Source organism: Pseudomonas sp. TR47 (genome assembly GCF_044143025.1).
Classification (GTDB): Bacteria; Pseudomonadota; Gammaproteobacteria; order Pseudomonadales; family Pseudomonadaceae; genus Aquipseudomonas; species Aquipseudomonas putida_E.
The window spans coordinates 1-56170 of sequence record NZ_JBHFCS010000024.1 but is presented as its reverse complement, the minus strand read 5'-3'; the positions used below and the strand labels follow the sequence as shown (position 1 = coordinate 56170).

Here is a 56170-nt window from a genome sequence, read left to right as displayed (position 1 = left end):
CCTGATGCCCGCCGACCACCCCTGGACGGCGAAAAAGACCATCGACACCGCCATGCTCAACGACAAGAGCCTGCTGCTGCTCGGCGAGGGCCACTGCTTCCGCGACCAGGTTCTGGAAGCCTGCCCGACGCTGAACAAAGGCGGCGAAAGCGCCAAGCACACCACGGTGGAGTCCAGCTCGCTGGAAACCATACGCCACATGGTCGCTTCGGGCCTGGGCGTGTCGATCCTGCCGCTTTCGGCGGTGCACAGCCACCACTACGCACCAGGGGTCATCGAGGTGCGGCCGCTTACCGCACCGGCACCGTTTCGCACCGTAGCCATCGCCTGGCGCGCCAGCTTCCCGCGGCCCAAGGCCATCGAGATCCTTGCCGACTCGATTCGCCTCTGCTCGGTAGCCAAGCCCGCTGTGGAACAACCGGCCTGAGTCATGACTGAGCTGTCGAAGGTCTCTGTCACCGCGCTCAAGGGCGTAGGCGAAGCCATGGCGCAGAAGCTCGCCAAGGTGGGCCTGGAAAACCTGCAGGACGTGTTGTTCCACCTGCCGCTGCGTTACCAGGACCGCACCCGGGTGGTGCCTATCGGCGCCCTGCGCCCCGGCCAGGACGCCGTGATCGAAGGGGTGGTCAGTGGCGCCGATGTGACCATGGGCAAACGCCGCAGCCTTGTCGTGCGCCTGGGTGATGGCAGCGGCGTGCTCAGCCTGCGCTTCTATCACTTCAGCAATGCGCAGAAGGAAGGCCTCAAGCGCGGTACCCACCTGCGCTGCTATGGCGAGGCCCGCCCCGGCGCCTCGGGCCTGGAGATCTACCACCCGGAGTACCGTGCACTCAATGGCGACGAGCCGCCACCGCCGGTCGAGCAGACCCTGACGCCGATCTACCCGTCCACCGAAGGCCTCACCCAGCAGCGCCTGCGCCTGCTCTGCCAGCAGAGCCTGGGCATGCTTGGCCCACGCAGCCTGCCGGACTGGTTGCCGGACGAACTGGCCCGGGACTACCACCTGGCACCGCTGGACGATGCCATCCGCTACCTGCACAACCCGCCGGCCGATGCCGACCTTGATGAGCTTGCCGAAGGCCAGCACTGGGCCCAGCACCGCCTTGCCTTCGAAGAGCTGCTCACCCACCAGCTGTCGCAACAGCGCCTGCGTGAAAGCCTGCGCAGCTTGCGCGCTCCGGTTCTGCCCAAGGCCAAGCGCCTGCAGGTGCAGTACCTGGCCAACCTGGGCTTCAAGCCGACCGGCGCACAGCAGCGGGTAGCCGATGAAATCGCCTATGACCTGAGCCAGGCCGAGCCGATGATGCGCCTGGTACAGGGCGATGTCGGCGCCGGCAAGACCGTGGTTGCCGCACTGGCGGCGCTGCAGGCACTGGAGGCCGGCTACCAGGTGGCGCTGATGGCGCCCACCGAGATTCTCGCCGAGCAGCACTACATCACCTTCAAGCGCTGGCTGGAGCCGCTGGGCCTGGAAGTCGCCTGGCTGGCCGGCAAGCTCAAGGGCAAGGCCCGCGCCAGCGCCCTGGAACAGATCGCCAACGGTGCGCCGATGGTGGTGGGTACCCACGCGTTGTTCCAGGAAGAAGTGCAATTCAAGCACCTGGCCCTGGCGATCATCGACGAACAGCACCGTTTTGGTGTGCAACAACGTCTGGCCCTGCGCAAGAAGGGTGTTGCAGGCGAACTGTGCCCGCACCAGCTGATCATGACCGCCACGCCGATTCCGCGCACGCTGGCGATGAGCGCCTATGCCGACCTCGACACCTCGGTGCTCGACGAACTGCCGCCAGGGCGCACGCCGGTGAACACCGTGCTGGTCGCCGACAGCCGGCGTTTCGAAGTGGTGGAGCGGGTGCGCGCCGCTTGCGCCGAAGGGCGCCAGGCCTATTGGGTCTGCACCCTGATCGAAGAGTCCGAAGAGCTCACCTGCCAGGCAGCCGAGAGCACCTACGAAGAACTGGGCAGCGCCTTGGGTGAACTGCGCGTGGGCCTGATCCACGGGCGCATGAAGCCTGCGGAAAAGGCCGCGGTGATGGCCGAATTCAAGCAAGGCGACCTGCAACTGCTGGTCGCAACCACGGTGATCGAGGTGGGTGTGGACGTGCCCAACGCCAGCCTGATGATCATCGAGAACCCTGAACGCCTGGGCCTTGCCCAACTGCACCAGTTGCGCGGCCGGGTTGGCAGGGGCAGTGCGGTGAGCCACTGCGTACTGCTGTATCACCCGCCCCTGTCGCAGATCGGCCGCGAACGCCTGGGGATCATGCGCGAAACCAACGACGGCTTCGTCATCGCTGAAAAGGACCTGGAGCTGCGCGGCCCCGGCGAGATGCTCGGGACGCGTCAGACCGGCCTGTTACAATTCAAGGTCGCCGACCTGATGCGCGATGCCGACCTGTTACCAGCCGTGCGCGACGCCGCACAGGCCCTCATTGCACGCTGGCCCGAGCACGTCAGCCCGCTGCTCGACCGTTGGCTGCGCCACGGCCAGCAATATGGCCAAGTGTGACGCCAGTACCAGAATGGATCCAGCTTTGCGACCAGACTGGTTATACTTCGCGTTTAAAAGAATCAGTGGATACGGACCATGACTGAAGCTGCCCTGGACACCGCAACCCCACACGCACCGTCTGTTATCCGGCTGTTGCTCGAAAAACTGGGCGTTGCCTATCGCGAGGTGCCAGAGCATACGCAACTGCCGGCTGCTTCACGGGTACAGGCGATCCTGCTGGATGACGAGATCGGCGCATTGATGGTGCTGTTCCCGCAGAGCAAGCTGCTGGACCTCAATCGTCTGGAAGAGCTGACGGGCCGCAAGCTCAAAGCCGTGCCGGTACAACGCCTGAAACAGATGCTCGACAAGCACCATCTGAAGGCCTTGCCTGCGATTCCGGCGCTGACCAGTTCGCCCTGCCTCTATGAAGGCAAGTTGCTCGATGCCGAACGCCTGCTGATCCAGTCCGGTGAAGCCGGTCTGTTGCTGGAAATCCAGCGTGACGACTTCAAGCACATGATGCAAAAGGCCAGCGCTGGCACTTTCGGCCAACCCGTCAGGGAAATACACCCCAATCTCGACCGCCCGGATGATGACTCCAGGGAGATTACCCTAGCAGTGCAGGCATTCACCGCCCGCCGCATCCAGAAGCGCCTGGAAGAAACCATCGAGATACCGCCGCTGGCCGATACGGCGCAGAAAATCATCAAGCTGCGGGTCGACCCCAATGCCAGCATCGACGACATCACCGGCGTGGTCGAAACCGACCCGGCCCTGGCCGCACAGGTGGTCAGCTGGGCAGCCTCGCCCTATTACGCCTCCCCAGGCAAGATCCGCTCGGTGGAAGATGCCATCGTCCGCGTCTTAGGCTTCGATCTGGTGATCAACCTGGCCCTGGGCCTGGCATTGGGCAAGACGTTGAGCCTGCCCAAGGACCACCCGCAACAGGCGACGCCTTACTGGCAGCAGTCGATCTACACCGCGGCGATCATCGAAGGCCTGACCCGGGCCATGCCTCGGGCCGAACGCCCTGAAGCCGGCCTGACTTACCTGGCCGGGCTGTTGCACAACTTCGGCTATCTGCTGCTGGCGCATGTGTTCCCGCCGCACTTCTCGCTGATCTGCCGCCATCTGGAGGTCAACCCGCACCTGTGCCACACCTATGTAGAGCAGCACCTGCTGGGTATCAGCCGCGAGCAGATCGGCGCCTGGCTGATGAAGCTGTGGGACATGCCCGAAGAGCTGTCGACCGCGCTGCGCTTCCAGCATGATCCTGCCTATGACGGCGAATACTCGGCGTACCCCAACCTGGTGTGCCTGGCGACCCGCCTGCTGCGCTGCCGCGGCATCGGCTCGGGGCCGCAGGAGGCGATCCCCGACGAATTGCTGGAGCGCCTGGGCATTACCCGGGAGAAAGCTGAGGACGTCGTGAACAAGGTGCTCGAGGCCGAGAGTTTGCTGCGCGAACTGGCGTCGCAGTTCAACGCACCGCACTGAAAACGTTGGGGCTGCACAGCAGCCCCAGCTGTTCAGCCTTTTTTCTTCTTCGGTTTCAGGTATTTCATCAAACCCTGGAACCACATCACCAGCGCCGGATTGCCCTTGATCTGGATGCTCTTGTCCTGGATGCCCTGCATGAACGCCAACTGCTTGTTGCTCGCCTGCATCGTGGCGAAGCCATAGGCAGCGTCCTTGAAGGCAATGGCAAAGGCTGGCTGCGGATGAGCGCCACCTTTGCTGCTGATGCGTTCGCCACTGACGATGAAGTGCCGGGCAACCTTGCCATCGAGCGTCTGCATCTGGAACACCAGGTCCTTGTCCTTGAGTTGCTGCTGAAATGCCGGGTTGTTACGGCTGGCCTTGGCCATCAACAACCCCATGGCCCAGAGAAGAAAGCGGAACTTCATCAACGCGCCTCGAATATAAAATGACCGAAGCGCACAGTTTATCCGTTTCCTGAACTATTTATGCACATTCGCAGCTCGATGCTTTCCGAAAGCACAACGGGCGCACCGAGGCGCCCGTTTGAGCAGAGGCTGCAAGTCAAGCGTCGGTCATTTGGCTTTCTTGGCCGGCTTGGCGGGCACATTGACGCTGTCACGCAGGTTTTTGCCAGGCTTGAAGGCCACAGTATTGCTGGCCTTGATCTTCACCGGCTCACCGGTCTGAGGATTCTTGCCGGTACGGGCACCGCGATGCCGTTTTTCAAAAGTGCCGAAGCCGACGAGGGTCACGGTGTCTTTGTCCAGCGCACCGGTGATGCTGTCGAGAATGGCATTGAGCACCTGATTGGCCTTTTCCTTGGTCAGATCGGCCTTATCGGCGATGACGGCGGCGAGTTCTGGTTTACGCATAATGAAGCCTCTTTGACGGGAATTCTTGTTGTTATTGCCGTGCTGCCCGTGAAGCAGCGTTCAAGGCACCGCAGGCTCTAATCTGCGGCAGACGGAAGTGAGAATGGCACGCCGACCGGGGCCGCGCCAGTATCTGGGCGGCCATTGTGCGGTCAACTACAGGATAAATCCGACAGAACGCCCGCTGTTTACGCCATCAGCGCAGGCAGCTGCCGGTTCAGGGCCAGTTTTTCCATGACGGCGCTGCCTGTCAGGGCATAGCCCAGCAACTGGCCGTCAGCAGCGTGACAGAGCACTTTCAGGTCACTGCCCTGCCCTTGCACCTGCCAGGTACCTTCGCAACCAGGCGGCGGCGGCGAAACCACCAACGGGCAAGCCGGTGTTTTCACAGTGATGGGCATCGGCCCGTAACTGACCTGCGTCGGGTTGCCTGTCAAAGTCTGGGCCAGGGCTCGAGCGCAGGCCATCAATGGCATCACATAGAGCAGGTTGATACCTTCGACTTCAGCGCAGTCGCCCAGCGCGAAAATGTTGCCGTGGGAGGTGCGCAGTTGGCGGTCCACGACTACGCCGCGGTTGGTCTGCAGGCCCGCTGCAGCGGCCAGGTCGGTACGCGGGCGCAGGCCGATGGCCGATACCACCAGGTCGCAGGCGATCACGCTGCCATCGGACAAGTGCGCCTCAAGGCCTTCGCTCACCTGCTGCAGGCGAGTGAGTACGGGCCCCAGGTGAAAACGCACGCCCAGCCCTTGCAACCCACCCTGAACGACAGCGGCAGCGGCAGGATGCAACAGGGTCGGCATGACCTGCTCGCACGGCGCCACCACATCGACCTCAAAGCCACCCAGGCGCATGTCATTGGCGAACTCGCAGCCGATCAGGCCGGCCCCGAGGATCAGTACACGCTGCTTGCCAGCCGCAGCAGCACGCAAACGTGCGTAGTCTTCCAGATCATTGACCGGGAACACATGATCTGCCCCGTCACCCTCCACCGGCACCTGCACGGTCTGCGCGCCCCAGGCCAGCACCAGATCGCGATACTCCACCGCTTCTTCACCAATCCACAGGCGCTTGTGGCCAGGGTCGATACCGCTGATGCGCGTGTGGGTGCGGATAACCGCCTTGAGTTGCTCGGCCATGGCCCCCGGCTCGGCCATGCACAGGCCGTCCGCGTCCTTTTGCTTGGCGAAGCCGGTGGAAAGCATGGGCTTGGAATAGGAGCGACCGTCGTCGGCCGTAATCAGCAGCAGCGGCGTATCGCCATCGAGCTTGCGAAACTCACGGGCGAGGTTATAGCCGGCCAGGCCGGTCCCGATGATGACCACGGGGGACGTCATGTCGTGCTTTCCTCTTGGTTGAACAGCATGGCGATCAGCCGATGGCGATCATTTCAAAGTCGCTTTTGCCGACGCCGCAATCGGGGCACAGCCAATCTTGCGGCACATCCTCCCAGCGGGTACCCGGCGCGATGCCGTCATCCGGCCATCCTTGGGCCTCGTCGTAGATCAGGCCGCAGACAATACACTGCCACTTCTTCATGATTTGTCGTTCCTCGGTACAGGCTCAGGCTTTGTCATTCGGGCTCAGGGCCCTTACGCGGGCATTATGCAAGCAGTTGGGGCAATCATGCTAAGCTCGCCGCCTCTCTGGCTGTAATCAAGCATACCGACGTGTCGTACGAATCCCCGCAAGCAGCCGCTGTCGCGTGGCTGGCGTATCCACAACTGGCGGTCGATACCGACCAGCCTGCCCTCGACTGGCTGTTCGACGAAGGTTCCCTGACCCGCCGCCTGACCCGACTGTCCAACGATCATTTCAGCGTGACGCCACTGTTCGAGGGCTGGCAGGCGCTGCGCGATGACGAATGCCTCGCGCTGGGTATCGCGCCAGGCGCTGAAGGCTGGGTGCGCGAGGTGTACCTGCGCGGCCATGGTCAGCCCTGGGTCTTCGCCCGCAGCGTGGCCAGCCGTAGCGCCCTGGAGCGCGGCGGTTTGCACCTGGAGACCTTGGGCAGCCGTTCGCTGGGCGAGTTGTTGTTCTGCGACCAGGCGTTCATCCGCCACCCCATCGAAGTGTGCACTTATCCACAGCAGTGGTTACCTGTCGAGGCGGCGCACGCAGGGTTGTGGGGGCGGCGCTCGCGCTTCGAGCGCGATGGCCTCGACCTGCTGGTGGCCGAAGTATTCCTGCCGGCACTGTGGCAAGCCGCCAAGGAGGAAAACCGCTGATGTACCTGCAACTGCTCAAGTCGCTCAACCGCGTGCACCCGCGCGCCTGGGACTTCATCCAGCTCAGCCGCATGGACCGGCCGATCGGCATCTACCTGCTGCTGTGGCCGACCCTGACGGCGGTGTGGATTGCAGGCCTTGGTTCACCAACCTTGGCCAACGTGCTGATCTTTGGCCTGGGCGTGGTGCTGATGCGTGCCGCTGGCTGCTGCATCAATGACTTCGCCGACCGCAAGGTCGATGGCCACGTCAAACGCACCGCCGACCGCCCGCTGGCCAGTGGCCGGGTCAAGCCGCGCGAGGCGCTGGCGCTGTTCGCGGCCCTGGTGGCGGTGAGCTTCCTGTTGGTGCTGTGCACCAACAGCCAGACTGTGTGGCTGTCATTCGGCGCGGTGGCTTTGGCGTCTTGTTACCCGTTCATGAAGCGCTACACCTACTACCCGCAGGTGGTGCTGGGGGCTGCGTATTCGTGGGGCATCCCCATGGCCTTCACGGCCGCCGGCGGCGAACTGCCGGCCAGCGCCTGGCTGCTGTACATCGCCAACCTGCTGTGGACGGTGGGCTACGATACCTACTACGCCATGGTCGACCGGGACGATGACCTTAAGATCGGGGTGAAATCGACCGCGATCCTGTTCGGCGAGTCCGACCGGGTGATCATCCTGACCCTGCAGATGCTGTCGCTGGGCTGCCTGTTGCTGGCGGGAAGCCGCTTCGAGCTGGGTGGCTGGTTCCACCTTGGGCTGCTGGGTGCCGCACTGTGCTTTGCCTGGGAGTACTGGTCGACACGCAAACTGGACAGGGAGTCGTGCTTCAAGGCGTTTCTGCACAACCACTGGGCGGGGCTGCTGGTGTTCATGGGTGTGGTGCTCGATTACGCCCTGCGCTGAACACAACCCCGGCAAGCCACCCTGTGGAAGCCGGCTTGCCGGCGATTGGGCCGCAAAGCGGCCCCAGCCATCTCAAGGCTTGGCGACGTGCCAGACGTCTTTCAAACCATCACCGGTCATGTCCCCAGCCTTCTTGTCCTTCACGAAGGTATACAGGGGCTTGCCGTCATATGCCCACTGCTTCTTGCCATCGTCGCGCATCACCACCGACCACTTGTCCTTGGCAGGCTCGTCATCGGCCTTGACCAGCAGCGGCGGCCAGTTGGTGGCGCACTCGCCATTGCACATCGACTTGCCGCCAGCATCCTTGTCGAAGGTGTACAGCGTCATGCCCGCGTGATCGACCCACATGCCGTCCTTCTCCATGGCATGGTGGGCCGACGCTACCCCGGGCAGTGCCAGTGCAGCGCAAAGGGCCATCCAGCTCAGCGTGTGTCGTGTCATTGGAATCACCGTGAATTCGGGGGTGGAATGAGTTCGAACAGCCGCCGCAGCGGCCCCTCAAAGCCTAGCCCAGTCATGCAATGTCGCCAGAATGGCCAACACCCTGTCACACAGCTGCAATAATTCCGTTATCTAATGCGGGCCAGACCCGATATTCCAGGAGAGGTTTAAAGCATGGTTGGCAGAAACATTCTGATCGTCGACGACGAAGCGCCCATTCGCGAGATGATCGCCGTTGCATTGGAAATGGCCGGCTATGACTGCCTGGAAGCCGAGAACTCCCAACAGGCCCACGCAATCATCGTCGACCGTAAACCGGACCTGATCCTGCTCGACTGGATGCTGCCGGGCACTTCCGGCATCGAGTTGGCACGCCGCCTCAAGCGCGATGAACTCACCGGCGATATCCCGATCATCATGCTCACCGCCAAAGGCGAAGAGGACAACAAGATCCAGGGCCTGGAAGTCGGCGCCGACGACTACATCACCAAACCCTTCTCGCCTCGCGAGCTGGTGGCGCGCCTGAAGGCCGTGCTGCGCCGCGCCGGCCCGAGCGACAGCGAAGCCCCTATCGAAGTCGGCGGCCTGCTGCTCGACCCGATCAGCCACCGCGTGACCATCGACGGCAAGCCGGCCGAAATGGGCCCCACCGAATACCGCCTGCTGCAGTTCTTCATGACCCACCAGGAGCGCGCCTACACCCGGGGCCAGTTGCTCGACCAGGTCTGGGGCGGCAACGTCTATGTCGAGGAACGCACCGTCGATGTGCACATCCGCCGCCTGCGCAAGGCACTGGGTGAAGCCTACGAAAATCTGGTACAAACCGTTCGGGGCACTGGCTACCGCTTCTCGACCAAAAGCTAGCTGCGAGCTTCCAGCCTCAAGCTGCAAGGAAAAGCCAGCAGCATCCAGGCTGGAAAAAGGACTATCAGCATCACCGATCCGCTTCTTCTTGCAGCTTGTAGCTTGCAGCTTGCGGCTGGATCCGAAGGATCTGTCAATTGAACCAGAACTGGCACGCAACCCTGATTCGCCACCTGCTCCTGCTGATCACTGTCTGCCTGGTAGGCGGCCTGGTCAGCGGTTTTTACGGCTGGAGCCTGGCCATCGGCCTGGGCCTGTACCTGGGCTGGACCCTCAAACAGTTGCTGCGCCTGCATGACTGGTTGCGCAACCATCAGCCCGACGAAGCACCGCCCGACGGCTATGGCCTGTGGGGCGAGGTGTTCGACAGCATCTACCACCTGCAACGCCGCGACCAGCGCGTACGCGGCCGTCTGCAGGCAGTGATCGACCGGGTACAGGAGTCCACGGCAGCACTGCGCGACGCGGTGATCATGCTCGACAGCGACGGCAACCTGGAATGGTGGAACCGCGCCGCAGAAACCCTGCTGGGCTTCAAGACTCCGCAAGATGGCGGCCAGCCGGTCACAAACCTGGTACGCCACCCACGCTTCAAGGAATACTTCGAGTCGCAGAACTTTGCCGAACCGCTGGAAATTCCTTCCCCCATCAATGACCGCATGCGCGTGCAGCTGCACCTCACCCGCTACGGCAACAACGAACACCTGATGCTGGTGCGCGACGTTACTCGCATCCATCAGCTCGAACAGATGCGCAAGGACTTCGTGGCCAACGTCTCGCACGAGTTGCGTACACCGCTGACGGTGATAGCCGGCTACCTGGAAACCCTGCTGGATAACGTCGAAGACGTGAACCCGCGCTGGAACCGGGCGTTGCAGCAGATGAGCCAGCAAGGCTCGCGCATGCAGGCCCTGCTCAACGACCTGCTGCTGCTGGCCAAGCTGGAGGCCACCGATTACCCGTCGGACAACCAGCCGGTGGCGGTCGACACCCTGCTCGGTGCGATCATGAGCGACGCCCAGGCGCTGTCCGGGCCGCGCAACCAGCGCATTACCCTGGAGGCAGCCCCGGGCCTTCGCCTCAAAGGCAGCGAGTCGGAGTTGCGCAGCGCTTTCTCCAACCTGGTGTTCAACGCGGTGAAGTACACCCAGGACGAAGGCAACATCCGTATCCGCTGGTGGGCCGACGACCAGGGCGCCCACCTGTCAGTGCAGGACTCGGGGGTCGGTATCGACGCCAAGCACCTGCCGCGCCTGACCGAACGTTTCTACCGCGTCGACTCCAGCCGCGCGTCCAACACAGGAGGCACCGGCCTGGGGCTGGCGATCGTCAAGCATGTGCTCATGCGCCATCGCGGGCGCCTTGAGATCAGCAGCGTACCGGGCCATGGCAGTACCTTCACCTGTCACTTTGCCCCCGCACAACTGGCTAACGGTGACGCTTGATTCCAAGGGCCACTTTGCTTTTGCCGCCCCAGCCGCTACATTGACCCCCCTGTGCCAGCAAAAGCTGGCACTTTTTTTCTACCTTCCCCAAAGACGGACCCCGTAAAAAATCCATCATGGACCCTTCCCCTGGTATCAGCCTCACCTCGTTATTCGCCGATTTCGGCATGATTCTCTTTGCCCTGTTCCTGGTGCTGCTCAACGGCTTTTTCGTAGCCGCCGAGTTCGCCATGGTCAAGCTGCGCTCCACGCGTGTCGAATCCATTGCCGAGCAGCACGGCTGGCGCGGCAGCATCCTGCGCAAGGTACACAACCAGCTCGACGCCTACCTGTCGGCCTGCCAGCTGGGTATCACCCTTGCCTCCCTGGGCCTTGGCTGGGTCGGTGAGCCGGCATTCGCCCACCTGCTCGAACCGCTGCTGGCATACCTGGGCGTGGACACGCCAGAGTTGATCAAGGGTGTCTCGTTCTTCGTCGCGTTCTTCGTCATCTCGTACCTGCACATCGTGGTCGGTGAACTGGCGCCCAAATCCTGGGCGATCCGCAAGCCCGAACTGCTGTCGCTGTGGACCGCGGTGCCGCTTTACCTGTTCTACTGGCTGATGTACCCGGCCATCTACCTGCTCAACGCCAGTGCCAACACCATCCTGCGCTTTGCCGGCCAGGGCGAGCCTGGCCCGCACCACGAGCACCATTACAGCCGTGAAGAGCTCAAGCTGATCCTGCACTCCAGCCGTGGCCAGGACCCGAGCGACCAGGGCATGCGTGTGCTGGCCTCGGCCGTGGAGATGGGCGAGCTGGAAGTGGTCGACTGGGCCAACTCGCGCGAAGACATGGTCAGCATCGACGCCCATGCGCCACTCAAGGAAATCCTGGCCCTGGTGCGCCGCCACAAGTTCAGCCGCTATCCGCTGTACGACGCCGAGCGTGAGGAGTTCACCGGGCTTTTGCACATCAAGGATCTGCTGCTGGAACTGGCCGAGCTCGAGCACCTGCCTGAAACCGTCGACCTGGAAGACTTGGCCCGCCCGCTGGAGCGTGTATCGCGGCACATGCCGTTGTCTCAGTTGCTGGAGCAGTTCCGCAAGGGTGGCGCGCACTTCGTGCTGGTCGAGGAAGCCGATGGCAAGGTGATCGGCTACCTGACCATGGAAGACGTGCTGGAAGTGCTGGTGGGCGACATTCAGGACGAACACCGCAAGACCGAGCGCGGCATCCTGGCCTACCAGCCAGGCAAGCTGCTGGTGCGTGGCGACACGCCGCTGTTCAAGGTGGAGCGCTTGCTGGGCATCGACCTTGACCACATCGAAGCGGAAACCCTGGCCGGGCTTATCTACGAAACGCTAAAGCGCGTGCCTGAGGAAGAGGAAGTGCTGGAAGTCGAAGGCCTGCGCATCATCATCAAGAAGATGAAAGGGCCCAAGATCGTGCTGGCCAAGGTGCTCAAGCTCGGCTGAGCTGGCGGGGCCGCTTTGCGGCCCCGTGGATGCTTGTGTTCAGTGTGCAGATTTCACGTGCTTGCGAGACGTCAGGTCCAAACCAACGGCCCTCATCACGGCCAGCATAGTTTTAAGCGTAGGGTTACCCTTTTCCGAGAAGGACCGGTAAAGGTGCTCTCGGGATACACCTGCCTCATTCGCAATGGCAGACATTCCTTTAGCCCGAGCTACTACGCCAAGGGCCTGTGCGATGTAGGCAGCATCACCCGTTTCAAAAGCGTCTTCCATGAAGACGGCAATGGACTCAGCGTCCGTCAACGCTTCGGCTGGGTCATAGTCATAGAATTGCTCTTTCACTCGTCGTCCCTCCACTGACTGGCCAAGCCTTTAGCTGTCTCGATATCTCGCGCCTGGCTGCTCTTGTCTCCACCACACAACAACAGGACAAGCTGATTTCCACGCTGCTGGAAATACACTCGGTAACCGGGGCCGTGGTGGATGCGCAGTTCACTAACGCCTTGGCCCACCGGCTGGACATCACCAGCTAAACCATGCGCTAAACGAAATACACGTGCAGCGATGATCGCCCTTGCCTGTTTGTCTCGGAGCTTCTGCTCCCAGTTTCTGAAGGTGGTCGTTTGTTTGATACTCTTCATAAGCATTTATGTAGCTTATAAATCACAGCCAGGCAAGCAATTTCAGGGATTACCCGCAGTAAAGTTCGGCAAACCGCCAATCGGCCGGTCGAACTGGAAGGGGATCGACTCCAGCGCCAAGCCGACGTTGCGCTGCACCACGAAATGCAGGTGGGGGCCAGTGCTGTTGCCGGTATTGCCCGACTTGGCCAACGCCTGCCCCAACGCCACCTGCTGCCCCTCGGCCACTACCACTGAACCGCGCATCAGGTGCAGATACACTCCCATCGTGCCGTCCGGGTGAAGGATGCGCACGAAATTGCCCGAGGGGTTGGTACCTCGTCCGCTCTGGCTGTTCTCGATCTTCACCACCATCCCACCCCTCGCCGCAATGATCGGGGTGCCCTCCGGCATGGCGATGTCCATGGCATGACGGCCCTTGGGACCGTAATGGCTGAAGCGGCCGTTGGGCCCTTGAGTCAGGCGGAAAGGGCCGCCTTTCCATGGGAAAGGATAACGATAAGCCTGCGAGCGCTGACCGGGGTCACCCATGGCGTACTGAAATTTGCTGGCATAACGGAGCGGCCCGCCGGGTGCCGCCAGCACCGAGCTGAGCACCTTGGTCGAGCGTGGCCCGACTACGGCCCGCACGATCCGCGGGCCGTTGCCGCCGAAGGCATTGGCCAACTGATCGACGCGCAGTTCAACCTGCATGGGCACGTACAGCTCATTACGCACCAGGAAGCGCACGCCGCCAGGAAACGGCTCGGTTTGCAGGCGTACCTGGCCCTCAACCTGCTCGAACATCGGCTCGCCCAGCTCCAGAGCCTTTGCCCCTGGGCTGGGGCGCTCGGAATAGGAAGCCACCCCGAAATTGTCAGTGGTCTTGTAAATGGTCATGCCCAGGCTCGACGCCGAGGCCGTGAGCGAGGCACAGAACAGCAGCAGGCGGGCGGCGGCGGGCATGATAGTGGCTTTTTGACAGTGATGTTCTGTCGAAGCCTAGCAGTGGGATCCGGGAGCGGTATGACAGTTGGTCGGAAGACCGCCGCAGCCCTGTAGGAGCGGCCTTGCGTCGCGAAAGGGCTGCAGCGCAGCCCCAGCCATGCTTGCCGCGCTGCAAAACGGGGGACGCTGTACAGCGCTTTCGCGGACGCAAGCCCGCCCCTACAGGATCGGAGTACGACGAAACTAGGCGCCGGGGGTGAAGTGCTTCTGCGTGGTGCCGCGGGCAATCAGCCGCGACAGGTAGTCGAGCTTCTGTGCATCCTGGTCGACGAATTTGAAGGTCAGTTGCAGCCAGTCGCTTTCAGGTTTCGGCTCCAATGCCGCAATGGCATGCAGGTAACCGTTCAGGCGGGCAACTTCAGCGCTCTCGCCCTGCTCAAGGTCCAGTACAGCGCCTTCGAGCACCTGTGGCAGCACTGCACTGCGACGTACCACCAGCAACGCCTCCTTAAGGCTCAGCGCCTTGATCACACAAGGCTGAGTACCACTGGAAAGGCGCAGCTGGCCTTGTCCACGCCCGGTCTGCGCAGCGGCTGCGGCGGCCGTCTGCGGTTTCGGTGCGTTGATCAACGGCTTGGCCGGCGCAGCCGCAGCAGGCGCGGCCTTGACCGCTTCAGGTTTGCCCCCGGTCAGCGCGCTCAACGAATCGTTGGCGAACGCCGAATTCACCCGCGCCTGGCCACCGGCGACCAAGCTTTCAAGCTTGCCGATCTTGGTCAGGGCTTTCTTCACCTTGGTCAGCAACTGCTCGTTGGTGAACGGCTTGCCGACAAAATCGGAGACGCCCGCCTGAATGGCCTGGATGACGTTTTCCTTGTCGCCGCGGCTGGTCACCATGATGAACTGCAGGCTCTTCATTTCTGGCTGCTGGCGGCACCAGGTCAGCAGCTCAAGGCCGGACATCTCGGGCATTTCCCAGTCGCACAGCACAAGGTCGAAGGTTTCCTTGCCCAGCATGGCCATGGCCTTGCGGCCGTTGACCGCATCTTCGATGACCATGCCCGGGAAGGCATTACGCAGGCACTTCCTCACCAGATCACGGATGAACGGGGCGTCATCCACGACCAGCACATTGACTTTACTCATCGATACTCCTCTTGAATCCCGACTAGCCTACCGCCGATTGGTGGCCATTTGCCAACACCTGGATCACGCCGGGACTTCTTTGCATCGTTCGCGGGTGCCTGCTGACTGCTCAAGCGCAAACGAAAACGCCCGGCGAAGGCCGGGCGTCGATGCTCGGGAGCAATCTTATTTATCGTCCGGTTCAGCCGGAACATTAGCAATTTCGGCCTCATCGCCAGCCGTGCCCTGAACTTCGGCTTTCATGCGCTTGAGGCCCATGTGGCGTACATCGGTACCGCGCACCAGGTAGATCACCAGTTCCGAGATGTTACGCGCGTGGTCGCCGATACGCTCCAGCGAACGCAGGGCCCAGATGACGCTCAGCACCCGCGAGATCGAGCGCGGGTCTTCCATCATGTAGGTCACCAGTTCACGCAGGGCGGTCTTGTACTCGCGGTCGATGGTCTTGTCGTACTGGGCAACCGACAGAGCCAGGTCGGCATCGAAGCGGGCGAAGGCATCCAGTGCGTCGCGCACCATGTTGCGCACCTGGTCGCCAATGTGGCGCACCTCGACGTAGCCGCGCGGCGACTCGCCTTCTTCGCACAACTGGATGGCGCGGCGGGCGATCTTGGTCGATTCGTCACCAATACGCTCCAGGTCGATCACCGACTTGGAAATGCTGATGATCAGGCGCAGGTCGGAGGCCGCCGGCTGGCGACGGGCGAGGATGCGCACGCACTCCTCGTCGATGTTGCGCTCCATCTGGTTGATCTGCTCGTCGACTTCACGCACCTGCTGGGCCAGGCCCGAGTCGGCCTCGATCAGCGCGGTGACCGCGTCATTGACCTGTTTCTCGACCAGCCCGCCCATGGCCAGGAGGTGGCTGCGCACCTCTTCGAGTTCGGCGTTGAACTGCTGGGAAATGTGGTGCGTCAGGCTTTCTTTGTTGATCATCGTTTAGCTCCGCGAAGCTGCAAGCTGCAAGCCTCAAGTAGTTCGTGTCGTTTCCTGGCTCCGCGCTGGCTGCTTTTTCTTGAAGCTTGAAGCTTGAAGCTCAAAGCCCGCAGACGCGCCCAACAGCGCCGTTAGCCGTAGCGACCGGTGATGTAGTCTTCGGTCTGCTTCTTCGCCGGGTTGGTGAACAGGGTGTCGGTATCACCGAATTCGACCAGTTTGCCCATGTACATGAACGCGGTGTAGTCCGAAACACGGGCCGCCTGTTGCATGTTGTGGGTCACGATAACGATGGTGTACTTGGATTTCAGTTCGTAGATCAGCTCTTCGACCTTCAGCGTCGAGATCGGGTCCAGTGCCGAGCAAGGCTCGTCGAGCAGCAGCACTTCAGGCTCGACGGCGATGGTACGGGCGATCACCAGACGCTGCTGCTGGCCGCCGGACAGGCCCAGCGCCGAGTCATGCAGGCGGTCCTTGACCTCCTCCCACAGGGCCGCGCCCTTCAGTGCCCACTCGACCGCTTCGTCCAGCACGCGCTTCTTGTTGATGCCCTGGATACGCAGGCCATACACCACGTTCTCGTAGATGGTCTTGGGGAACGGGTTTGGCTTCTGGAACACCATGCCCACGCGGCGGCGCAACTCGGCCACGTCCTCGCCCTTGCGGTAGATGTTGTTGCCGTACAGGTTGATGGCGCCTTCGACACGGCAACCGTCAACCAGGTCGTTCATGCGGTTGAAGGTGCGCAGCAGGGTCGACTTGCCGCAGCCGGACGGGCCGATGAAAGCCGTCACGCGTTGCTTGGGGATGTTCATGCTGACATCGAACAACGCCTGCTTGTCACCGTAATACAGGCTCAGGCCGGGTACTTCGATGGCCACGGTCTCTTCGGCCAGGCGCAGGCTCTGCTTGTCGCGGCCCAGGGCAGCCATGTCGATGCCGTGGGTGTGGGATTCTTGCTGCATGGTCTCACTCCGTTTGTAGCTGCAAGCTTTGAGCTGCAAGCTGCAAGTTAGGGCAAAGCGGCACTCTTCTTGGAGCTTGCCGCTTGTGGCTTAAAGCATCAATCAGTGGTCGAGGGCCTTGTACTTCTCGCGCAGGTGGTTACGGATCCACACCGCCGAGAGGTTAAGGGTGGCGATTACCATCACCAGCAGCAGCGCAGTGGCGTATACCAACGGCCGCGCGGCCTCGACGTTGGGGCTCTGGAAGCCGACATCGTAGATGTGGAAGCCCAGGTGCATGATCTTCTGGTCCAGGTGCAGGTACGGGTAGTTACCGTCCAGCGGCAACGACGGCGCCAGCTTGACCACGCCGACCAACATCAGCGGCGCCACTTCACCAGCGGCACGGGCCACGGCGAGGATCATGCCGGTCATCATCGCCGGGCTGGCCATTGGCAGCACGATTTTCCACAGGGTCTCGGCCTTGGTCGCGCCAAGCGCCAGCGAGCCTTCACGCACGGTGCGTGGAATACGCGCCAGGCCTTCCTCGGTGGCCACGATCACCACCGGCACAGCCAGCAGCGCCAGGGTCAGCGATGCCCACAGCAGGCCTGGCGTGCCCAGGGTCGGTGCCGGCAGCGACTCGGGGAAGAACAGACGGTCGATCGAACCACCCAGCACATAGACGAAGAAGCCCAGGCCGAACACGCCGTAGACGATGGCCGGAACGCCCGCCAGGTTGTTCACGGCGATGCGGATCAGGCGCGTCACCGGGCCTTGCTTGGCGTATTCGCGCAAGTAGACCGCCGCCAGCACGCCGAACGGGGTGACGATCACGGCCATGATCAGGGTCATCATCACGGTACCGAAAATAGCCGGGAAGATACCGCCTTCGGTGTTGGCTTCACGAGGATCGTCGCTGAGGAACTCCCAGACCTTGGCGAAGTAGGTGCCCATCTTGGTAAAGCCGGACATGGCGTTAGGCTGGATGGCGTGCACGACCTTGCTCAGGTTGATCTCCACTTCGCGGCCGTTGCCGTCGCGAGCGACCAGGCTGTCGCGGGAGAAGGCCTGATGCAGGCTGCTGAGGCGGTCTTCGATGGCCTTGTAGCGGCTGTTCAACTCGGCACGTTCGGCATCCATGTCGGCCTGGGCCGTAGCGTCCAGCTTGCCTTCCAGTTCCAGCTTGCGGCCTTGCAGACGCAGGCGCTCAAGGCCATGGTTGATGGCACCGATGTCTTTTTTCTCAAGCTGCTGCAGCTCGCTGTTGAGCTGGTTGGCGCGTTTCAGGCGTGCCTGCAGCTCGTCCCAGGCGCCAGCGCCCTCGGCGACCACGCGGCCTTGTTCCTTGACGCTCACCAGGTAGCCGTAGAAGTTGCCCCATTCGCGGCGCTCCAGGGCGATCAGGTCGACCGGGCGCTGCTCGTCGACCAACCATTCACCGACCACCCAGGTGAAGTCACTGCCGTTGAGGTCACGGTTACCCACCTTGATCAGCTCACGGGTCATGAACTCCGGGCCTTCGTCCGGCACCGGCAGGCCGGCACCCTTGAGGCGGACGCGGGGCACTTCTTCTTTCTGAACCACTTCACCGACGATGACGTGGTCACCCTGGCCCGGCACCTTGTAGGTGGCCTGGACCAGGTCGGCGGGCCAGAAGTGGCCCAAGCCGCGTACAGCGATCACGGCCAGCAGGCCGACGGTCATGATGACCGCCATGGCGACCGCGCCACCGCTGATCCAGACGCCAGGGGCGCCGCTCTTGAACCAGCCTTTGAGGGAATCCTTTTTCACGGATCTCTACCTTTCTATCAAAGCGACGAGTATTTCTTGCGCAGACGCTGGCGAATCAGCTCGGCCAAGGTGTTCATGATGAAGGTGAACATCAGCAGCACGAGAGCGGCGAGGAACAGCACACGGTAATGGCTGCCGCCGACTTCGGATTCGGGCATCTCCACCGCCACGTTGGCGGCCAAGGTACGCATGCCTTCGAACAGGTTCATCTCCATCACCGGGGTGTTGCCGGTGGCCATGAGCACGATCATGGTCTCGCCCACCGCTCGGCCCATGCCGATCATCAGCGCCGAGAAGATACCCGGGCTGGCAGTGAGGATGACCACGCGAGTCAAGGTCTGCCACGGCGTCGCACCCAGGGCCAGGGAGCCCAGGGTCAGGCTGCGCGGCACGCTGAACACGGCGTCTTCGGCGATCGAGTAGATGTTCGGGATGACCGCAAAGCCCATGGCGATACCCACTACCAGGGCGTTGCGCTGGTCGTAGGTGATACCCAGGTCATTGGTGATCCACAGGCGCATGTCGCCGCCGAAGAACCAGGTTTCCAGGTACGGGCTCATGGTCAGGGCGAACCAGCCGGTGAACAGGATCACCGGGATCAGGATGGCGGCTTCCCAACCATCCGGAACGCGCAGGCGAATCGACTCAGGCAGGCGGCTCCAGGTGAAGCCCGCCAGCAGGATGCCGAACGGCATCAGCAGGAACAGGCTGAACACACCCGGCAGGTGCCCTTCCAGATACGGCGCGAGGAACAGGCCAGCGAAGAAGCCGAGGATCACCGTCGGCATCGCTTCCATCAGTTCGATCACCGGCTTGACCTTGCGGCGCATGCCCGGGGCCATGAAGTAAGCGGTGTAGATAGCTGCGGCAATGGCCAGCGGAGCCGCCAGGATCATCGCGTAGAAGGCGGCCTTGAGGGTACCGAAGGTCAGGGGCGACAGGCTCAGCTTAGGCTCGAAGTCGGTGTTCGAAGCCGTCGACTGCCAGACGTACTTGGGCTCGTCGTAGTTCTCGTACCAGACCTTGCCCCACAGTGCGCTGAAGGAAATTTCCGGGTGCGGGTTCTTCAGGTTCAGTGGCAGCAGCTTGCCGCCCTCTTCGATGAAGATACGGTTGGCACGCGGCGACAGGGCCAGGATACCCGGGCCTTCGGCAGCAGGCTCGACCAGCAGGGTGCGGTGCGCGGTGCTGTGGAAGACGCCCAGCTTGCCTTCGGCGTCCAGGGCGATGAAGCCCTTGCGGCGCTCTTCGGCGTCGATCTGAACGATCGGCGCCTTGCCCATCTGGAAGGTACGGATCTGCTTGAAACGCGATTCGCCATCCGGGTCACGGGCCATGAACCATTGGGCCAGGCCACCTTTGGAGTCACCGATGATCAGCGAGATGCCGCCGACCAGTTGCGCGGTGGCGGTGATCTCGGTGTCAGCGCTCTCGGACAGCTTGTAGCGGCCATTGAGGCTCTTGTCGCGCAGGCTGAAGACATCCGCGGTGGCTCGGCCGTTGATCACATACAGCCACTGCTGGCGCGGGTCGATGAAGATGTTCTTCACCGCCTCGGTCATTTGCGGCAGCTCGATGCGGTTCTGCTCGGTGGTGACCTCTTCGGTCATCAGGTTTTCGGTGCGCGTCAGCTCGACCACCTGCAGGTGCGCGCCGGTGGAACCGGCCAGCATCAGGGTATCGCCGTTTACGTTGACGCTGACGTGCTCCAGCGCGCGGCCCTGCTCATCCAACACGAACGGCTCCTGGCCGTACGGGTAGTCGATGCCTGGGGTGATGGTCTTTTTGTTGTCCGGGTAGGTGATCTTGTAGGTGTGGTGGAACACCAGCGCCTGACCATTGGACAAGCCCAGCACTACCAGCGGGCTGCCCGGCTGGTCGGTGCTGATCGAGCTGACCTGGGTGCCTGCCGGCAGCGGCAGGTCGACGCGGTTGAGCTCGTTACCAGTCTTGGTATCGAAGAACAGTGCCTGCCCCTTGTCCGAGACGCGCATGCCGACCAGGTTCTGCTCTTCGAGCGCGATCATCAGCGGCTTGCCGGCATCCTGCTGCAGCCAGGTCGGCTCCAAGGCCTTCTTGCTGGTCAGCTCGGCGCCCTGGAACAGCGGCAGCACCACATAGGCCAGATAGAAGAAGATCAGCGTGATGGCTGCCAGCACGGCAAGCCCGCCCACCAGTACATACCAGCGGGTCAGGCGGTCCTTGAGCGCGCGCATGCGGCGCTTGCGTTGCAACTCGGGCGTATTGAAATCAATCCGCTCGGGAGGGGATTTTTGGGTCATGGTGGAGTTGGCCAGATCATTCATGCGCACACCCTAGCGGTCCCGTATGACAAAAACATGACAGTGCGTTGACGCAAAAAAGCCCGCCGCTCAGGAGCCCTGGCTTCGGACCGAGAATTCGTGGAAAAGGCCGGCTTCAGTGCCAGCCTTTTCCTCAGTTACTTACTTCTTTGCAACGTTACCGGCGTGGGACAGGCCCAGGTCAGCCAGGGTCTTGTCGACCACCTTGGCCGGCAGCGGAATGTAGCCGTCCTTCACCACGACCTGCTGGCCAGCCTGCGACAGCACCAGCTTGACGAACTCGGCTTCCAGCGGGGCCAGAGGCTTGTTCGGGGCCTTGTTGACGTAGACGTACAGGAAGCGCGACAGCGGGTAGGTACCGTTCAGGGCATTGGCTTCGTTGTCTTCGATGAACTCGCCGCCTTCCTTCTTGGCCAGACCTACGGTCTTGACGCTGGCAGTCTTGTAGCCGATGCCCGAGTAGCCGATGCCGTTCAACGAGGAGCTGATCGACTGCACGACCGACGCCGAGCCGGGCTGTTCGTTGACGTTAGGCTTGAAGTCGCCTTTGCACAGGGCTTCTTCCTTGAAGTAACCGTAGGTACCCGATACCGAGTTACGGCCGAACAGCTGAACTGGCTTGTTGGCCAGGTCGCCGGTCACGCCCAGGTCGCCCCAGGTCTTGACGTCGGCCTTGGCGCCGCACAGGCGAGTGGAAGAGAAGATCGCGTCGACCTGAGCCATGGTCAGGCCCTTGATCGGGTTGTCCTTGTGTACGAACACGGCCAGGGCGTCGACGGCGACCGGGATGGCGGTCGGCTTGTAGCCATACTTCTGCTCGAAGGCCTGCAGCTCGACGTCCTTCATCTTGCGGCTCATCGGGCCAAGGTTGGCGGTGCCTTCGGTCAGCGCGGGTGGCGCGGTGGAGGAGCCAGCAGCCTGGATCTGGATGTTGACGTTCGGATATTCCTTCTTGTAGGCCTCGGCCCACAGAGTCATGAGGTTCGCGAGGGTGTCGGAACCGACGCTGGAGAGGTTGCCCGAAACACCGGTAGTCTTGGTGTAGGTCGGGATCGCAGGGTCGACGGCGGCTACCGCGTTGGCGGTTGCAACGCCAGCGGCGGCAAAGGTGAGGGCCGCCATCAAACGCTTCAGTTTCATGCCTTGCTCCTAGCAGGAATATTGGGATGTTGGATGGATCGGGCCCAAGTATCTGCAGGCCGCATGAATACGATATGACTCCAATATGACAATTGGATGAAAGGCCATCACTGGATACCCAGGATGGCCTTTCAAAATGTTGCAGGGGCAGGGGCTAGAGCGATATCAGCGTTTTTTCGACAGCAAATACAGCCCGACAACCAGACCGACGGCGCACAGGCCCGCTACGTAATAAGCAGGCGCCATCGGGCTGACCTTGAGCAGCGCGGTCACCACCATCGGCGTCAAGCCGCCGAAAATGGCGTAGGCCACGTTGTAGGAGAACGACAGGCCGCTGAAGCGCACCGCCGCCGGGAACGCCTTGACCATCACATAGGGCACCGCGCCGATCACGCCTACGCACAGGCCGGTGATGGCATACAGCGGGAACAGCAGTTGCGGGTGGGTCGGCAGGCTGTGGTAGAAGGTCCAGGACGTCACCAGCAGCAACAGGCTGCCGATCACGAAGACGCGGCCGGCACCAAAGCGGTCGGCCAGGCTGCCGGAGCCGATGCAGCCAAGGCTAAGCAGCACGATCGCCAGGCTGTTGGCCTTGAGCGAGTCGGTGGGGCTGATGTGGTAGATGCTCTGCAACAACGCCGGTGTCATCAGGATGACCACTACGATGCCGGCAGAAAGCATCCAGGTCAGCAGCATCGACAGGATGATCGGCCCGCGGTGATCACGCAGCACGGCCCGCAGCGGCAGCTCTTCGGCAAGCGCCTTGCGCTGCTGCATCTCGGCGAATACCGGCGTTTCGTGCAGCCAGCGGCGCAGGTACACCGAGAACAGGCCGAACACACCGCCAAGCAGGAACGGGATACGCCAGGCGTAGTCGGCGACTTCTTCAACGCTGTAGGCCGTGTTGATCAGCGTCGCTACCAGCGAGCCAAGCAGGATGCCAGCGGTCAGACCGGCGGTCAGGGTGCCGCAGGCATAGCCGGTGTTACGCGCTGGCACATGCTCGGACACGAACACCCAGGCGCCAGGTACTTCGCCCCCGATCGCCGCCCCCTGGATCACGCGCATCAGCAGCAACAGTATCGGTGCCCACAGGCCGATCTGTGCATAGGTCGGCAGCAAACCCATGATCAGCGTTGGCAGGGCCATCATGAAGATGCTCAGGGTGAACATTTTCTTGCGCCCGAGCAGGTCGCCGAAATGGGCCATGATGATGCCGCCCAGCGGCCGGGCCAGGTAGCCGGCGGCGAAAATGCCGAAGGTCTGCATCAGACGCAGCCACTCGGGCATGTCGGCCGGGAAGAACAGCTTGCCGACCACCGTGGCGAAAAACACGAAAATGATGAAGTCGTAGAACTCAAGGGCTCCGCCTAGCGCGGACAGTGAGAGGGTCTTGTAGTCACTGCGGGTCAGCGGCCGCGAGGGCTGCTCGATACTGCTCGGCACGGAGGTCATTGCTTGTTCTTCTCTTGTAGGGCATGCAGGCCGCTTGGCACGCGGCTTCTGGCGGTGACAGGCGAAGATAGCAAATTGCCGGGGCGTGCTGAAAGCGATACAAAATCCATACAGATATTCATGACTGCACGGTCGTCGCTGAGCGTTTGGCTATATATACTGCCCGTTCGTAGGAAAACGTTGCCGCCACGGTGGGATGTTGTGCGAAAACGCCGGTCTTTTAAGTCAGGCGGTTTCGCAGAATTTCCCTACGGCCGTCCAGCGAAACGAAATCGGCGTAGTATGTTTCAAGCTGAATCGTTTACTCGGCCTTTGCGCCACACCAACGAAAGCGTCACGGGTCAGAGGCCCCACCGCATGATTGAGCTCGAACAAGAAGATCCTATCCCGCAAGGCGACCTGGCCCTGCAAATCACTGCGTTGCCCCGCGAAACCAACGGTTTTGGCGACATCTTTGGCGGCTGGCTGGTCGCCCAGATGGACCTGGCAGGCACTGCCATGGCGAGCCGCGTCGCGGGCGGCCGGGTGGCAACAGTGGCCATTGACCGCATGGCCTTCCTGGTGCCTGTGGCCGTGGGCGCACAACTGTCGTTCTATACCCAGACGCTGGAAATCGGCCGCAGCTCGATCCAGATGATGGTCGAAGTGTGGAGCGACGACCCGCTGTCCAGCGAATGGCGCAAGGTGACTGAAGCAGTGTTCGTCTTCGTCGCCATCGATGGCAGCGGCCGCACCCGCTCGGTGCCTCGTCGCTAAGCCATACGAGCGGTAAACTCATTGCAAGGCACCGGGTCCAAGGCCCACAGGCAATCAATGAGACGAGCGCAATGGCTACCTTCCAGGTTGTAACCGAGCAACACGGCGAACTCAACTGCTGGCGTATCACCAGCGACCGTGCCGAACTACTGATCGCCCAGCAGGGTGCACAGATCCTCAGCTACCAGCACATTGGCGAGCCGCCGCTGCTGTGGCTGAGTGACCAGGCCATGTTCCGTCAGGGTAAGTCGGTGCGCGCAGGTGTGCCGGTGTGCTGGCCGTGGTTCGGCAACCTGCAGCGCAACCCCGAATCCGTTCAGGGCATGTACCGTGGCACGCAGGCTCCCGCCCATGGGTTGGCCCGCACATGTGATTGGCAACTGTTGGGCATCGAAGAGGCAGCCGGCGCGCTGCGCATCGAATTCGAACTGCCAAAGGCCCAGGGCGATCTGCCGGAGTGGCCGCATGATGTGGAGCTGAAGCTGCTGATCGTCATGGGGGATACGCTTGAACTGACCCTCACCAGCCGTAACAGGGGCAATACCCCTGTCACCATCAGCCAGGCCCTGCACAGCTACTTTGCCGTCAGCGATGTGCGTCAGGCGCGCGTCGAGGGTGTCGACGGGCTGGGCTACATCGAGACCCTGGCTGACTGGGAACAGCGCCAGCAGCAGGGTGCGCTGACGTTCACCGGTGAGACCGATCGCATCTACCTGAATACGCCTGCGCAACTGAGCATTGTCGACCCGCACTGGAACCGGCGCATTACCCTGACCAGCAGCGGTTCACGTTCAGCGGTGATCTGGAACCCGTGGACCGACAGAGCCCGGGATTTGCCTGACATGGCCGATGATGGCTGGCAGCGGATGCTGTGCATCGAGACGGCGAATGTCTGGGACGATGTGGTGGAGTTGAAGCCTGGGGCGGTTCACTCTCTGCAAGTGGCAATTGGCAGCGTAGCGCTTTGATTCAACTGCCTGGGACCGCTGTGCGGTCCTTTCGCGACACAAGGCCGCTCAGAGATCGCGCATACCTGCAGGAGCAGCCCCTTCACAGGTCAGCGTCCTCCACTACCCTTACCTTCCCGGCTTCCAGCGCATACGCCGCATCGGCCAGGTCGTTGCTGACCTTTTCCACCTTCAACGTCCCGCTGACCCACAACGGCGTGTAGATGTCATCGATCTTCAAGCCCTTCGGATAGCGCACCAGCACCAGCTGGTTGGGCGGCGGCGGCGGTACATGGATGCAGGCGCCCGGGTACGGCACCAGGAAGAACAGCGTGCTGTTGCCCTTGGCATCGCTTTCAAGCGGCACGGGGTAACCACCGAGACGAATTTCCTTGCCGTTCATGGCGGCCACGGTCTTGGTCGAGTACATCACCGCCGGCAGGCCCTTGCTTTGCTTCAAGCCGCCCTTGTCGGTGAAGGTACCCATCGCCTCCGGCGAGTTGTGGTCGATCTCGGGCATTTGCTCGAGGGCTTTCTGGTCCGACTTGGGCATCAGCTCGAGCCAGTCGGTTTCAGGCAGTTCGGCATGGGCCAGGGAGCTGGCCAGGAGCATGGGGATGAGGAATAACGCACGCATGAAGATGCTCGGCAACTCGGATGAATTGCCGGGCATTCTAACCAGTATTCAGCGTTTCTTGATGAATCCGTAGATCACCAGAAGGACGATGGCACCCACCAGCGCGCCGAAGAAGCCCGCTGCCTGCCCGGCCTGGTAAATACCCAGCGCCTGGCCGCCATACGTGGCGATCAAGGAGCCGGCAATACCCAGCAGGATGGTCATGATCCAGCCCATGCTGTCGTCGCCGGGCTTGATGAAGCGCGCCAGCAGACCAACGATGAGGCCGATGAAGATAGTTCCAATGATACCCATGGCAATCCCTCTGCAGTGAAGATGGAGCAAGCCAAAGCCTAGACAGCGCTTTAGCTTGTTGCCATTTCAGAGGGCGAACCGCTTGCAGAAGTTCGATCAGATGCCCGATCAGATGCCCGATCAGTTGCTGATCAGGGCCTCTACTTCGGCAATCTTGCGCTCGAGGGTGGCCATGTCCTGGCAACGCAAGGTGGCGTGGCCTACCTTGCGCCCGGCCTTGAAGGCCTTGCCATAGTGATGCAGGTGGCAGTCATCGATGGCGATGACCTTGTCCACTGCCGGCACTTCACCGATGAAGTTGAGCATGGCGCTCTCGCCAACCTTGGCAGTCGAACCCAGCGGCAGGCCGGCAACGGCGCGCAGGTGGTTTTCGAACTGGCTGCACTCGGCGCCTTCGATGGTCCAGTGCCCGGAGTTGTGCACACGCGGCGCGATCTCGTTGGCCTTGAGGCCACCGTCGACTTCAAAGAACTCGAAGGCCATCACACCCACATAGTCCAGCTGCTTGAGCACACGGCCGACATAATCTTCGGCCAGGCCCTGCAGAGGGTGCGCCTGGCTTGCCACGGACAGGCGCAGGATGCCGCTCTCGTGGGTGTTGTGCACCAACGGGTAGAAGCGGGTTTCGCCATCGCGTGCTCGCACGGCCACCAGGGACACTTCGCCGGTGAACGGCACGAAGCCTTCCAGCAGGCACGGCACGCTGCCCAGCTCGGCAAAGGTACCCACCACATCTTCAGGGGTGCGCAGAACCTTCTGGCCCTTGCCGTCGTAACCCAGGGTCCGGGTCTTGAGCACGGCCGGCAGGCCGATGCTGGCCACCGCCGCATCAAGATCGGCCTGCGAGAGGATGTCGGCGAAGGCCGGGGTTGGAATGCCCAGGTCGCGGAACATGCTCTTCTCGAACAGGCGGTCGCGGGCGATGCGCAGCGCTTCGGCGCTCGGGTACACCGGGACGAACTGCGAGAGGAAGGCGACAGTCTCGGCCGGGACGCTTTCGAACTCGAAGGTCACCAGGTCGACTTCGTCTGCCAGCTGGCGCAGGTGGTCCTGGTCGCCGTAGTCGGCACGCAGGTGCTCGCCAAGTGGCGCCGCGCAGGCGTCCGGCGCCGGGTCGAGGAAGGCGAAGTTCATGCCCAGCGGGGTGCCCGCCAGAGCCAGCATGCGGCCCAGCTGGCCGCCACCGATAACACCGATCTTCATGGGTTCAGCCTCAAGCCTGACGTGGGTCTGGATTGTCCAGCACAGTGTCGGTCTGCTCGGTGCGGAACTGCTTGAGCGCCGCGTGATACTGCGGGTATTTGGTACCGAGGATGCTCGCCGACAGCAGCGCGGCGTTGACCGCGCCGGCACGGCCGATGGCCAGGGTGGCAACCGGTACGCCGGCAGGCATCTGCACGATCGACAGCAGCGAGTCGACACCCGACAACATCGACGACTGTACCGGCACACCCAGCACCGGCAGGTGGGTCTTGGCGGCGCACATGCCAGGCAGGTGCGCAGCGCCACCAGCGCCGGCGATGATCACCTCGATGCCGCGCCCTTCGGCTTCTTCAGCGTACTGGAACAGCAGATCCGGGGTGCGGTGGGCGGAAACCACCTTCACTTCGTAGGGAATGCCGAGTTTTTCCAGCATATCGGCGGTGTGGCTAAGGGTGGACCAATCGGACTTGGAGCCCATGATCACGCCAACCAGTGCACTCATCGTCGAGCCTCTCCTGCAAGCGCCTTCTGGCGCGCTAAAAGCAACAAGCCACGCAGGTGGACCGGCGTGGCTTGTCATACGGATTCTGAATCGACCGGGTCGGCCGAAGGCGCGGGATTGTAGCGTATTTCAAGTCGGCCCGCCCACCCCTACAAGCACATGTCGGATCAAAGGGCAAGCTGTCTCGTGGGACAACTTTTTCCGACTGCCGAAAGGCAGCCCGGGTGGTGACGATTGCGCCCGCCAATTTCAATCTCCTTGGAGAATCGCCATGCCCAAGACCCTCGCGTTCTTTTTCAGCCTCCTGCTGTCCCTGCAGCTGCCTTGCGCCGTAGCGGCCAAGTCGCTGGTTGTGACCGTTTACCTTCACGACGAACTGGCCAGCATCAGCGACGAGCAATTGCACAACGATTACTTTCAGCACTGGCTCGATGAGATGCGCAGTTTCACCTCCCACCCCACGGAACTGATCTTGCGACGCAACGTGCCCGGCATCACCGATATTGATTATCAAGGCGTGCCATCGAGTCAGATTCTTGAGGCGTTCACCCAAGGAGTGCTTGAACTGACCTCGAACCACCCCTTCTCGTTCATGAACAAGCACCTGCTGATGACGCGCAACAGCTATGACCACAGCGGGCTTAACTACAATGCGGGCCTGGCGTACTTCAAACAGAACACCGCCATCGCCTCATTGGCCGCTTACAGTAGCGCCGCCCATGAAATCGGCCATCTGCTTTCCGCCACGCATGAAGACGCCGAACTGAAGTTCAACGGATGGGTGTGCGAAACCTACACACACCCCCGAATTCCGGCCCGATCGAACTGCTACCGGTACAGCGACAAGAACCGGGCGAACATCGCCGACTACCTCAAGTACAACTCACACTGAGCCTTCACCTTGAGCACCAGCGGACTCGAGCTTGCGCCAGAGCAGGCGCACGTTGGCCTTGCGCACCAATGCACAGCGATACAAGCGGATTTCCAATGGCACATGCCACTGGGCCCCTCCGCAGATAGCCAACTCGCCACGCTCCAGTTCGCCACGCATTGAAAGCCGGGGCACCCAGGCAACGCCCATGCCTTCCAACGCCATGCTCTTCAAACTGTCGGCCATGGCTGTCTCATACACCGTGGTGTAGCGCAAATTGCGCTGGCGCAGCAGCAGGCTCACAGAGCGGCCAAGGAAGGCGCCAGCACTGTAAGCAAGCAACGGCACGCTGGCATCGCCCTCAAGGTCGAACATCGGCTTTCCATCGGCCCCCACGGCGCAGACGGGAAGCATTTCGGTGGTCCCCATGTGCAGCGACGGGAAAATTTCGGCGTCCATCTGCAGCGCCGCATCCGGGTCATAGAAAGCCAGCATCAAATCGCAGCCGCCTTCGCGCAAGGCATGCACAGCATCACCGACGTTGGTGGCTACCAGCCGAGTGGCGATGTTCAAACCATCGTTGCGCAGTTGTGCAACCCAGCGAGGGAAAAAGCCTGATGCCAGCGAGTGCGCCGCCGCCACCTGGATCACCTCGCCCTGGCCACCTTCAAGATGATGCAAATGGCGTAGAACTTCGCTCAACTGGTCGACAACTGTGCGCGCTGTAACCAGAAAAAGTTGACCAGCCGCCGTCAGCTCGATGGGCGTGCGGGAACGATTCACCAGCGTCAGGCCAAGCGCCGCCTCCAGGCTACGAATACGTCGGCTGAACGCCGGCTGGGTGACGAAACGGCGCTCCGCCGCCTGGGAAAAACTACGGGTGGCGGCCAGCGCACTGAAGTCTTCCAGCCATTTGCTTTCTAAGTTCACTAAGCGAATCTCCCGGCATGCACCAAAATGGAACACGCTCGAATGTCAATTGGCGTCACATCAAACACTATGCCGTTTGTGCATAGGTTAGCGTGCAACAGCATTGGCCGCAAAATCCCCTTAAGGCCTAGGATTGGCGCCATTCCGGCATGTGCCGGGTCAAAATCGAGATGATATCCATCATGTCCTCCGCTGCATCGTTCCGCGTCGAAAAAGATCTGCTTGGTACCCTTGAAGTCCCTGCCGATGCCTACTACGGCATCCAGACTCTGCGCGCTGCCAACAACTTCCATCTCTCCGGTGTTCCGCTGTCGCACTACCCGAAGCTGGTCGTGGCACTTGCCATGGTCAAGCAGGCCGCTGCCGACGCCAACCGCGAGCTGGGGCACCTGAGCGATGCCAAGCACGCCGCCATCAGCGAGGCCTGCGCCCGCCTGATCCGCGGTGACTTCCACGACCAGTTCGTTGTGGACATGATTCAAGGTGGCGCTGGTACTTCCACCAACATGAACGCCAACGAAGTCATCGCCAACGTCGCACTGGAGGCCATGGGCCACCAGAAGGGTGAGTACCAGTACCTGCACCCGAACAACGACGTGAACATGGCGCAGTCGACCAACGACGCTTACCCGACCGCCATCCGTCTGGGCCTGCTGCTGGGCCACGACGCGCTGCTGGCCAGCCTCGACAGCCTGATCCAGGCCTTCGCTGCCAAAGGTAAAGAGTTCGACCACGTACTGAAGATGGGCCGCACCCAGCTGCAGGACGCCGTGCCGATGACCCTGGGCCAGGAATTCCGCGCCTTCGCCACCACCATGACCGAAGACCTGCAGCGCCTGCGCTCGCTGGCCCCGGAACTGCTGACCGAAATCAACCTGGGCGGTACCGCCATCGGCACCGGCATCAACGCCGACCCTGGCTACCAGGCCCTGGCCGTACAGCGCCTGGCGACCATCAGCGGCCAGCCGCTGGTACCGGCTGCCGACCTGATCGAAGCCACCTCCGACATGGGCGCCTTCGTGCTGTTCTCCGGCATGCTCAAGCGTACTGCGGTCAAGCTGTCGAAGATCTGCAACGACCTGCGCCTGCTGTCCAGCGGCCCACGCACCGGCATCAACGAGATCAACCTGCCAGCGCGCCAGCCAGGCAGCTCGATCATGCCAGGCAAGGTCAACCCGGTCATCCCGGAAGCCGTCAACCAGGTTGCCTTCGCCATCATGGGCAACGACCTGGCCCTGACCGTCGCCGCCGAAGGTGGCCAGCTGCAGCTGAACGTGATGGAGCCGCTGATCGCCTACAAGATCTTCGACTCGATCCGCCTGCTCCAGCGTGCCATGGACATGCTGCGCGAGCACTGCATCGTCGGCATCACTGCCAACGAACAGCGCTGCCGTGAACTGGTCGAGCACTCGATCGGCCTGGTCACCGCCCTGAACCCCTACATCGGCTACGAAAACGCCACCCGTATCGCCCGCGTAGCCCTGGAAACAGGCCGTGGTGTGCTGGAACTGGTGCGCGAAGAACAGCTGCTGGACGAAGTGATGCTCAACGACATCCTGCGCCCGGAAAACATGATCGCTCCACGTCTGGTTCCGCTGAAGGCGTAACCCGGCTGCTGCAAACAGTCTCACCAGGTTTGAGGGACTAGACACCTCTCGACCTTTCAAGGGCCCGAGCGCACGCTCCGGGCCCTTTTTTTCGCCCGCGAGATCCCGGCACACAACTTGCTCTGTAATGCCTCCCCGCCCCACGGAAATGCCGAGCATGCTGCACAGCCACCTGACCACCCTCAACGCGGTTTCGCTGATCCTCAACCTGTTTCAGGAACAGGGGTGCGAGGCAACGGCGCTGCTGGCTGGCAGCGGTATAGGCCCGGCAGACCTTGGCCATGCCGATGCCCGCATCACCACCCAGCAAGAGCTGCAGGTATGCGCCAACGCCGTGGCACGGCGTGAAGACATCGGTCTGGAGCTGGGCAGACGCATGCATGTGTCGTGCTACGGCATGCTGGGTTACGCCCTGCTCTCCAGTGCCACTTTGGGTGACGCCTTGCGCCTTGCTTTGCAGTATCCGGCACTGCTGGGAACAGTCTTTCGCTTACGCCTGATAGACGATGGCCAGCGCATCTGGCTTAGCGCCGATGAATATCGCGACCTCCCGGCGCTGACCGCTTTCAATGCCGAGTTCTGCCTGGTGTCGCTCAAAGTCATCTGTGACGACCTGCTGGGCCGCCCGCTGCCGCTGCTCGGCGCGCGTTTCGAACATGCTCGGCCCGACTATCACGCCCGCTATACCGATGCTTTTCCGTGCCCGCTCGGGTTCGACGCGCCGGACAACGCCTTTGCTTTCGAGCGGCGCTGGCTGGACACCCCACTGCCCCTCGCCGACCCGATCACCCACAAAGCCATGGGCGAGCGCTGCCGGCGCCTGAACCTTGAATTCACCGGGCGCCAGGCCTGGCTGGGGCGGATACGCCAATTACTGCTGCAGCAACTGGACGCTGCCCCCGGCCTGGAAGGCTTGGCGCGGCAGATGAACTGCTCGTCTCGTACCTTGCGCCGGCACTTACAGGCGCTGGGCAGCAGTTATCAACAGCTGCTCGATGAGCTGCGATTCGAGCGAGCCAAGCAGCTGCTGGCCGAGGGGCAGATGCCGATCTACCGAATTGCCGAGCGCTTGGGGTTCAGTGAGACGGCAAGCTTCCGGCATGCCTTCCAGCGTTGGAGCGGTGTGGCGCCCAGCCATTTCCGAGGTTGATCAAGGCCGGCGAGCTTGGCCACATCGATCCCCTTTTGGCCGTTTGCGTCGTTCTCCCGCGCCCGGCAGCCCGTGAAAATGGGCCAACGCCAGTACTACCGGAGAACAACAATGCTGACGATCTATTCCGATGACCACCGCCTGCACCACGGCCGCTGCGAGCTGATCGACGGCAAGCTGATGCCCTGCTTCGAAATGCCTTCGCGTGCTGACCATGTGCTCGAGCAGGTGAAAAAGCGCAACCTCGGTGATGTCCAGGCCCCGACCGATTTTGGCCGTGCACCACTGCAGCGCATCCACAGCGCAGACTATCTCGACTTCTTCGAAGGTGCCTGGGCACGTTGGGCCGCGCTGGGTCAGGAGGGTGACTTGTTGCCCTTCACCTGGCCGGCACGCACCTTGCGCCAAGTCAAACCCACCGGCCTGCATGGCGAGTTGGGCTACTACAGTTTCGATGCCGGCGCGCCCATCACCGCAGGCACCTGGCAGGCCGCCTACAGCGCAGCACAGGTTGCCCTCACCGCCCAAGCTGCAATCGAGCAAGGCGCCCATGCGGCCTTCGCCCTGTGCCGCCCACCAGGGCATCACGCCGCCGCCGAGGTCATGGGCGGTTACTGCTACCTGAACAACGCCGCGATTGCTGCCCAGGCCTTCCTCGACCAAGGCAGGGCCAAGGTGGCCATCCTTGACGTCGATTACCACCATGGCAATGGCACCCAGGACATCTTCTACCAGCGCGATGACGTGTTCTTCGCCTCGATCCACGGCGACCCGCAAGACGAGTTCCCGTTCTTCCTGGGCTACGCGGACGAAACCGGCGCAGGCGCGGGCGAAGGCTGCAACATCAATTACCCGCTGCCTGCCGGCAGTGATTGGGCCGCCTGGAGCGCCGCGCTGGAAGACGCCTGCCGGCGCATCGCCGATTACGATGCCGACGTCTTGGTCATCTCTCTGGGCGTGGACACCTTCAAGGATGACCCTATCTCCCAGTTCAAGCTGGACAGCCCGGACTATCTGGAGATGGGCAAACGCATCGCCCAGCTCGGCAAGCCGACCTTGTTCGTGATGGAAGGCGGCTACGCAGTGGAAGAAATCGGTATCAACGCGGTCAATGTGCTGGAAGGCTTCCAGCTCGCCCAGCCAGGAGCCCGATAATGGCCCGACTCAAGCGCCTGCTCGCCCCACTCATAGCTGCCACCCTGTTCACCGGCGCCGTCCAGGCACAAGCCGAACAGCGCACCTTGCGCGTCTACAACTGGTTCGATTACATCACCCCGCAAACCTTGACCGGTTTCCAGAAGGACAGCGGCGTCAAGCTGGTCTACGACATCTTCGACACCAACGAAGCCCTGGAAGCGAAGCTGCTAACAGGCAACTCCGGCTACGACGTGGTAGTGCCGTCCAATGTGTTTCTCGCCAAGCAGATCGAGGCGGGGGTGTTCCAGCCACTGGACCGCAGCAAGCTGCCGAACTGGCAACACCTGGACCCGGCACTGATGAAGCTCATCGAGGCCAACGACCCAGGCAACAAGTTCGCCGTGCCCTACATGTACGGCACGGTGCTGATCGGCTTCAACCCGGACAAGGTCAAGGCGGTACTGGGCGACAAGGCCCCCGTGGACAGCTGGGACCTGCTCTTCAAGGAAGAGAACATCGCCAAGCTCAAGCAATGCGGTGTAGCGCTGCTCGACTCGCCATCAGAGATCCTGCCGCTGGCGTTGCAATACCTGGGGCTGGACCCCAACAGCAGCAAGCCGGATGACTACAAGCAAGCCGAGGCTCTGCTGCAGAAGATCCGCCCCTACATCACCTACTTCCACTCTTCCAAGTACATGGCGGATATCGCCAACGGTGACATCTGCGTTGCCGTTGGTTATTCCGGCAGCTTCTCCCAGGCAGCAAACCGCGCCCGGGATGCGAAGAACGGTGTGGTGGTGGACATGCGCCTGCCCAAGGAGGGCGCGCCGATCTGGTTCGACATGCTGGCGATTCCGAAGGGCGCCGCCAACCCGGAGGATGCGCATACGTTCATCAACTACCTGCTGCGCCCAGAGGTGATTGCGCCGATCAGCGACTTTGTCGGCTACCCGAACCCGAACAAGGATGCGACGGAAAAGGTCAGCCCAGCGATCCGCAACAACCCCAACCTGTATCCAACGGCGGAGGCGATGGCCAAGCTGTATACGCTCAAGCCTTTGACGCGTGAGGCAGAGCGGGCGCGGACGCGGGCCTGGACCAGGATCAAGTCCGGGACTTGATACCGTCTTGCAACAGGACCGCGCGCTCCTGCAGGAGAGCGCGGTTCCTTGTTGAGCGGCCTTGTGTCGCGATGGCCTGCAAAGCAGGCCAGCAATCTCAATCCCGTTTCACAAGGCCCGGCAACTGCGCCACCAGCTTCTGGTTGTTGAACGGCGCGCGTATGAACCCACGCTGACGTCCGTCCGGCCCGACAATCGCCAGGTTACCGCTGTGATCCACGGTATATCCGGGCTTGCTGGTATCCGCCGGAATGAACGGAATGCTCAAGGCATTGGCCAGCTTCTGGGTATCCTCGATCGACCCCGCCACCCCGACGAAATCCTTGTCGAAATAACCCAGGTACTGCTTGAGCTGGTTCGGCGTGTCGCGGTTCGGATCGACACTCACCAGTACCACCTGCAGCCGGTCGACCGCTTCCTTGGGCAGCTCGCTCTTCACCTGGCGCAACTGGGCCAGGGTGGTGGGGCAGATATCCGGGCAATAGGTATAGCCAAAGAACAGCAGCGACCACTTGCCCTTGAGATCGTCGAGCTGCACCGGCTGGCCGTCCTGGTTGGTCATGGTCACGTCGGCAACTGTGCGGCTCTGCGGCAAGAGGATGATGCCGGCATCGATCAGCTCGGTGGGGTTTGGCTGGTCACTGCCATTTAGCACCTTGTTGACGGTCAGGCCCATGATCAACGCGACCAGGGCAACGAGGATGAAGACGGTTTTCTGGGTTCGGGTCATAGGTTCAGCAACAGATAGTGGTCAACAAGCAACGCAATGAACAGCGCGAACAGGTAGCCGATAGAGTACTTGAAGGTGCCGATCGCCGCGTGCGGCCGGCTGCCACGGTACAACACCCAGGCCCATTGCAGGAAGCGCAGGCCAAGGGCGAGGGCGCAGGCCAGGTACAACGGGCCGCTCATGTGGATGGCGTAGGGCAGCAGGGTCACCGCCAGCAGTATCAGGGTATAGAGCAGGATGTGCAGCTTGGTGTAGCGCTCGCCGTGGGTTACCGGCAGCATCGGGATATCGGCCTTGGCATACTCCTCCTTGCGGTGAATGGCCAGGGCCCAGAAGTGCGGCGGCGTCCAGGCGAAGATGATCAGCACCAGCAACAAGGGCTCGGCACTGACTTGGCCACTTACTGCCACCCAGCCAAGCAGCGGCGGGGCCGCGCCTGCAAGGCCACCGATAACGATGTTCTGCGGCGTCGCACGCTTGAGAAAGCCGGTGTAGAGCACCGCATAGCCGAGCAGGGAGGCAAGCGTCAGCCAGGCGGCAAGGGCGTTGGTGAACATCAGTAACAGGGCCATGCCCAGCAGCGCCAGGGCGAGGGAGAACAGCAGCGCCGGCAGTGGCGCGACCCGCCCTTGGGCCAGCGGCCGCTTGTGGGTGCGGGCCATCAGCGCATCGATGCGCCGGTCCAGCACATGGTTGACCGCCGCAGCGCCCCCCGCGCACAGGGCAATCCCCAGGTTGCCGAACAACAGCACGCTCCAAGGTACCCCGGCACGGGTCGCCAGGAACATGCCCACCAGCGAGGTGATCAGCATCAGCAGCACCACCTTGGGCTTGGTCAGCTCCAGATAGTCGCGCCAGCCTGCACGTTGCGCAGTTAGAAGCGTCGCCACGAGTCGTTCCTCAAGTGATGGGCCGCGCCCACGCCTGTCACCGGCGTCAGGCGCCAGCCCTGGCCCACGCGCACCTTGTCGACGACGCGGATACGGTAGTTGACCAGCACCATGCTCAGCAGCAACAGGGCGCCGCCTGCGTTATGCGCCACAGCCACCGCCAGAGGCAGGTGCAGCAGCACATTGCTGATGCCCAGGCCTACCTGCAGCGCCAGCACCAGCAGTACCAGGCGCCCCAACCCAGGCAAGCCACAGCGGTGCAGCTTCCAGCTGAGCATCAGCAGCACACCAGTGACCAGCAGCGCGCCCAGGCGGTGGCTGATGTGGATGGCCGTGCGCGCATCGCTATCCAGTTGCCCGCCCAGGTAGTTGGGGCCGACGTGCTGGGTCAGGTGGAAACCGTTGCTGAAGTCCGCTGCCGGCCACCACTGGCCATGGCAGGTCGGCAAGTCTGTGCAGGCAACGGCCGCATAGTTGGAACTGACCCAGCCGCCCAAGGCAATCTGTCCGATCACCACCAGCAGCGCCAAGGCAGCAATCCGCCGCAAGCTCAGCGGTAATTTAGGCAACGGCGCAAAGGCCCGTGACAGGCGCAGCGACAGCAGGAACAACAAGGCCAGGGTAGTGAAGCCACCCAGCAGGTGTGCGGTGACGACCTGCGGCCACAGCTTGAGGGTCACTGTCCACATGCCGAATGCCGCCTGGGCCAGTACAACGCCTAGCAACAGCACCGGCAGGCGGTAGGGCTGGCCGTCGCGCGAATGCCGGCGCACGGCCTGGAAGGCGAGCAAGGCAATCACCAAGGCGAGCGTGCCGGCAAAGTAACGATGGACCATCTCGGCCCAGCCCTTGGCGACCTCCACCGGGTGCTCGGGGAAGTGCAGCTCGGCATGGGCCAGCTGCGCGTCGGTTTTCGGCACGCTGATGAAGCCATAGCAGCCAGGCCAGTCTGGGCAGCCCAGGCCAGCATGGGTCAGACGGGTATACGCACCGAGCAGTACGACCAGCAGTGCCAGCAGGGTGGCGAACACAGCGAGGCGGAATCCGGGTCTGGCCATGGCAGGGCTCCTAGCCGATGTTGGACAGCTTGAGCAGGTGGCGCAGGTCATCCAGTACATGCTTGCCACTGACCTTGCCGTCATAGCGCAGCACCAGGTTGCCGTGCGGGTCGACGATCCACAGCTGCGGCGCGGGGTCTCCTACCTTCTGAAGGTAGCGCTGTGTATCGAGTGGATAACGCTGCAGCTGTGGGTACTCGCGCCCCAGCAAGGCCTGGTAGCCGGCACTCAACGGTTGGGCAGCGGCCAGGGCATGGCTGGCACGGCTGGCGTCCCGGCCAAGGCCAATCTGGATCTGCCGCGCCAGGTAAACCAGGCGCTGGCAGTCTTCGGCACAGCTTTCTGGGGCGCTGACCAGCAGTTGCCAACGTGCGTCTTCGCCAGCGATGCCGATATCGCTGCGGCTCTGGCCATTGCCGATCATCGTCCCGTGATAGCTTCGGCCTTCCGGCACCCAGAACTTGAGCTTGTACATGCTGGTGGCCAGGATCATCGGGCCGAGCACCACCAGCAGAATCAGGATCAGCTGCAAACGCCCGCGGGCTCTGGGTTTGCGACGCTCAGGCAGGTCCAGTGGAGTGGTGGTGGCGGCCATGGCGGTTCTCCTTTTTGTTGTGCCAGCCAAAGTAGAGGTAGAGCAGCACCAGGGCGGTGGCCAGGGCGAACCATTGCACCGCATAACCCAGGTGTTTTTCCGGGCCCATGGCGACCACAGGCCAGTCCAGGCGGTAAGCCGCCGGGCCGGGTTGCAGGCGCAATTCATGGGCGAACCCTTCGCGCCGAAGCTGTTGCCACAGTTGTGCGGGGTTCACGGCCGTCAGCAGGTGCGGCCATTGGCCGCCAACGGGGTCGGGGTGCAATTGAAAGGTGTTGCCGGGCGCTACGTATACCGAGGCATCCAGGGCCAGAGCCTGCGCAGGGGTGTCGAAGGGCACCGGTACGCGGCGGTCGGGCCAGGGCAGCCACCCGCGGTTGACCAACAGCCACAAGCCGCTGGGCTGGTCGAGAAAGGGCTGCAGCAACTCGACGCCTGCCTGGCCGTCGCGCATGCGATTGTCCAGCAGCACGCTGTGCTCGGCATCGAAGCGGCCGTAGAGGTGCACACGGCGGAAGGCGGTATCGTCGCTCGGCTGCAACTGGGCCGCGGAAAGCGGCGCGTCGACGCTGCGCTCGGCATGGCTGGCCAGCAATGCGCGCTTTTCGTCGGCTCGGCCCAATTGCCAGCAGCCAAGGGCAATCAACCCCGGCAGTAGCGCAAGCACTACCAGGGTGGGTACCCAGCCCGGGCGAAACGGCCTCACGGGTGCCTCGCTATACTTATCCACATCACCGCATCCCCCTGGAGAAACGCCATGCTCAAGGCCGCGATCGTCATGATGCTGTTGGCCACCATTGCCAGCCTGTTCAGCGGCCTGGTGTTTCTGGTCAAGGACGATGAAAACTCGACCCGCCTGCTCAAGGCACTGACCGTGCGTGTCACCTTGGCCTGCCTGACCATCGCGCTGGTTGCTTATGGCCTCATCAGTGGCCAGCTGGTCTCCCACGCTCCTTTTTAAGCCTCTCTGCACCACAAGGGCTGCGTCGCCCTTCACAGCACATACACAAAGATGAACAGCCCGACCCACACCACATCGACGAAGTGCCAATACCAGCTTGCCGCCTCGAAGCCGAAGTGTTTGTCCGGGTTGAAGTGCCCACGCAGGATGCGCACGAACATCACGATCAAAATGATCGTGCCCAAGGTTACGTGGGCACCGTGGAAGCCTGTGAGCATGAAGAAGGTTGCGCCGTAGATCCCCGAGCCCAGCGTCAGGCCCAACTTGGTGTAGGCCTCGAAGTATTCGTAGGCCTGCAGCGCGATGAAGCTCAACCCCAGCAGGATGGTGATTGCCATCCACAGCTTCAGCGCCCCACGGTGGTCACGTCGCAGTGCATGGTGGGCGATGGTGATGGTCACGCTCGAACTGACCAGCAAAATGGTGTTGATCAAAGGCAGGTGCCAAGGGTCGATGACGTCCTTGGCCGGCGGGAACAGCTTGGGGTCCGGGGTATTGAGCAGGGGCCAGGTGAATTCGAAACTGGGCCACAGCATGTGTGCGACCCCCTTGTCGCCTTCACCACCGAGCCATGGCCCGGCCAGTACCCGCACGTAGAACAACGCGCCAAAGAAGGCCAGGAAGAACATCACCTCGGAGAAGATGAACCAGCTCATGCCCCAGCGGAACGAGCGGTCCAGCTGCGCGCTATACAGCCCGGCGTGGCTTTCCTTAACGACCGCCCCGAACCAGCCGAACAGCATGTAGGCCAGCAGCAGGGCACCGACGAAGAAAATCAGCGGCCCATGGGAGTCGGGGTGGCCAGCCTTGAGGTCGTTGAACCACGTGCCAAGGCCGTACACCGTGACGAACATGCCGATGGTGGCAATGATCGGCCACTTGCTCTGCGCAGGGACGTAGTAGTGGTCATGACTTGCCATTGCTGTTCTCCTTCCCTTAACGGGCGCCCTGAACGTCCTGGGGCGCGACATGCGCGACCGGCGGGTGACGAGCGGTGATGTCGAACAAGGTGTAGGCCAGTGTCAGGTGCTTCACGCTGGCCGGCAGGTCCCGGTCGACGATGAAGCGCACAGGCATCTCGATACGTTCGCCGGGCTGCAGCACCTGCTGGGTAAAGCAGAAGCACTCGGTCTTGTGGAAATACGCCGCGGCCTCGGCCGGCGTGATGCTGGGTACGGCCTGGGCGCTCATCGGCCGGTCAGTGGTGTTGTGAGCCACGAAGATCATCTGGTTGACGGCCCCCGGGTTGACCGCGAGCTGGTCGGCAGTGGCGTAGAAGTCCCAGACCATGTCGCCGGCATTCGTCGACATGAACTGCACCCGCACCGAACGCGTCGGATCGCTGACCTGGCTACCCTCATACTGCCCGCCGGTCTTGCCATTGATGCCGAAGGCCCTGCACATGACGTCGTAGATCGGCACCAGGGCAAAGCCGAAGGCGAACATCACCACCGTCAGCATCAGCAGGCGCAGCACCAGACGTTTGAGCGGTTGGCCGGTCATGGGCGGTTACCTATTTCACATCCGGTGGCGTCTGGAAGGTGTGATACGGCGCCGGCGAAGGGACCGACCACTCAAGGCCCTCTGCACCATCCCAGGGTTTGGCCGGGGCCGGCGCGCCGCCGCGAATGCACTTGATGACGATGAACAGGAAGAAGATCTGCGTGGCACCAAACATGAACGCACCGACCGATGACACCATGTTGAAGTCGGCGAACTGCAGGTTGTAGTCAGGAATGCGCCGCGGCATGCCGGCCAAGCCAACGAAGTGCATGGGGAAGAAGGCCAGGTTCATGCCGATGAACGACAGCCAGAAATGCAGCTTGCCGAGGGTTTCGTCGTACATGTGGCCGGTCCACTTCGGCAGCCAGTAATAGGCCGAGGCGAAGATGCCGAAGATCGCCCCAGGCACCAGCACGTAATGGAAGTGCGCCACCACGAAGTAGGTGTCGTGGTACTGGAAGTCTGCCGGCGCGATGGCCAGCATCAGCCCGGAGAACCCACCGATGGTGAACAATATGACGAAGGCGATGGCGAACAGCATCGGCGTCTCGAAGGTCAGCGAGCCTTCCCACATGGTGCTGACCCAGTTGAACACCTTCACCCCGGTGGGCACGGCAATGAGCATGGTCGCGTACATGAAGAACAACTCACCCACCACCGGGATGCCGACCACGAACATGTGGTGCGCCCAGACGATGAACGACAGGAAGGCGATCGCACCCGTGGCATAGACCATCGAGGTGTAGCCGAACAGCGGCTTGCGCGAGAACGCCGGGATGATCGAGCTGACCGCGCCGAAGGCCGGCAGGATCATGATGTACACCTCTGGGTGGCCGAAGAACCAGAACACATGCTGGAACAGCACCGGGTCACCGCCACCGGCGGCACTGAAGAAGCTGGTGCCAAAGTGGATATCCATCAGCATCATGGTCACCACACCGGCCAGCACCGGCATCACCGCGATCAGCAGGAAGGCCGTGATCAGCCAGGTCCAGACGAACAGCGGCATTTTCATCAGGGTCATGCCCGGTGCGCGCAGGTTGAGAATGGTGGCGATGACGTTGATGGCCCCCATGATCGAACTGATACCCATCAAGTGGATGGCAAAGATGAAGAAGGTCACGCTGGCGGGGGCATAGGTGGTCGATAGCGGGGCGTAGAAGGTCCAGCCAAAGTTCGGCCCGCCACCAGGGCTGAACAGGGTCGATACCAGCATCAGGAACGCTGCCGGCAGCAGCCAGAAACTGAAGTTGTTCATCCGCGGCAGGGCCATGTCCGGCGCGCCGATCATCAGCGGGATCATCCAGTTGGCCAAGCCGACGAAGGCCGGCATCACTGCGCCGAACACCATGATCAGGCCGTGCATGGTGGTCATCTGGTTGAAAAATGCCGGCTCGACGATCTGCAGCCCGGGCTGGAACAGTTCGGCGCGTATCACCATGGCGAACGAGCCGCCAAGGAGGAACATGATGAAGCTGAACCACAGGTACATCGTGCCGATGTCCTTGTGGTTGGTGGTCAGCACCCAGCGCATCAGGCCCTTTGCCGGGCCGTGGGCATGCTCATGGCCGTGGGCGTGGTCGTCGATCACTGCACTCATGTCCTGTCTCCTGCAGCCCACTGACTGCCGCGAGTAACCCGGTTCATTGCGCTTGTGCCTGCTTGAGCGCCAGCACGTCCTTCGGTGTGACCATGTCGCCTTTGTCATTGCCCCAGGCGTTGCGCTCGTAGGTGACCACGGCGGCGATATCGACTTCAGACAGCTGCTTGCCGAAGGCCGCCATGGAGGTGCCGGGCTTGCCGTGGAAGACGATGTTCAGGTGGGCCTCTATGGGGCCGGTGGCGATCTTCGAGCCCTTGAGAGCCGGGAACATCGGCGGCAAGCCCTGGCCTTCGGCCTGGTGACAGGCCACGCAGGTGGTGTGGTAAACCTTGTCGCCGCGCGCGACCAACTCTTCAAGGGTCCATTCCTTGCTGGTCAGCTCCTTGAGTTTGGCCGCCTCGGCCTTGCGCTCGCCGAGCCAGGTGTCGTAGTCGGCCTTGGACTTGACCTCCACCACCACCGGCATGAAACCGTGGTCCTTGCCACACAGTTCGGTGCATTGGCCGCGATAGATGCCGGGCTTCTCGACGCGCGTCCAGGCTTCATTGACAAAGCCTGGGATGGCGTCACGCTTGACCGCGAAAGCCGGTACCCACCAGGAATGGATCACGTCGGCGGCCGTCACCAGAAAGCGCACTTTCGCCCCTACCGGCAGCACCAGCGGCTGGTCGACCTCAAGCAGGTAGTGCTCATCCTTGGGCGCCTTGTTCTGGATCTGGTCGGCAGGGGTGGCCAGGTTGCTGAAAAACTCCACGTCCTGGCCCAGGTATTTGTAGTGCCATTTCCACTGGTAGCCCGTAACCTGGATATCAATGTCCGATTCGCTGGCGTCGTAGATATCGATCAGGGTCTTGGTGGCGGGGATGGCCATGGCCACCAGGATGAGCAAGGGGACCACGGTCCACAGGATTTCCACCCAGGTGTGCTCGTGAAAATGCGCAGCTTGCTGGCCGGTGGAACGGCGGTGGATGACCATGGACCAGAACATCGCGCCGAACACCACGACGCCGATGATCACGCAGATCCAGAAGATGGTCATGTGCAGGTCGAACACGGCGTTGGAGACTTCCGTCGCCCCCGGCGCCATGTTCACGGTCCAGGCGGCGTTGGCCTGACCTAAAACCAACCACAACAGGAGGCCCATCCAGACTGGTGGATGTCGCATCATTGCGGGTTCCCCTTCTAATTCTTGTTGTCCCGGAGGCGTGGCCTGCGGCAAGAGGGAACGGCGGTCAAGACTGCCTGGCTTCGACGACCGAGCCCCTGCGAAAAGCAGTCGGGCCTCATCAGCGAATCACGTTCAACCCGAGTATAGACAGCGACCAATGGCACGCAACGACGCAGGTGAAATGATCTTCATGAAATCGCGAAATCGCCTGCAAGGCCTGCTCTAGACGCCAAGTGGCATAATGGTGGCATCTGCATATACCCAACAGCGCACACGTTTGCGAGATTTATAACAAATGCGTCTTAGGTATTCTGTATACCGAGCTAATTTAGTGTCTTCCGTTTGAAACGTATTGTCCCTGGAGTTGTCATGAACATCGCTGCTGTACGCGAGCAAATAAGCCAAGCCCACGATCACGAACGCCATAGCGGCCAACTGAAAGAGCGTCTCGAGCTGCAACTGCCCCACCTGCACCCCTCGATCCAACTGCCTGAGCAGGACGCCCAGGGTACTTTGGCGCGCTTCGTCAGCGCCTATATCGACCAGGTGCCGGAGTTGCTGGAGGCTGCCCACGCGGTGGCGCTCGAGGCCGGTATCGAGTCGCAGATCAAACCTGTACTGAAGATCGCCGAAGCCTATTTCCTGCAGCCGCCGAGCGTGATGCAAGGGCACGTGGGCCTGGACTGCCTGCTGGATGAAGCCTACCTGGCGCACCGTCTGGTGGAGGAGGTGAACGACCTTTATATCCGCCACTTCCAGCAACCACTGATCCCATTCGATACCACCATGGCCAACTTGATTGCCCATCAACTGATCGGAGAGACCTTCGCCAACCAGCTCGATGAGGTGGTGCACCACTCGGTGGATGAAATGCTCAACGAGGAAAGCTTTGCTACCGAATCCGTAGAAGCCTACCGGGAAACCTTGAGCAGCCCGAAGACTGGCGAGGCCTGGAAACGCTGGCCATGCCTGTCGCGCCAGCTGGGTGTCGAACTGGGCCAGCCGGCCTGAGCGCTGCCAGCAGCCCCATGGGAACAGGCTCCAACTGATCGGCTGTACCGCGCACGGATAGATTCTTCCCGCCCCCTATCGGGTAGGCATTGACCTAACAAGGCGAGGAAGAACCATGAGCATCAAATGGAACAGGCTTTACACGGACCTGTTACGCGGCAGCCGCTCCACCCTTTGGGGCAACTGGGCCCTCAACCCGGTCATCAAACCCGGTGCAGTGGGCATCATCGACCCGGCTTCCGGCGACTTCACCCTGGTCAACGAAGCGTTGCCCACCGTGCAGATTTCCAATGTTCAGCAAGGGCGCCGCTGGGCCATCAGCTCCAAGGATGTATCCCGCAGGGAGACCAAGGCCAATGTTTCAGGGACGGTGATCGACCCTGCCACCGGCGCTCAGGTCAAGCCAGACCTGACGCTAGAGTGGAACTTCGGTAAAGAGGAGTCGATCGCTTCGGAGTTTGCCCTTCATGGTGAGCAACGTCTGAGTGACCTGGCCTTGATCCACGACCAGTACGATTGGCTATATGCACAGGCCGAGAAGGTCGGCATGGCCAGCAATGGCAGGATTGCAGAAGGTTTTGGCGTGGTAACGAGCGTCATTCTGGCCAGTAGCGGCGTGAATGCCGGGGCCAAGAGCAAGAATGCCAAATTCGCCCTTTCGGGTTCAGCCAGCGGCCTGAACACCTTGCTGGGCGAAGACGGTATTTCAGGCAAAGGTGGGGCAACGTTCATTTCCATCCGCGATACCGCTTCGGTGGAATCGCACACGCTGCCTGCGCAAGATGGCCAGGTTGCGACCATCCCGCTGCCTGTGGCCTACAGCTTTGCCTCTTTTGGCCCCAACAGAATGATCATTCCGATCTGGGTGCGCAAAGTTGGCAGCTTGCAACTGCATGTCGACAGCAAGGCCACTTCCGCCACCACCTACATCACCAAAGTATCGATTGCCTATGATCTGCCAGGTGAACGCCGCACCACGGTTGGCCCAATGACCATTACCGGCGGCCTGTCGCATAACTTCACCATTCCGCTCGGCGCCAGGAATCTCGACTTCAGCGCCGAATTCGTCAACCTGGGCGACAATCAAACACTCAAAAGGTATTGGGCCACACCGCTCAGCCAGTGGGTTGGCGGCAGCCGGACCATCAACCTGTATGGTACGTGGCCCGGCTCGCCCTCCATGCGTGTCGTCGAGGAAGACTGACCTCAACATTCTGCCGCAGTGCGCAAGCCCCCCTCGATACGCCGCTTGAGCCCACGCGGCTCGATGAGCAGGCGTGAACCGGCGCTGCGCTGAGTACGCCCCCAGTCTTCCAATAACTCCAGCACCGAGTGGTCTATGTAACTCAGGTTGGCCAGCGGTACGTGCAGCTGAGTGCCAGGGGGCACCGTTTCCAGCACCTGGGTCAGTGCCGGCACCTTGAGAAAGGTGGCGGCGCCGGTGAGCCGCAGCTCCATGTGCCCAGGCCGGTCCAGGCTGAGCAGGTTGATCTTCAGGCGGGCCGCTTTGAGTGCCAGCTTCAGCAGCGTCAGGGCAAAGCCCAGCAGTACACCGGTCAGCAGGTCCGTGAAGATGATCGCCAGCGCGGTAGCTGCATAGGTGAACATGGGCATGCGACCGTAGCGGCCAAGCCCACGAAAGGCCTTGAAGTCCACCAACTTGATACCGGTGTAAACCAGCACGCCCGCCAGGCTTGCCACCGGGATCTGCTGCAGCACACTGCTCAAGACCACCACGAAAGCCAACAGCCACAAGCCGTGGAGGATCGCCGATGCACGGGTTTGCGCGCCTGCCTGCACATTGGCCGAACTGCGGACGATCACTCCGGTCATCGGCAGCGCGCCCAATACACCGCATAGCATGTTGCCGATACCCTGCGCGGAAAGTTCACGGTCGAAGTCCGAGCGCTGGCCGCTGTGCATGCGGTCCACCGCCGCGGCAGACAACAGCGTTTCGGCACTGGCGATGAAAGCCAGGGCGAAGGCGGCCACCAGCAAGGTCGGATCAGCCAGTTGCAGCAAATCTTCGGGGCGCAGCCAGTCGATGGCCTCGGTCAAGTCTGCCGGCACCTGCACGCGATTGACGGGCAGTGCCAGCCACATGCTGACCAACGTCATGCCCGCCACACCGAGCAAGGCCCCAGGTACGAACCGCAGACGCTGTGGCCGCAAGCGTTCCCAACCCCACATCACGGCGATGGTCCCCACACCGAGCAAGCCGGCCTGCCAGCCACTGCCGGCACTTTCAAAGGGCAGGGCGCTAGCCACTGTAGCGGGGAACCCGATCAGGTTCTGCAAGCCCGAAGGTTGCGGCGCGGTGTCGAACATCACATGCACCTGTGACAGCACGATCAGCACACCGATACCTGCCAGCATGCCGTACACCACCGCCGGGGCGGTGACGCGGAACCAGCAGCCCAGGCGCAAGCGCCCGGCCAGCAATTGCAACAAACCCGCCAGCAGCAGGATCGGCCCGAGCATCGCCACGCCGTGTTGGCGCACCAGTTCGAACACCAGCACGGCCAAGCCCGCGGCAGGGCCACTGACCTGCAGTGGCGAACCGGCCAGAAAGCCCACCACGATACCGCCGATGATGCCGGTTATCAGGCCTTTGGCAGGAGGCATGCCCGAAGCGATCGCAATGCCCATGCACAAGGGCAGGGCCACCAGGAAGACCACAACCGACGCCAGCAACTCTCGCGGCAAGGCCGCTTTCAACTGTGTAATGTTCACCGTGTTTCTCCTTTCTCTGTCACATGGCCTTTCCTCTGGCCATGGGCACGTTTGGCCCCTGACAAACGCGCAGGCGCGGGCCGCCAGCGAGCATGCCGGCAGGGCAGTCAGGGAATTCAAGGCAGCCGAAGGCCGCGCCACACCCCTGCGGGGTGCAGCCGGCTATCAAGGTTCTAGCGGTGGATGGGTCGCTTAGTAGCGGCCTCTCGGGGTCGCGCAGGGCACCGGCTCACCGGCGGCCAGGGGCATGAAGCTGTCGCTGGCGGCATCGTAGGCTTCGATCCGGCTGGTCTCGATGTCATAGACCCAACCATGGATGTACAGCTCGCCAGCCGCAAGGCGCGACGCCACCGACGGGTGGGTGCGCAGGTGGTGCAACTGGGCAATGACGTTTTCGCGGGTCAGCACCTGCATGGTTTCATGCTCGCTGCCGCAGGAGCAGTTGTTCTCGACCACGGTGCGTGCCACTTCGGCATGACGCAGCCAGGCGGAAACGGTCGGCATCTTGGCCAGCGATTGCGGGTTGAGTACCGCACGCATCGCGCCGCAGTCGGAGTGGCCACAGATGATGATGTGGTGCACGCCCAGCGCCGACACGGCGTACTCGATGGCGCTGGAAACGCCGCCGTTCATCTGGCCATACGGCGGTACCACGTTGCCAACGTTACGGGTCACGAACAGGTCGCCTGGCGAGCTCTGGGTGATCAGCTCGGGGACGATACGCGAGTCGGCACAGGTGATGAACATGGCGCGCGGCGTTTGCGCGGTGGCGAGCTTCTTGAACAGCTCTTGCTGCTCGGGGAAGACGTCATGGTGGAAACGCAGGAAGCCGTCGACGATGTGCTTGAGGGCGGCATCGGCGCTCTCCGCGGGGGCCTGCGGAACGACCTTGGATGGGTCCTTGACGGGCATGATTCATCCTCTTGACGGTGAGTTGGTAAATCCATTTTACCGGTGAAAGATTCTGGCTATGCGAGGAATTAGATGACACGCACAGGCCATAGATCACAGTCTTCGTGGACTGGTTTCCTACGCTAGCGGGGAAAACTTAACTGAAACTTAATTCGGAGGCTCTAGAACGGGTGTTCCAGATAGATAAGGCGGGAATTGAATAATAGCAAAAACACATCAAATGCCAAGAGCCCTGAATAAGATTATGTGCTTGGATTAGTTGCATTGAGGGTCAAAACAATGCCATTTGCCCACCGGGGGGACAGAACGCCGAACAATCCAGCATTTGCCCCTCCCGCCCCTCCAAACCCAGCTTGCGCATGGCCTTGGCAAAGCGTTGCGCCAGCAGCTCTGCGAAAATGCCCTCACCACGCATGCGCGCACCGAAGCGGCTGTCATACAGCTCGCCACCCCGGCTCTGGCGAATCAGGCTCAACACATGGCTGGCGCGCTGGGGGTAGTGGTCCTGCAGCCACTGCTCGAACAGCGGTGCCACTTCCAGCGGCAGGCGCAACATCATGTAGGCTGCGTTCTGCGCGCCAGCCTCCTTGGCGGCTTCCAAGAGGTGCTCCAGTTCGCTGTCGTTGATCATGGGAATCATTGGCGAACACAACACGCCCACCGGTACACCCGCCTCGCGCAGCACCCGGATTGCCCGCAGCCTGGCATTGGGCGAGGCCGCACGCGGCTCGAGCACCCGCTTGAGGCCGTCGTCCAGCGTGGTCAGGCTGATCATCACCCGCACCAACCGCTGGCTGGCCATTTCGGCCAGCAAATCCAGGTCACGCAATACCAGCGAACCTTTGGTGACGATGGTCACCGGGTGGCGAAAACGCAACAGCACTTGCAGCAAGCGCCGGGTCAATAGGTGCTCACGTTCGATCGGCTGGTAGGGGTCTGTGTTGGCACCCAGGTTGATGGGGGCGCACACATAGCCCGGCTTGCTCAGTTGCTCGGCAAGCACCTCGGCGGCGTTGGTCTTGGCGATCAGTTTGGTTTCGAAATCCAACCCTGGGGACAAGTCCCAATAGGCGTGCGAGGGGCGGGCATAGCAGTAGATGCAACCATGCTCGCAGCCTCGGTAGGGATTGATGGAGCGATCGAAGGGCAGGTCGGGTGAGGTGTTGCGGCTGATGATCGTCTTGGCCGTTTCAACCCGCACCTCGGTGCCTTGGGTCAATGGAACCTCCTGATGCCAGCCGTCATCCTCAGCCACCGAATGGCTCGGGGCAAAGCGGTTGTGTGGATTATGCGCCGTCCCACGGCCTTTCTGTGGTGCTGGAGGATTCATCGCCAAGCCCTATGCTGTATATATGAACAGTATAGGGGCAAGGCTCATCTTGCCAGCACCTCCGGTCAGGCCAGCCCGTGCCAACTCAGGTAGGGGGCATGGCTTGGGGCGCGCCCAAGGAAGGCTTCAAGGCCCTCGCGCAGTGGCCGCGAAGCGCCGGGCTCGAACAATGCCTGCGCAAGCGCCTGGCCCGTTGCTCGGTCAAGCAAACCGTTCGTTTCAAAACGGGTAAACAGGTCAAACGCGTGCACATCGGCCCACAGGTAAGCGTAATAACCAGCATCGTATCCGCTGACCAGATGGTCGAAGGCATGCACGGGGTGCTCGAAATCTGCCAATGGCCAATAGCCGCATCGCTCCCGGGCATCGTCGAGCCGCTGCTCGAGCGTTCTGCCGTCATACGGCGTGCCGTGCAGGTCCAGGTCGAACAGCGCCAGGCTCAGGTCGCGGCCAATTTCCTCGATCCCCTGCTGCTTGAACTGTTTCAGGTACGCTGCAGCGCCAGCCGTGCTCAGCCTACTGCCAGACTGGTCCGGCACGGCGATGCTGGCCAGGTAGCCTGCATCCCACACCCAGCGCTCCACCAACTTGCCGAACAGTTCCATGCCATCGGTGCCCAGTTCCGAAACATTGGACATGACATTGTTGCTGGTGCGGACCAGCAAGTGATGCAAGGCATGGCCAAACTCGTGATAAAGCTTGCGCAATGCCAGGTGGTCCAAAAGCGGCTCACTCTCGCCCAGCGCTGCCGGGATGTCACTGTTCACCACCACCACCGCTGCATGGTAGATACCCTCGGCATCAATACGCCGGTTGCGCACGTACGTGGTGAACACGGCGTCAGCCTGTTTCCCGGCGTGTTGCACGGCGTCCAGATAGAACAGGCCGATAGGCGCGTGGTCTTGCCAGACCTCAAAGGTCTGCACGCTGGCATCCCAGGCAGGCATTCGGGCTGGACGCAGCTCAAGCCCAAACAGCTGCTGCGCCAGCCGGGCCAGTGCAGTGACCACGGCACTCAAGGGGAAGTGCTCGCGAAACACCTCACTCGGTTGCGCATGCGCCGGCAATGCCTGCAGGTGAATGACATCCCAAGGCTGCACGCGCGTGAGGCCCTGCACGAGCGCCTTCTGCCCAATGCCCTCACGCCATTGTTGCAGGGCGGGTTGTACGCTGGCTGCGAGGGTTTGCAGAAAACCCCGAACAGCGCTGACCGAGCCGGCACTTTTGGTACTCAGGCTCAGCTCGAGGTGGCTGGCAAAGCCGAGCAGGCGGGCTTTGTCATCCAGCAGTTCGGCCAAGCGCTGCAAACGCGTACCGTTGTCCTCCTGCAGGTCAGTATCGACCCCACGGGTGTGGAAGGCGCGGTAGAGCTTTTCGCGCAGGGGGCGGTGCTTCGCTTGCCGAAGCACCGCCTCGGTTGGGGCACTTTCACAGGCAACCAGCCAACCTTGCAAACCAGCCTCGCTGGCCCGGGCGGCCAGCTCATCTCGCAACCGTTGCGAAAGACCAATCAGTTCGCCCTCGTCCTCGATCAGCAACCCCGGCCGGTCGATATCGCGCACAAAGGCCTCCCGCAACGTACCGATCTGCGCTTGCAGCTCGGCGAGGCGGGCTTTGTCGTGTTCGTCCAACGCTGCGCCACTGGTTGCAAACCTGTCGAGATGCCAGCGCAAGGTAGCGCGCTTCATCGCGGCCAGGTTGATGCCGATGTCACTGCGCGCCAACCGTTCATACAAGGCATGCAGCCTGCTGTCGGTATCTTTCTGCTCGAAACGCGCAACTGTTCTGCCATAGAACCCCAGAATGGATTCGGCCCAGTCCTGGTCCCGGCCCACGAGCGGGATGACGGTATACAACGTGCCCGACAACTGCGCGTCCAGCTCATCCACGGCGAGCACCAGGTCGTCCCAGGTGGGCTGTGCCTGCTGTCGTTCGATGATGCGCGCGATACCTTGCTCATGCGCCGAAAGCACATGGTCGAAAGCAGCGGCCATGTTTTCCAGGGTTATCGAAGGGAAATCAATAGGGGCGTTGCTGTTTTGCAGGAGGGGGTTGTTCATGGTGCATCGCCTTGCTCAGGTTCATGAGCGGGCGAGCATGCCTGCCTGGCGGAGCGGTAGAGGCTTGAATATCTACCACCCCGACGCAGGCGGGCAGGCCTTACTCGGCCGGTTTCTTGAGCTTCGGGTTGGGGAAGAACTGCACCGTCTGCACCTTGGCCGGCGCCGCCTTGGGCGCCAGGTGGTTGACCCGCGTCCCAAGTTCCTTGGGTACCGACAGGCCCTGTTCATTCAAGGTGTCGGTGAAGCCGCAGGCTACGCACTCACGGTGCGGCACGTCGTCTTCGCTCCACATCATCAGCTTGTCCGGCTCACTGCACGCCGGGCAGACCGCCCCGGCGATGAAGCGCTTCTTGGTTTTATTCACAGCTACCTCGCTCATGCCGCCGCGTCCTCACTCAGCCCACAGTGGCGCAGCAATGCATCGATGGAAGGCTCACGGCCACGGAAGTCGACGAACAGCACCATCGGCTCGCGCGAACCGCCACGGGCCAGAATGGCCTCGCGGAAGGCGCGGCCTGTCTCGGCGTTGAGCACGCCTTCTTCCTCGAACCGTGAGAAGGCATCAGCCGACAGTACTTCGGCCCATTTGTAGCTGTAGTAGCCCGCCGCGTAACCGCCAGCGAAGATGTGCGCAAAGCTGTTCGGGAAGCGGTTGTACGCCGGTGGGCGCATGACCGTCACCTCGTCGCGCACGCCTTCAAGCACCTGCAGCACACTGCGACCGTCGCCGTGGCTGGCGTGCAGCTCGAAGTCGAACAGCGAGAACTCCAGCTGGCGCACCATCATCATGCCGGACTGGAAGTTCTTCGCCGCCAGCATCTTGTCCAGCAGGTCCTGGGGCAGGGCAGCCCCCGTTTCGTAATGGCCGGAGATCAGTGCCAGGCCTTCCGGCTCCCAGCACCAGTTTTCCATGAACTGGCTCGGCAACTCGACCGCATCCCAGGCCACGCCATTGATGCCAGACACACCAGCATGCTCGATACGGGTCAGCAGGTGGTGCAGGCCGTGGCCGAATTCGTGGAACAGGGTCGTGACTTCGTCGTGGGTCAGCAACGCAGGCTTGCCAGGCGCAGCGGGCGTGAAGTTGCACACCAGATTGGCCACCGGGCTTTGCAGCTCACCACCAGCGGTACGGCGGCGGTCGCGGGCACCATCCATCCAGGCACCGCCACGCTTGTTGGCGCGGGCATAGAGGTCGAAGAAGAAGCGGCCCACGTGCTGGCCGTTTTCCTTGATTTCGAACAGGCGTACGTCCGGGTGCCAGCTGTCGAAACCCTTGAGCTCGGCGATTTCGATGCCATACAGGCGCTGGACGATGCTGAACAGGCCGGACAGCACCTTGTCGATCGGGAAGTAGGCGCGCAGGGTTTCCTGGGACACGCTGTAGCGCTGCTCGCGCAGCTTCTCACCGAAGTAACCGGCGTCCCAACTGGCCAGCTCGGGGCAACCTTGCTCGGCGGCATAGGCCTTGAGCTGCGCCAGGTCCTGGGCGGCAAACGGCCTGGAACGCTTGGCCAGGTCGCGCAGGAAGCTCAGCACCTGATCGCTGGACTCAGCCATCTTGGTGGCCAGGCTCAGCTCGGCGTAGTTCTTGTAGCCCAGCAGCCCGGCCAGTTCCTGGCGCAGGTCGAGGATCTCGCGCATCACCGGGCCGTTGTCGAACTGGCCGGCATTCGGGCCCTGGTCGGAGGCGCGGGTGCAGTAGGCCGCGTACAGCTCTTCACGCAGGGCGCGGTCACTGGCGTAGGTCATCACCGCATAGTAGCTGGGGAATTCCAGGGTGATCAGCCAGCCATCGAGGCCTTTGGCCTGGGCGGCAGCAGCCATCTGCGCCTTGGCCGAATCGGTCAGGCCGGCAAGCGCGGCTTCGTCGGTAACGTGCTTGGTCCAGGCCTGGGTGGCGTCGAGCAGTTGGTTGGAGAAACGGCTGCCCAACTCGCTGAGCTTGCTCTGCACCTCGGCGTAACGCTGCTGCTGGGCAGGTGGCAGGTCGATGCCCGACAGGCGGAAGTCACGCAGTGCATGCTCGAGGATGGTTTTTTGCGCCACATCGAAACCTGCGGCCTCAGGGCTGTTGGCCAGTGCCTCATAGGCCTCGAACAGCGTACGGTTCTGGCCCAGTTCGGTAGAGTAGGAACTGAGCGCCGGCAGGCAGGACTCGTAGGCCTCACGCAGCTCTTTGCTGTTGCACACCGCATTGAGGTGGCTGACCGGGCTCCAGGCAGCGCCCAAGCGGTCATTGAGCTCGTCCATGGCCAGCACCAGGCCGGCCCAGGTGGGGTTCTTGCCTTGCTTTTCGAGGATCTGGGCAATGGCTTTACGGTTATCGGCCAGGATCTCTTCGATCGCCGGCAGCACGTGTTCGGCACGGATCGCCGAGAAGGGCGGCAGATCATAAGACTGCAGAAGCGGGTTGTTCGCACTCACGGTTTGGCTACCTTGGCAGAAGAAACACTGCCCCATCTTAATTACAATCGACGCCGACCGCAGCAGGCAGCCTGCCTATCGGCACAGATGAGAGACCCTATCATGGCCATTCGTAGCTTCCAGCAACACACTCCGAAAGTTGGGCCACGGGCCTTCGTCGACCGTTCGGCAGTAGTTCTGGGTGACGTGGAAATCGGTGAAGACAGCTCTGTATGGCCTTTGACGGTGATTCGCGGCGACATGCACCGCATCCGCATCGGTGCAAGGACCAGCGTGCAGGACGCCAGTGTGCTGCACATTACCCACGCCGGCCCGTTCAACCCGGACGGCTTCCCGCTGATCATCGGCGACGAAGTGACCATCGGCCACAAAGTCATGCTGCATGGCTGTACCCTTGGCAACCGCATTCTGGTCGGCATGGGCAGCACGATCATGGATGGCGCCATCGTCGAAGATGAGGTGATCATCGGTGCCGGTAGCCTGGTGCCGCCCGGCAAGCGCCTGGAGAGCGGCTACCTGTATGTGGGCAGCCCGGTAAAGCAGGCACGGCCACTGACCGACAAGGAACGCGCCTTTTTCCCTTACAGCGCCGGTAACTACGTGAAGCTCAAGGACCAGCACCTGGCCGAAGGCTACGACCGCCCGGAATGAACCTGACTACCGAGACCACCATGCACCAGCAGAATATCCTTTTCGACCTTGACGGCACCCTGACCGACCCGCGCCTGGGCATTACCCGTTCGATCCAGTACGCCCTGGCCAAACTGGGCATCGACGAGCCGGACCTGGCGCGCCTCGAGCACTTCATCGGCCCCCCCCTGCTACAGGCCTTCATGCAGTTCTACAGCTTCGATGAAGCCAAGGCGTGGGAGGCGGTGAATTTTTACCGGGAACGCTTCCGTGTCACCGGCCTTTACGAAAACCTGGTCTTCGAAGGTGTGCCGGAACTGCTCCAGGCCCTGAACGGTCAGGGCCGCACGCTTTACATCGCGACGTCCAAGCCCTGGGAATTCGCCCGTGAGATCGCCAGGCACTTCGCCTTCGATCATCACTTCAAGGTGATTTACGGCAGCGAACTGGACGGCACCCGCACCAACAAGGTCGAGCTGATTCGCTACCTGCTGGACGAGGAAGGGCTGGACCCGGCGCAGACCCTGATGATCGGCGACCGCAAGCACGACCTGATCGGGGCGCGCAGCAATGGGTTGCAGGCAGTGGCAGTGGGCTATGGGTTCGGCAGCGAAGAAGAGCTGAAGGCCCACACGCCTGAATTCCACTACGCCACCTTGGCTGAGATGCATCAGGCGTTCATCAGGGCCTGAGCGCGCATGTAGGAGCCGGCTTGCCGGCGATGGGCCGCAAAGCGGCCCCCAGCGCTCACTGACTGGCCACCAATCGAGCCAACACCGCCTTGCGCTGTTCGGCCGGCAACCGTCCTAGCGCTTCTACCTTCCGATAGAAGCGTACCCAATCCCCACCAACCTCGCGAAACACCGCCGCAAACGCCGGCACCCATTGGTCATACAGCCCAAACGGCAATAGCTTGGCATTGCTCATCGGCCCATACATCCAGGCGTCATAACGCTTGTCCCCAGCCCACTGGCTATCTCGAACCTGGCGATAATCGCGCCTCAACCGGTCGAATTCTGCCTGTTTGGCCTCACGTTTGTGCGCATCATCCAGCGGCCCGGCATAGAGCGCCTGCAGCCGCTCGCGGCTGGCCAGAATCAGCCGTATGAACTGGTCACGCTGCAGGCCCTGCTCACCCTGAGTCGCTTCAAGCCCACGAGCGGCGCGCCATTGCCGCGTTCCTTCCTGCTCGACGAACGTGGCGAAGGACTCGTTGAACTCCGTGTCGTCCTGCACATAGACGCGCTGATGCGCCAATTCGTGGAAGATCAACGTGGCCAGGCGCTCATCACCCCAGCCGACCATCGACGACAGGATCGGGTCGTCGAACCAGCCAAGCGTCGAATACGCCTCGACGCCGCTCACATAGACATCCATGCCCGCCTGGCGCATCACCGCCGCCGCGCCGCGGGCCGCGCCCTGTTGGTAATAGCCGCGGTAGGCGACGCAACCGGCAACAGGGAAACAGTGCGTCACCGGTTGCAGCGAGAGCTCAGGGGTAGCAAACACATTCCACACCACATAGGGCCGCCCAAGGTCGGCATACACCCGATAGCTGCCGTTGTCCGGCAGGCCCAGTCGTTTGCTGGCGAACAGCCGCGCCTGCTCGGCGTGTTGCAGACGGGCCCGCAACTGCGGGCTGGTGGCCGGGTCGGCGAGCACCCGCTCCACTGGCTGACGCGCACGCAACAGTTGCCACTGGCCATCGGCCAACTGGCCGTAATAGGCAAGGCTGCTGCAACCACTGAGCAGAAAGGCGCCCAGCACGGGAACCAAAGTGCTGAAAACGCGGTCGAGTGGCCCAGGGCCTGAGCGCTTCAAAAGAAAAAACCAGACCATCTTGGGCTATCCATTCGCTCACGGCCGATGCGCTCCAAGACTATCTCGCCAAGGGGGAGTTTCGCCATGCGTGCACTGTTCATCGCCAGCTCAATGCTGCTGA

56 protein-coding genes (1 of these 56 cut by a window edge) are annotated in these 56170 nt (G+C 62.1%); 20 read left to right on the top strand and 36 right to left on the bottom strand.

Going from position 1 to position 56170, the window contains the following annotated elements; all coding sequences use genetic code 11:
- The 3 genes from ACEWE8_RS21570 to ACEWE8_RS21560 all read left to right on the top strand — a co-directional run.
- Positions 1 to 427, top strand: partial view of a hydrogen peroxide-inducible genes activator gene (locus ACEWE8_RS21570; protein ID WP_046786856.1) — the 3' portion only. 500 nt of this gene lie to the left of the window's left edge; only the last 427 of its 927 coding nucleotides appear in the window; its start codon lies beyond the left edge, outside the window; it ends in the stop codon at positions 425 to 427.
- Positions 428 to 430: 3 nt separating this feature from the next.
- Positions 431 to 2509, top strand: a complete 2079-nt coding sequence (gene recG, locus ACEWE8_RS21565) for an ATP-dependent DNA helicase RecG (protein WP_046786855.1) — start codon at positions 431 to 433, stop codon at positions 2507 to 2509.
- 78 nt (positions 2510 to 2587) lie between these two features.
- On the top strand, positions 2588 to 3991 hold the full coding sequence (locus tag ACEWE8_RS21560) for an aminoacyl-tRNA deacylase and HDOD domain-containing protein (RefSeq protein ID WP_046786854.1): 1404 nt from the start codon (positions 2588 to 2590) through the stop codon (positions 3989 to 3991).
- 32 nt (positions 3992 to 4023) lie between these two features.
- On the opposite strand, the gene ACEWE8_RS21555 is transcribed toward ACEWE8_RS21560, so the two are convergent.
- The 4 genes from ACEWE8_RS21555 to ACEWE8_RS21540 all read right to left on the bottom strand — a co-directional run bounded on the left by ACEWE8_RS21555 (position 4024) and on the right by ACEWE8_RS21540 (position 6387).
- A complete protein-coding gene (locus ACEWE8_RS21555; protein ID WP_039605049.1) occupies positions 4024 to 4401 on the bottom strand; it encodes a helicase in 378 nt (125 codons plus the stop codon).
- Positions 4402 to 4548: 147 nt separating this feature from the next.
- A complete protein-coding gene (locus ACEWE8_RS21550; RefSeq protein WP_046786853.1) occupies positions 4549 to 4848 on the bottom strand; it encodes an HU family DNA-binding protein in 300 nt (99 codons plus the stop codon).
- Between the two features lie 188 nt (positions 4849 to 5036).
- Entirely contained in the window at positions 5037 to 6185 is a 1149-nt protein-coding gene (locus ACEWE8_RS21545) for an NAD(P)/FAD-dependent oxidoreductase (RefSeq protein ID WP_046786852.1), read from the bottom strand.
- Positions 6186 to 6219: 34 nt separating this feature from the next.
- The gene (locus tag ACEWE8_RS21540) at positions 6220 to 6387 is read right to left on the bottom strand and encodes a rubredoxin (RefSeq protein WP_012312109.1); all 168 of its coding nucleotides are present in this window, start codon (positions 6385 to 6387) and stop codon (positions 6220 to 6222) included.
- 131 nt (positions 6388 to 6518) lie between these two features.
- On the opposite strand from ACEWE8_RS21540, the gene ACEWE8_RS21535 reads away from it, so the two are divergent.
- Together ACEWE8_RS21535 and ubiA are read left to right on the top strand one after the other, a co-directional pair.
- The gene (locus ACEWE8_RS21535; protein WP_046786851.1) at positions 6519 to 7076 is read left to right on the top strand and encodes a chorismate lyase; all 558 of its coding nucleotides are present in this window, start codon (positions 6519 to 6521) and stop codon (positions 7074 to 7076) included.
- The gene (ubiA, locus tag ACEWE8_RS21530) at positions 7076 to 7966 is read left to right on the top strand and encodes a 4-hydroxybenzoate octaprenyltransferase (RefSeq protein WP_046786850.1); all 891 of its coding nucleotides are present in this window, start codon (positions 7076 to 7078) and stop codon (positions 7964 to 7966) included. Before ACEWE8_RS21535 ends, ubiA begins: the two co-directional genes overlap by 1 nt.
- A gap of 72 nt (positions 7967 to 8038) precedes the next feature.
- Here ubiA and ACEWE8_RS21525 read toward each other — a convergent pair whose 3' ends face one another.
- A complete protein-coding gene (locus ACEWE8_RS21525; protein ID WP_039604143.1) occupies positions 8039 to 8410 on the bottom strand; it encodes a hypothetical protein in 372 nt (123 codons plus the stop codon).
- 174 nt (positions 8411 to 8584) lie between these two features.
- Between ACEWE8_RS21525 and phoB the strand changes: the two genes are divergently transcribed.
- The 3 genes from phoB (at position 8585) to ACEWE8_RS21510 (ending at position 12176) form a co-directional block, all read left to right on the top strand.
- Positions 8585 to 9274, top strand: a complete 690-nt coding sequence (phoB, locus tag ACEWE8_RS21520) for a phosphate regulon transcriptional regulator PhoB (RefSeq protein ID WP_012312105.1) — start codon at positions 8585 to 8587, stop codon at positions 9272 to 9274.
- 137 nt (positions 9275 to 9411) lie between these two features.
- Positions 9412 to 10719: a phosphate regulon sensor histidine kinase PhoR gene (gene phoR / locus ACEWE8_RS21515; protein ID WP_046786849.1), complete on the top strand. Its 1308-nt coding sequence runs from the start codon at positions 9412 to 9414 to the stop codon at positions 10717 to 10719.
- 116 nt (positions 10720 to 10835) lie between these two features.
- A complete protein-coding gene (locus ACEWE8_RS21510; protein ID WP_046786848.1) occupies positions 10836 to 12176 on the top strand; it encodes a hemolysin family protein in 1341 nt (446 codons plus the stop codon).
- A gap of 39 nt (positions 12177 to 12215) precedes the next feature.
- On the opposite strand, the gene ACEWE8_RS21505 is transcribed toward ACEWE8_RS21510, so the two are convergent.
- The 10 genes from ACEWE8_RS21505 to ACEWE8_RS21460 all read right to left on the bottom strand — a co-directional run bounded on the left by ACEWE8_RS21505 (position 12216) and on the right by ACEWE8_RS21460 (position 23459).
- Entirely contained in the window at positions 12216 to 12515 is a 300-nt protein-coding gene (locus ACEWE8_RS21505) for an addiction module antidote protein (RefSeq protein WP_046786847.1), read from the bottom strand.
- Positions 12512 to 12814 (bottom strand): type II toxin-antitoxin system RelE/ParE family toxin, encoded by a 303-nt coding sequence (locus tag ACEWE8_RS21500; protein WP_046787063.1) that lies wholly within the window; start codon positions 12812 to 12814, stop codon positions 12512 to 12514. The genes ACEWE8_RS21505 and ACEWE8_RS21500 overlap by 4 nt, the downstream gene beginning before the upstream one ends.
- Positions 12815 to 12856: 42 nt before the next feature.
- A complete protein-coding gene (locus tag ACEWE8_RS21495; RefSeq protein WP_046786846.1) occupies positions 12857 to 13759 on the bottom strand; it encodes a peptidoglycan DD-metalloendopeptidase family protein in 903 nt (300 codons plus the stop codon).
- 225 nt (positions 13760 to 13984) lie between these two features.
- Positions 13985 to 14887 (bottom strand): response regulator, encoded by a 903-nt coding sequence (locus tag ACEWE8_RS21490; RefSeq protein ID WP_046786845.1) that lies wholly within the window; start codon positions 14885 to 14887, stop codon positions 13985 to 13987.
- 165 nt (positions 14888 to 15052) lie between these two features.
- Entirely contained in the window at positions 15053 to 15823 is a 771-nt protein-coding gene (gene phoU / locus ACEWE8_RS21485) for a phosphate signaling complex protein PhoU (protein WP_012312100.1), read from the bottom strand.
- Positions 15824 to 15954: 131 nt separating this feature from the next.
- Positions 15955 to 16788: a phosphate ABC transporter ATP-binding protein PstB gene (gene pstB, locus ACEWE8_RS21480; RefSeq protein WP_012312099.1), complete on the bottom strand. Its 834-nt coding sequence runs from the start codon at positions 16786 to 16788 to the stop codon at positions 15955 to 15957.
- Positions 16789 to 16890: 102 nt separating this feature from the next.
- Positions 16891 to 18561 (bottom strand): phosphate ABC transporter permease PstA, encoded by a 1671-nt coding sequence (pstA, locus tag ACEWE8_RS21475; RefSeq protein WP_046786844.1) that lies wholly within the window; start codon positions 18559 to 18561, stop codon positions 16891 to 16893.
- A gap of 17 nt (positions 18562 to 18578) precedes the next feature.
- Positions 18579 to 20867: an ABC transporter permease subunit gene (locus ACEWE8_RS21470; RefSeq protein ID WP_046786843.1), complete on the bottom strand. Its 2289-nt coding sequence runs from the start codon at positions 20865 to 20867 to the stop codon at positions 18579 to 18581.
- Positions 20868 to 21005: 138 nt separating this feature from the next.
- The gene (locus ACEWE8_RS21465) at positions 21006 to 22004 is read right to left on the bottom strand and encodes a phosphate ABC transporter substrate-binding protein PstS (protein WP_012312096.1); all 999 of its coding nucleotides are present in this window, start codon (positions 22002 to 22004) and stop codon (positions 21006 to 21008) included.
- A gap of 165 nt (positions 22005 to 22169) precedes the next feature.
- On the bottom strand, positions 22170 to 23459 hold the full coding sequence (locus ACEWE8_RS21460) for an MFS transporter (RefSeq protein WP_046786842.1): 1290 nt from the start codon (positions 23457 to 23459) through the stop codon (positions 22170 to 22172).
- A gap of 357 nt (positions 23460 to 23816) precedes the next feature.
- Between ACEWE8_RS21460 and ACEWE8_RS21455 the strand changes: the two genes are divergently transcribed.
- Both ACEWE8_RS21455 and ACEWE8_RS21450 read left to right on the top strand, forming a co-directional pair.
- Entirely contained in the window at positions 23817 to 24215 is a 399-nt protein-coding gene (locus tag ACEWE8_RS21455) for an acyl-CoA thioesterase (protein ID WP_003253317.1), read from the top strand.
- A 71-nt stretch (positions 24216 to 24286) separates the two neighbouring features.
- Entirely contained in the window at positions 24287 to 25183 is an 897-nt protein-coding gene (locus tag ACEWE8_RS21450) for a D-hexose-6-phosphate mutarotase (protein WP_046786841.1), read from the top strand.
- An 82-nt stretch (positions 25184 to 25265) separates the two neighbouring features.
- Here the strand turns inward: ACEWE8_RS21450 and ACEWE8_RS21445 are convergent, their stop codons facing one another.
- The 4 genes from ACEWE8_RS21445 to purE all read right to left on the bottom strand — a co-directional run bounded on the left by ACEWE8_RS21445 (position 25266) and on the right by purE (position 27798).
- Positions 25266 to 25799 (bottom strand): DUF3299 domain-containing protein, encoded by a 534-nt coding sequence (locus ACEWE8_RS21445; RefSeq protein WP_371316821.1) that lies wholly within the window; start codon positions 25797 to 25799, stop codon positions 25266 to 25268.
- Between the two features lie 48 nt (positions 25800 to 25847).
- The gene (locus ACEWE8_RS21440; RefSeq protein ID WP_046786839.1) at positions 25848 to 26093 is read right to left on the bottom strand and encodes a GlsB/YeaQ/YmgE family stress response membrane protein; all 246 of its coding nucleotides are present in this window, start codon (positions 26091 to 26093) and stop codon (positions 25848 to 25850) included.
- A 120-nt stretch (positions 26094 to 26213) separates the two neighbouring features.
- Positions 26214 to 27296 carry a 5-(carboxyamino)imidazole ribonucleotide synthase gene (locus ACEWE8_RS21435; RefSeq protein ID WP_046786838.1) on the bottom strand — a complete coding sequence of 361 codons (1083 nt, stop codon included), beginning with the start codon at positions 27294 to 27296 and terminating at the stop codon, positions 26214 to 26216.
- Positions 27297 to 27306: 10 nt separating this feature from the next.
- Positions 27307 to 27798 (bottom strand): 5-(carboxyamino)imidazole ribonucleotide mutase, encoded by a 492-nt coding sequence (purE, locus tag ACEWE8_RS21430; protein WP_046786837.1) that lies wholly within the window; start codon positions 27796 to 27798, stop codon positions 27307 to 27309.
- A 271-nt stretch (positions 27799 to 28069) separates the two neighbouring features.
- Here purE and ACEWE8_RS21425 point away from each other — a divergent pair, with 271 nt between their 5' ends.
- Positions 28070 to 28690, top strand: a complete 621-nt coding sequence (locus ACEWE8_RS21425) for a hypothetical protein (RefSeq protein ID WP_046786836.1) — start codon at positions 28070 to 28072, stop codon at positions 28688 to 28690.
- Here ACEWE8_RS21425 and ACEWE8_RS21420 read toward each other — a convergent pair.
- Positions 28682 to 29599: a LysR substrate-binding domain-containing protein gene (locus tag ACEWE8_RS21420; RefSeq protein ID WP_046786835.1), complete on the bottom strand. Its 918-nt coding sequence runs from the start codon at positions 29597 to 29599 to the stop codon at positions 28682 to 28684. The genes ACEWE8_RS21425 and ACEWE8_RS21420 overlap by 9 nt on opposite strands.
- Before the next feature lie 182 nt (positions 29600 to 29781).
- Here ACEWE8_RS21420 and aspA point away from each other — a divergent pair, with 182 nt between their 5' ends.
- The 4 genes from aspA to ACEWE8_RS21400 all read left to right on the top strand — a co-directional run bounded on the left by aspA (position 29782) and on the right by ACEWE8_RS21400 (position 34614).
- Complete coding sequence (gene aspA, locus ACEWE8_RS21415) at positions 29782 to 31206, top strand: aspartate ammonia-lyase (protein ID WP_042111854.1); 1425 nt, start codon at positions 29782 to 29784, stop codon at positions 31204 to 31206.
- Between the two features lie 157 nt (positions 31207 to 31363).
- A complete protein-coding gene (locus ACEWE8_RS21410; protein WP_046786834.1) occupies positions 31364 to 32356 on the top strand; it encodes an AraC family transcriptional regulator in 993 nt (330 codons plus the stop codon).
- Between the two features lie 111 nt (positions 32357 to 32467).
- Complete coding sequence (locus tag ACEWE8_RS21405; RefSeq protein WP_046786833.1) at positions 32468 to 33511, top strand: histone deacetylase family protein; 1044 nt, start codon at positions 32468 to 32470, stop codon at positions 33509 to 33511.
- The gene (locus ACEWE8_RS21400) at positions 33511 to 34614 is read left to right on the top strand and encodes a polyamine ABC transporter substrate-binding protein (RefSeq protein WP_046786832.1); all 1104 of its coding nucleotides are present in this window, start codon (positions 33511 to 33513) and stop codon (positions 34612 to 34614) included. Before ACEWE8_RS21405 ends, ACEWE8_RS21400 begins: the two co-directional genes overlap by 1 nt.
- A gap of 97 nt (positions 34615 to 34711) precedes the next feature.
- On the opposite strand, the gene ACEWE8_RS21395 is transcribed toward ACEWE8_RS21400, so the two are convergent.
- The 5 genes from ACEWE8_RS21395 to ACEWE8_RS21375 are packed head-to-tail and all read right to left on the bottom strand — an operon-like array spanning position 34712 to position 38593.
- Positions 34712 to 35344, bottom strand: a complete 633-nt coding sequence (locus ACEWE8_RS21395) for an SCO family protein (RefSeq protein ID WP_039603498.1) — start codon at positions 35342 to 35344, stop codon at positions 34712 to 34714.
- Positions 35341 to 36234, bottom strand: a complete 894-nt coding sequence (gene cyoE, locus ACEWE8_RS21390; protein ID WP_046786831.1) for a heme o synthase — start codon at positions 36232 to 36234, stop codon at positions 35341 to 35343. Before cyoE ends, ACEWE8_RS21395 begins: the two co-directional genes overlap by 4 nt.
- Positions 36219 to 37292 carry a heme A synthase gene (locus tag ACEWE8_RS21385; RefSeq protein WP_125924417.1) on the bottom strand — a complete coding sequence of 358 codons (1074 nt, stop codon included), beginning with the start codon at positions 37290 to 37292 and terminating at the stop codon, positions 36219 to 36221. The genes cyoE and ACEWE8_RS21385 overlap by 16 nt, the downstream gene beginning before the upstream one ends.
- Before the next feature lie 10 nt (positions 37293 to 37302).
- Positions 37303 to 37887, bottom strand: coding sequence for a hypothetical protein (locus ACEWE8_RS21380; protein WP_046786830.1), 585 nt, complete (start codon positions 37885 to 37887; stop codon positions 37303 to 37305).
- Positions 37853 to 38593, bottom strand: a complete 741-nt coding sequence (locus ACEWE8_RS21375; RefSeq protein WP_046786829.1) for an SURF1 family protein — start codon at positions 38591 to 38593, stop codon at positions 37853 to 37855. Before ACEWE8_RS21375 ends, ACEWE8_RS21380 begins: the two co-directional genes overlap by 35 nt.
- Positions 38594 to 38644: 51 nt before the next feature.
- On the opposite strand from ACEWE8_RS21375, the gene ACEWE8_RS21370 reads away from it, so the two are divergent.
- Positions 38645 to 38848, top strand: coding sequence for a twin transmembrane helix small protein (locus ACEWE8_RS21370; protein ID WP_012312078.1), 204 nt, complete (start codon positions 38645 to 38647; stop codon positions 38846 to 38848).
- A 32-nt stretch (positions 38849 to 38880) separates the two neighbouring features.
- On the opposite strand, the gene ACEWE8_RS21365 is transcribed toward ACEWE8_RS21370, so the two are convergent.
- The 4 genes from ACEWE8_RS21365 to coxB are packed head-to-tail and all read right to left on the bottom strand — an operon-like array spanning position 38881 to position 43122.
- Positions 38881 to 39768, bottom strand: coding sequence for a cytochrome c oxidase subunit 3 (locus tag ACEWE8_RS21365; protein ID WP_046786828.1), 888 nt, complete (start codon positions 39766 to 39768; stop codon positions 38881 to 38883).
- A 16-nt stretch (positions 39769 to 39784) separates the two neighbouring features.
- On the bottom strand, positions 39785 to 40351 hold the full coding sequence (locus ACEWE8_RS21360; RefSeq protein WP_046786827.1) for a cytochrome c oxidase assembly protein: 567 nt from the start codon (positions 40349 to 40351) through the stop codon (positions 39785 to 39787).
- Between the two features lie 10 nt (positions 40352 to 40361).
- The gene (ctaD, locus tag ACEWE8_RS21355) at positions 40362 to 41951 is read right to left on the bottom strand and encodes a cytochrome c oxidase subunit I (protein ID WP_012312075.1); all 1590 of its coding nucleotides are present in this window, start codon (positions 41949 to 41951) and stop codon (positions 40362 to 40364) included.
- 43 nt (positions 41952 to 41994) lie between these two features.
- Positions 41995 to 43122, bottom strand: coding sequence for a cytochrome c oxidase subunit II (gene coxB, locus ACEWE8_RS21350; protein WP_046786826.1), 1128 nt, complete (start codon positions 43120 to 43122; stop codon positions 41995 to 41997).
- A gap of 369 nt (positions 43123 to 43491) precedes the next feature.
- On the opposite strand from coxB, the gene ACEWE8_RS21345 reads away from it, so the two are divergent.
- Both ACEWE8_RS21345 and ACEWE8_RS21340 read left to right on the top strand, forming a co-directional pair.
- Entirely contained in the window at positions 43492 to 44133 is a 642-nt protein-coding gene (locus ACEWE8_RS21345; protein ID WP_046786825.1) for a hypothetical protein, read from the top strand.
- A 115-nt stretch (positions 44134 to 44248) separates the two neighbouring features.
- On the top strand, positions 44249 to 45337 hold the full coding sequence (locus ACEWE8_RS21340; protein ID WP_046786824.1) for a hypothetical protein: 1089 nt from the start codon (positions 44249 to 44251) through the stop codon (positions 45335 to 45337).
- A gap of 2 nt (positions 45338 to 45339) precedes the next feature.
- On the opposite strand, the gene ACEWE8_RS21335 is transcribed toward ACEWE8_RS21340, so the two are convergent.
- From ACEWE8_RS21335 to prlC, 6 genes are all read right to left on the bottom strand, one after another.
- On the bottom strand, positions 45340 to 46866 hold the full coding sequence (locus tag ACEWE8_RS21335) for a SulP family inorganic anion transporter (RefSeq protein WP_046786823.1): 1527 nt from the start codon (positions 46864 to 46866) through the stop codon (positions 45340 to 45342).
- A gap of 192 nt (positions 46867 to 47058) precedes the next feature.
- Positions 47059 to 47778 carry a carbonic anhydrase gene (locus ACEWE8_RS21330; protein WP_012312070.1) on the bottom strand — a complete coding sequence of 240 codons (720 nt, stop codon included), beginning with the start codon at positions 47776 to 47778 and terminating at the stop codon, positions 47059 to 47061.
- Between the two features lie 271 nt (positions 47779 to 48049).
- The gene (locus tag ACEWE8_RS21325) at positions 48050 to 49108 is read right to left on the bottom strand and encodes a PA0069 family radical SAM protein (RefSeq protein ID WP_046786822.1); all 1059 of its coding nucleotides are present in this window, start codon (positions 49106 to 49108) and stop codon (positions 48050 to 48052) included.
- 65 nt (positions 49109 to 49173) lie between these two features.
- Positions 49174 to 51168, bottom strand: coding sequence for a M3 family metallopeptidase (locus ACEWE8_RS21320; RefSeq protein ID WP_046786821.1), 1995 nt, complete (start codon positions 51166 to 51168; stop codon positions 49174 to 49176).
- 100 nt (positions 51169 to 51268) lie between these two features.
- Positions 51269 to 51550 carry a YheV family putative zinc ribbon protein gene (locus tag ACEWE8_RS21315; protein ID WP_046786820.1) on the bottom strand — a complete coding sequence of 94 codons (282 nt, stop codon included), beginning with the start codon at positions 51548 to 51550 and terminating at the stop codon, positions 51269 to 51271.
- The gene (gene prlC / locus ACEWE8_RS21310; RefSeq protein WP_080952140.1) at positions 51547 to 53634 is read right to left on the bottom strand and encodes an oligopeptidase A; all 2088 of its coding nucleotides are present in this window, start codon (positions 53632 to 53634) and stop codon (positions 51547 to 51549) included. The genes ACEWE8_RS21315 and prlC overlap by 4 nt, the downstream gene beginning before the upstream one ends.
- 66 nt (positions 53635 to 53700) lie before the next feature.
- Between prlC and ACEWE8_RS21305 the strand changes: the two genes are divergently transcribed.
- Positions 53701 to 54249, top strand: coding sequence for a gamma carbonic anhydrase family protein (locus ACEWE8_RS21305; RefSeq protein ID WP_039603776.1), 549 nt, complete (start codon positions 53701 to 53703; stop codon positions 54247 to 54249).
- A gap of 20 nt (positions 54250 to 54269) precedes the next feature.
- Positions 54270 to 54920 (top strand): HAD family hydrolase, encoded by a 651-nt coding sequence (locus tag ACEWE8_RS21300; RefSeq protein ID WP_046787061.1) that lies wholly within the window; start codon positions 54270 to 54272, stop codon positions 54918 to 54920.
- Between the two features lie 55 nt (positions 54921 to 54975).
- On the opposite strand, the gene ACEWE8_RS21295 is transcribed toward ACEWE8_RS21300, so the two are convergent.
- The gene (locus ACEWE8_RS21295) at positions 54976 to 56049 is read right to left on the bottom strand and encodes an aminopeptidase (RefSeq protein ID WP_046787060.1); all 1074 of its coding nucleotides are present in this window, start codon (positions 56047 to 56049) and stop codon (positions 54976 to 54978) included.
- Positions 56050 to 56170: the final 121 nt, after the last annotated feature.

Coding starts and splice junctions, on each gene's coding strand:
- recG (WP_046786855.1), top strand. CDS start 431: ATGACTGAGCTGTCGAAGGTCTCTGTCACCGCGCTCAAGGGCGTAGGC.
- ACEWE8_RS21560 (WP_046786854.1), top strand. CDS start 2,588: ATGACTGAAGCTGCCCTGGACACCGCAACCCCACACGCACCGTCTGTT.
- ACEWE8_RS21555 (WP_039605049.1), bottom strand. CDS start 4,401: ATGAAGTTCCGCTTTCTTCTCTGGGCCATGGGGTTGTTGATGGCCAAG.
- ACEWE8_RS21550 (WP_046786853.1), bottom strand. CDS start 4,848: ATGCGTAAACCAGAACTCGCCGCCGTCATCGCCGATAAGGCCGATCTG.
- ACEWE8_RS21545 (WP_046786852.1), bottom strand. CDS start 6,185: ATGACGTCCCCCGTGGTCATCATCGGGACCGGCCTGGCCGGCTATAAC.
- ACEWE8_RS21540 (WP_012312109.1), bottom strand. CDS start 6,387: ATGAAGAAGTGGCAGTGTATTGTCTGCGGCCTGATCTACGACGAGGCC.
- ubiA (WP_046786850.1), top strand. CDS start 7,076: ATGTACCTGCAACTGCTCAAGTCGCTCAACCGCGTGCACCCGCGCGCC.
- ACEWE8_RS21525 (WP_039604143.1), bottom strand. CDS start 8,410: ATGACACGACACACGCTGAGCTGGATGGCCCTTTGCGCTGCACTGGCA.
- phoB (WP_012312105.1), top strand. CDS start 8,585: ATGGTTGGCAGAAACATTCTGATCGTCGACGACGAAGCGCCCATTCGC.
- ACEWE8_RS21510 (WP_046786848.1), top strand. CDS start 10,836: ATGGACCCTTCCCCTGGTATCAGCCTCACCTCGTTATTCGCCGATTTC.
- ACEWE8_RS21500 (WP_046787063.1), bottom strand. CDS start 12,814: ATGAAGAGTATCAAACAAACGACCACCTTCAGAAACTGGGAGCAGAAG.
- ACEWE8_RS21495 (WP_046786846.1), bottom strand. CDS start 13,759: ATGCCCGCCGCCGCCCGCCTGCTGCTGTTCTGTGCCTCGCTCACGGCC.
- ACEWE8_RS21490 (WP_046786845.1), bottom strand. CDS start 14,887: ATGAGTAAAGTCAATGTGCTGGTCGTGGATGACGCCCCGTTCATCCGT.
- phoU (WP_012312100.1), bottom strand. CDS start 15,823: ATGATCAACAAAGAAAGCCTGACGCACCACATTTCCCAGCAGTTCAAC.
- pstB (WP_012312099.1), bottom strand. CDS start 16,788: ATGCAGCAAGAATCCCACACCCACGGCATCGACATGGCTGCCCTGGGC.
- ACEWE8_RS21470 (WP_046786843.1), bottom strand. CDS start 20,867: ATGAATGATCTGGCCAACTCCACCATGACCCAAAAATCCCCTCCCGAG.
- ACEWE8_RS21465 (WP_012312096.1), bottom strand. CDS start 22,004: ATGAAACTGAAGCGTTTGATGGCGGCCCTCACCTTTGCCGCCGCTGGC.
- ACEWE8_RS21460 (WP_046786842.1), bottom strand. CDS start 23,459: ATGACCTCCGTGCCGAGCAGTATCGAGCAGCCCTCGCGGCCGCTGACC.
- ACEWE8_RS21455 (WP_003253317.1), top strand. CDS start 23,817: ATGATTGAGCTCGAACAAGAAGATCCTATCCCGCAAGGCGACCTGGCC.
- ACEWE8_RS21450 (WP_046786841.1), top strand. CDS start 24,287: ATGGCTACCTTCCAGGTTGTAACCGAGCAACACGGCGAACTCAACTGC.
- ACEWE8_RS21445 (WP_371316821.1), bottom strand. CDS start 25,799: ATGCGTGCGTTATTCCTCATCCCCATGCTCCTGGCCAGCTCCCTGGCC.
- ACEWE8_RS21440 (WP_046786839.1), bottom strand. CDS start 26,093: ATGGGTATCATTGGAACTATCTTCATCGGCCTCATCGTTGGTCTGCTG.
- ACEWE8_RS21435 (WP_046786838.1), bottom strand. CDS start 27,296: ATGAAGATCGGTGTTATCGGTGGCGGCCAGCTGGGCCGCATGCTGGCT.
- purE (WP_046786837.1), bottom strand. CDS start 27,798: ATGAGTGCACTGGTTGGCGTGATCATGGGCTCCAAGTCCGATTGGTCC.
- ACEWE8_RS21425 (WP_046786836.1), top strand. CDS start 28,070: ATGCCCAAGACCCTCGCGTTCTTTTTCAGCCTCCTGCTGTCCCTGCAG.
- aspA (WP_042111854.1), top strand. CDS start 29,782: ATGTCCTCCGCTGCATCGTTCCGCGTCGAAAAAGATCTGCTTGGTACC.
- ACEWE8_RS21410 (WP_046786834.1), top strand. CDS start 31,364: ATGCTGCACAGCCACCTGACCACCCTCAACGCGGTTTCGCTGATCCTC.
- ACEWE8_RS21405 (WP_046786833.1), top strand. CDS start 32,468: ATGCTGACGATCTATTCCGATGACCACCGCCTGCACCACGGCCGCTGC.
- ACEWE8_RS21400 (WP_046786832.1), top strand. CDS start 33,511: ATGGCCCGACTCAAGCGCCTGCTCGCCCCACTCATAGCTGCCACCCTG.
- ACEWE8_RS21395 (WP_039603498.1), bottom strand. CDS start 35,344: ATGACCCGAACCCAGAAAACCGTCTTCATCCTCGTTGCCCTGGTCGCG.
- ACEWE8_RS21385 (WP_125924417.1), bottom strand. CDS start 37,292: ATGGCCAGACCCGGATTCCGCCTCGCTGTGTTCGCCACCCTGCTGGCA.
- ACEWE8_RS21380 (WP_046786830.1), bottom strand. CDS start 37,887: ATGGCCGCCACCACCACTCCACTGGACCTGCCTGAGCGTCGCAAACCC.
- ACEWE8_RS21370 (WP_012312078.1), top strand. CDS start 38,645: ATGCTCAAGGCCGCGATCGTCATGATGCTGTTGGCCACCATTGCCAGC.
- ACEWE8_RS21365 (WP_046786828.1), bottom strand. CDS start 39,768: ATGGCAAGTCATGACCACTACTACGTCCCTGCGCAGAGCAAGTGGCCG.
- ACEWE8_RS21360 (WP_046786827.1), bottom strand. CDS start 40,351: ATGACCGGCCAACCGCTCAAACGTCTGGTGCTGCGCCTGCTGATGCTG.
- ctaD (WP_012312075.1), bottom strand. CDS start 41,951: ATGAGTGCAGTGATCGACGACCACGCCCACGGCCATGAGCATGCCCAC.
- coxB (WP_046786826.1), bottom strand. CDS start 43,122: ATGATGCGACATCCACCAGTCTGGATGGGCCTCCTGTTGTGGTTGGTT.
- ACEWE8_RS21345 (WP_046786825.1), top strand. CDS start 43,492: ATGAACATCGCTGCTGTACGCGAGCAAATAAGCCAAGCCCACGATCAC.
- ACEWE8_RS21340 (WP_046786824.1), top strand. CDS start 44,249: ATGAGCATCAAATGGAACAGGCTTTACACGGACCTGTTACGCGGCAGC.
- ACEWE8_RS21330 (WP_012312070.1), bottom strand. CDS start 47,778: ATGCCCGTCAAGGACCCATCCAAGGTCGTTCCGCAGGCCCCCGCGGAG.
- ACEWE8_RS21325 (WP_046786822.1), bottom strand. CDS start 49,108: ATGAATCCTCCAGCACCACAGAAAGGCCGTGGGACGGCGCATAATCCA.
- ACEWE8_RS21320 (WP_046786821.1), bottom strand. CDS start 51,168: ATGAACAACCCCCTCCTGCAAAACAGCAACGCCCCTATTGATTTCCCT.
- ACEWE8_RS21315 (WP_046786820.1), bottom strand. CDS start 51,550: ATGAGCGAGGTAGCTGTGAATAAAACCAAGAAGCGCTTCATCGCCGGG.
- prlC (WP_080952140.1), bottom strand. CDS start 53,634: ATGGGGCAGTGTTTCTTCTGCCAAGGTAGCCAAACCGTGAGTGCGAAC.
- ACEWE8_RS21305 (WP_039603776.1), top strand. CDS start 53,701: ATGGCCATTCGTAGCTTCCAGCAACACACTCCGAAAGTTGGGCCACGG.
- ACEWE8_RS21300 (WP_046787061.1), top strand. CDS start 54,270: ATGCACCAGCAGAATATCCTTTTCGACCTTGACGGCACCCTGACCGAC.